At 66.3% G+C, this 56,401-nt stretch carries 46 protein-coding genes and 3 pseudogenes (1 of these 49 running past the window's edge); 27 read left to right on the forward strand and 22 right to left on the reverse strand.

The window, feature by feature from the left end; genetic code table 11:
• Positions 1-618, forward strand: partial view of a coproporphyrinogen III oxidase gene (locus I9018_RS14260; RefSeq protein ID WP_124346722.1) — the final stretch only. Its footprint begins 726 nt before the window's first position; the window shows 618 of its 1,344 coding nt (coding positions 727-1,344); the start codon falls outside the window, past its left edge; its stop codon occupies positions 616-618.
• A gap of 24 nt (positions 619-642) precedes the next feature.
• Here the strand turns inward: I9018_RS14260 and I9018_RS14265 are convergent, their stop codons facing one another.
• From I9018_RS14265 to nirS, 11 genes are all read right to left on the reverse strand, one after another.
• Complete coding sequence (locus tag I9018_RS14265; RefSeq protein WP_241109857.1) at positions 643-2,130, reverse strand: nitrite reductase; 1,488 nt, start codon at positions 2,128-2,130, stop codon at positions 643-645.
• Positions 2,127-2,957, reverse strand: coding sequence for a uroporphyrinogen-III C-methyltransferase (gene cobA, locus I9018_RS14270; protein WP_068588443.1), 831 nt, complete (start codon positions 2,955-2,957; stop codon positions 2,127-2,129). Before cobA ends, I9018_RS14265 begins: the two co-directional genes overlap by 4 nt.
• A gap of 69 nt (positions 2,958-3,026) precedes the next feature.
• A complete protein-coding gene (gene nirJ / locus I9018_RS14275; RefSeq protein WP_241109858.1) occupies positions 3,027-4,205 on the reverse strand; it encodes a heme d1 biosynthesis radical SAM protein NirJ in 1,179 nt (392 codons plus the stop codon).
• A gap of 15 nt (positions 4,206-4,220) precedes the next feature.
• A complete protein-coding gene (locus I9018_RS14280; RefSeq protein ID WP_241109859.1) occupies positions 4,221-4,724 on the reverse strand; it encodes a nitrite reductase in 504 nt (167 codons plus the stop codon).
• Complete coding sequence (locus I9018_RS14285; RefSeq protein ID WP_241109860.1) at positions 4,699-5,142, reverse strand: AsnC family transcriptional regulator; 444 nt, start codon at positions 5,140-5,142, stop codon at positions 4,699-4,701. Before I9018_RS14285 ends, I9018_RS14280 begins: the two co-directional genes overlap by 26 nt.
• Positions 5,135-5,641, reverse strand: coding sequence for an AsnC family protein (locus tag I9018_RS14290; protein ID WP_241109861.1), 507 nt, complete (start codon positions 5,639-5,641; stop codon positions 5,135-5,137). The genes I9018_RS14285 and I9018_RS14290 overlap by 8 nt, the downstream gene beginning before the upstream one ends.
• Entirely contained in the window at positions 5,638-6,096 is a 459-nt protein-coding gene (locus I9018_RS14295; protein WP_241109862.1) for an Lrp/AsnC family transcriptional regulator, read from the reverse strand. The genes I9018_RS14290 and I9018_RS14295 overlap by 4 nt, the downstream gene beginning before the upstream one ends.
• Before the next feature lies 1 nt (position 6,097).
• Positions 6,098-7,276: a cytochrome D1 domain-containing protein gene (locus I9018_RS14300; RefSeq protein WP_241109863.1), complete on the reverse strand. Its 1,179-nt coding sequence runs from the start codon at positions 7,274-7,276 to the stop codon at positions 6,098-6,100.
• On the reverse strand, positions 7,273-7,596 hold the full coding sequence (locus I9018_RS14305) for a cytochrome c (protein ID WP_053129239.1): 324 nt from the start codon (positions 7,594-7,596) through the stop codon (positions 7,273-7,275). The genes I9018_RS14300 and I9018_RS14305 overlap by 4 nt, the downstream gene beginning before the upstream one ends.
• A gap of 19 nt (positions 7,597-7,615) precedes the next feature.
• Complete coding sequence (locus I9018_RS14310; protein WP_068588466.1) at positions 7,616-7,930, reverse strand: c-type cytochrome; 315 nt, start codon at positions 7,928-7,930, stop codon at positions 7,616-7,618.
• 24 nt (positions 7,931-7,954) lie between these two features.
• The gene (nirS, locus tag I9018_RS14315) at positions 7,955-9,523 is read right to left on the reverse strand and encodes a nitrite reductase (protein WP_241110144.1); all 1,569 of its coding nucleotides are present in this window, start codon (positions 9,521-9,523) and stop codon (positions 7,955-7,957) included.
• 317 nt (positions 9,524-9,840) lie between these two features.
• On the opposite strand from nirS, the gene I9018_RS14320 reads away from it, so the two are divergent.
• From I9018_RS14320 to I9018_RS14345, 6 genes are all read left to right on the forward strand, one after another.
• Entirely contained in the window at positions 9,841-10,635 is a 795-nt protein-coding gene (locus tag I9018_RS14320; protein ID WP_241109864.1) for a CbbQ/NirQ/NorQ/GpvN family protein, read from the forward strand.
• The gene (locus I9018_RS14325; RefSeq protein WP_241109865.1) at positions 10,619-11,197 is read left to right on the forward strand and encodes a cytochrome c oxidase subunit 3; all 579 of its coding nucleotides are present in this window, start codon (positions 10,619-10,621) and stop codon (positions 11,195-11,197) included. The genes I9018_RS14320 and I9018_RS14325 overlap by 17 nt, the downstream gene beginning before the upstream one ends.
• 10 nt (positions 11,198-11,207) lie before the next feature.
• Positions 11,208-11,450 (forward strand): cytochrome C oxidase subunit IV family protein, encoded by a 243-nt coding sequence (locus I9018_RS14330; RefSeq protein ID WP_068588477.1) that lies wholly within the window; start codon positions 11,208-11,210, stop codon positions 11,448-11,450.
• A gap of 90 nt (positions 11,451-11,540) precedes the next feature.
• Entirely contained in the window at positions 11,541-11,981 is a 441-nt protein-coding gene (locus I9018_RS14335; RefSeq protein ID WP_053129258.1) for a cytochrome c, read from the forward strand.
• Positions 11,982-11,984: 3 nt separating this feature from the next.
• A complete protein-coding gene (locus I9018_RS14340) occupies positions 11,985-13,412 on the forward strand; it encodes a cbb3-type cytochrome c oxidase subunit I (RefSeq protein WP_053129261.1) in 1,428 nt (475 codons plus the stop codon).
• A gap of 78 nt (positions 13,413-13,490) precedes the next feature.
• A complete protein-coding gene (locus tag I9018_RS14345) occupies positions 13,491-15,329 on the forward strand; it encodes a VWA domain-containing protein (RefSeq protein ID WP_241109866.1) in 1,839 nt (612 codons plus the stop codon).
• Between the two features lie 20 nt (positions 15,330-15,349).
• On the opposite strand, the gene I9018_RS14350 is transcribed toward I9018_RS14345, so the two are convergent.
• Together I9018_RS14350 and I9018_RS14355 are read right to left on the reverse strand one after the other, a co-directional pair.
• Entirely contained in the window at positions 15,350-15,541 is a 192-nt protein-coding gene (locus tag I9018_RS14350) for a hypothetical protein (protein WP_068588480.1), read from the reverse strand.
• Complete coding sequence (locus I9018_RS14355; RefSeq protein WP_241109867.1) at positions 15,538-16,221, reverse strand: Crp/Fnr family transcriptional regulator; 684 nt, start codon at positions 16,219-16,221, stop codon at positions 15,538-15,540. Before I9018_RS14355 ends, I9018_RS14350 begins: the two co-directional genes overlap by 4 nt.
• A gap of 488 nt (positions 16,222-16,709) precedes the next feature.
• Here I9018_RS14355 and I9018_RS14360 point away from each other — a divergent pair, with 488 nt between their 5' ends.
• Entirely contained in the window at positions 16,710-17,900 is a 1,191-nt protein-coding gene (locus I9018_RS14360) for an NnrS family protein (protein ID WP_241109868.1), read from the forward strand.
• Between the two features lie 18 nt (positions 17,901-17,918).
• On the forward strand, positions 17,919-18,356 hold the full coding sequence (locus I9018_RS14365) for a hypothetical protein (RefSeq protein WP_241109869.1): 438 nt from the start codon (positions 17,919-17,921) through the stop codon (positions 18,354-18,356).
• 57 nt (positions 18,357-18,413) lie between these two features.
• Here I9018_RS14365 and I9018_RS14370 read toward each other — a convergent pair.
• A pseudogene (locus I9018_RS14370) lies at positions 18,414-18,848 on the reverse strand (hemerythrin domain-containing protein); the annotation flags it as partial.
• Positions 18,849-19,026: 178 nt separating this feature from the next.
• Here I9018_RS14370 and norR point away from each other — a divergent pair.
• From norR to I9018_RS14405, 7 genes are all read left to right on the forward strand, one after another.
• The gene (gene norR, locus I9018_RS14375; protein ID WP_068588582.1) at positions 19,027-20,547 is read left to right on the forward strand and encodes a nitric oxide reductase transcriptional regulator NorR; all 1,521 of its coding nucleotides are present in this window, start codon (positions 19,027-19,029) and stop codon (positions 20,545-20,547) included.
• An 81-nt stretch (positions 20,548-20,628) separates the two neighbouring features.
• Positions 20,629-21,276: a pyridoxamine 5'-phosphate oxidase gene (gene pdxH, locus I9018_RS14380; RefSeq protein ID WP_241109870.1), complete on the forward strand. Its 648-nt coding sequence runs from the start codon at positions 20,629-20,631 to the stop codon at positions 21,274-21,276.
• A gap of 102 nt (positions 21,277-21,378) precedes the next feature.
• Positions 21,379-21,933, forward strand: a complete 555-nt coding sequence (gene moaB, locus I9018_RS14385) for a molybdenum cofactor biosynthesis protein B (protein WP_068583454.1) — start codon at positions 21,379-21,381, stop codon at positions 21,931-21,933.
• Positions 21,930-23,165: a gephyrin-like molybdotransferase Glp gene (gene glp / locus I9018_RS14390; protein WP_241109871.1), complete on the forward strand. Its 1,236-nt coding sequence runs from the start codon at positions 21,930-21,932 to the stop codon at positions 23,163-23,165. The genes moaB and glp overlap by 4 nt, the downstream gene beginning before the upstream one ends.
• A 132-nt stretch (positions 23,166-23,297) precedes the next feature.
• A complete protein-coding gene (locus I9018_RS14395; RefSeq protein ID WP_241109872.1) occupies positions 23,298-24,293 on the forward strand; it encodes a peptidase U32 family protein in 996 nt (331 codons plus the stop codon).
• A gap of 11 nt (positions 24,294-24,304) precedes the next feature.
• Positions 24,305-25,195, forward strand: a complete 891-nt coding sequence (locus I9018_RS14400) for a U32 family peptidase (RefSeq protein WP_241109873.1) — start codon at positions 24,305-24,307, stop codon at positions 25,193-25,195.
• Positions 25,189-25,683 carry an SCP2 sterol-binding domain-containing protein gene (locus tag I9018_RS14405; RefSeq protein WP_068583285.1) on the forward strand — a complete coding sequence of 165 codons (495 nt, stop codon included), beginning with the start codon at positions 25,189-25,191 and terminating at the stop codon, positions 25,681-25,683. Before I9018_RS14400 ends, I9018_RS14405 begins: the two co-directional genes overlap by 7 nt.
• Here I9018_RS14405 and I9018_RS14410 read toward each other — a convergent pair.
• Both I9018_RS14410 and I9018_RS14415 read right to left on the reverse strand, forming a co-directional pair.
• Positions 25,671-25,886: pseudogene (locus I9018_RS14410) on the reverse strand (helix-turn-helix domain-containing protein); the annotation flags it as partial. The gene I9018_RS14405 and the pseudogene I9018_RS14410 sit on opposite strands and share 13 nt — an antisense overlap.
• A gap of 46 nt (positions 25,887-25,932) precedes the next feature.
• Positions 25,933-26,865, reverse strand: coding sequence for an EamA family transporter (locus I9018_RS14415; protein ID WP_241109874.1), 933 nt, complete (start codon positions 26,863-26,865; stop codon positions 25,933-25,935).
• A gap of 91 nt (positions 26,866-26,956) precedes the next feature.
• Between I9018_RS14415 and I9018_RS14420 the strand changes: the two genes are divergently transcribed.
• Positions 26,957-28,390, forward strand: coding sequence for a PLP-dependent aminotransferase family protein (locus tag I9018_RS14420; protein ID WP_241109875.1), 1,434 nt, complete (start codon positions 26,957-26,959; stop codon positions 28,388-28,390).
• Between the two features lie 266 nt (positions 28,391-28,656).
• Here I9018_RS14420 and narL read toward each other — a convergent pair whose 3' ends face one another.
• Positions 28,657-29,304, reverse strand: coding sequence for a two-component system response regulator NarL (narL, locus tag I9018_RS14425; protein WP_124346734.1), 648 nt, complete (start codon positions 29,302-29,304; stop codon positions 28,657-28,659).
• Positions 29,301-31,091, reverse strand: coding sequence for a HAMP domain-containing protein (locus I9018_RS14430; protein WP_241109876.1), 1,791 nt, complete (start codon positions 31,089-31,091; stop codon positions 29,301-29,303). The genes narL and I9018_RS14430 overlap by 4 nt, the downstream gene beginning before the upstream one ends.
• A gap of 314 nt (positions 31,092-31,405) precedes the next feature.
• On the opposite strand from I9018_RS14430, the gene I9018_RS14435 reads away from it, so the two are divergent.
• The 10 genes and pseudogenes from I9018_RS14435 (at position 31,406) to I9018_RS14485 (ending at position 45,998) form a co-directional block, all read left to right on the forward strand.
• A complete protein-coding gene (locus tag I9018_RS14435; RefSeq protein ID WP_241109877.1) occupies positions 31,406-32,701 on the forward strand; it encodes a nitrate/nitrite transporter in 1,296 nt (431 codons plus the stop codon).
• Positions 32,688-34,085: a NarK family nitrate/nitrite MFS transporter gene (locus tag I9018_RS14440; protein ID WP_085597845.1), complete on the forward strand. Its 1,398-nt coding sequence runs from the start codon at positions 32,688-32,690 to the stop codon at positions 34,083-34,085. Before I9018_RS14435 ends, I9018_RS14440 begins: the two co-directional genes overlap by 14 nt.
• A 70-nt stretch (positions 34,086-34,155) precedes the next feature.
• Positions 34,156-37,923, forward strand: coding sequence for a nitrate reductase subunit alpha (locus I9018_RS14445; RefSeq protein ID WP_241109878.1), 3,768 nt, complete (start codon positions 34,156-34,158; stop codon positions 37,921-37,923).
• 11 nt (positions 37,924-37,934) lie between these two features.
• A complete protein-coding gene (gene narH / locus I9018_RS14450; RefSeq protein WP_241109879.1) occupies positions 37,935-39,473 on the forward strand; it encodes a nitrate reductase subunit beta in 1,539 nt (512 codons plus the stop codon).
• A gap of 2 nt (positions 39,474-39,475) precedes the next feature.
• Positions 39,476-40,231 (forward strand): nitrate reductase molybdenum cofactor assembly chaperone, encoded by a 756-nt coding sequence (gene narJ / locus I9018_RS14455; RefSeq protein WP_068583304.1) that lies wholly within the window; start codon positions 39,476-39,478, stop codon positions 40,229-40,231.
• Positions 40,224-40,904: a respiratory nitrate reductase subunit gamma gene (narI, locus tag I9018_RS14460; RefSeq protein ID WP_241109880.1), complete on the forward strand. Its 681-nt coding sequence runs from the start codon at positions 40,224-40,226 to the stop codon at positions 40,902-40,904. Before narJ ends, narI begins: the two co-directional genes overlap by 8 nt.
• Before the next feature lie 10 nt (positions 40,905-40,914).
• Positions 40,915-41,838, forward strand: a complete 924-nt coding sequence (locus tag I9018_RS14465; protein ID WP_241109881.1) for a peptidylprolyl isomerase — start codon at positions 40,915-40,917, stop codon at positions 41,836-41,838.
• 10 nt (positions 41,839-41,848) lie between these two features.
• A complete protein-coding gene (gene moaA / locus I9018_RS14470) occupies positions 41,849-42,841 on the forward strand; it encodes a GTP 3',8-cyclase MoaA (protein WP_241109882.1) in 993 nt (330 codons plus the stop codon).
• Between the two features lie 251 nt (positions 42,842-43,092).
• A pseudogene (locus I9018_RS14475) lies at positions 43,093-45,306 on the forward strand (ribonucleoside triphosphate reductase).
• Entirely contained in the window at positions 45,303-45,998 is a 696-nt protein-coding gene (locus tag I9018_RS14485) for an anaerobic ribonucleoside-triphosphate reductase activating protein (RefSeq protein ID WP_241109883.1), read from the forward strand. Before I9018_RS14475 ends, I9018_RS14485 begins: the two are co-directional and overlap by 4 nt.
• A 118-nt stretch (positions 45,999-46,116) precedes the next feature.
• On the opposite strand, the gene I9018_RS14490 is transcribed toward I9018_RS14485, so the two are convergent.
• From I9018_RS14490 to I9018_RS14505, 4 genes are read right to left on the reverse strand one after another with little or no spacing between them, the layout of a single operon-like run.
• Positions 46,117-47,466 (reverse strand): hypothetical protein, encoded by a 1,350-nt coding sequence (locus tag I9018_RS14490; protein ID WP_241109884.1) that lies wholly within the window; start codon positions 47,464-47,466, stop codon positions 46,117-46,119.
• The gene (locus I9018_RS14495) at positions 47,463-53,843 is read right to left on the reverse strand and encodes an AAA domain-containing protein (RefSeq protein ID WP_241109885.1); all 6,381 of its coding nucleotides are present in this window, start codon (positions 53,841-53,843) and stop codon (positions 47,463-47,465) included. The genes I9018_RS14490 and I9018_RS14495 overlap by 4 nt, the downstream gene beginning before the upstream one ends.
• Before the next feature lie 14 nt (positions 53,844-53,857).
• Complete coding sequence (locus I9018_RS14500; RefSeq protein ID WP_068583369.1) at positions 53,858-54,493, reverse strand: 4Fe-4S single cluster domain-containing protein; 636 nt, start codon at positions 54,491-54,493, stop codon at positions 53,858-53,860.
• 2 nt (positions 54,494-54,495) lie between these two features.
• Positions 54,496-56,331 carry an AAA family ATPase gene (locus I9018_RS14505; protein WP_241109886.1) on the reverse strand — a complete coding sequence of 612 codons (1,836 nt, stop codon included), beginning with the start codon at positions 56,329-56,331 and terminating at the stop codon, positions 54,496-54,498.
• Positions 56,332-56,401 lie beyond the last annotated feature (70 nt).

Genomic DNA, 56,401 nt, shown 5'->3' on the forward strand with positions numbered 1-56,401 from the left:
CACCAGGCTGCTTGCAGCGCGGCCGACAAGGCCCTGATGCGCCGCTTGTGTTTCGAACAACTGCCGGCAGCGGGTTACCTGCACATCGGCCTGGGGCTGTTCGTACGCCCTGACGACGACCTGGCCCTGGCCCAGGAACGAGGCCAGTTGAGCCGCAACTATCGGGGATTCACCCGCCATGGCTACTGTGACCACATAGGCCTGGGCCTGGGGGCGGTCAGCCAGTTCGAACGCTTGCATGCGCAGAATACCGAGGTGCTGGGAGACTATCTGGAGCAACTGCAACAGGGCCAGCTGGCCACCTGGCGCGGTTGGCGCTGCGAGCCCGGAGCGCAGATCCGCCAATGGGTAACGGAACGGCTCGCCTGTGACCTGGAGCTGGATGTGCGGGCCATCGAGCAGCGCTACGGCCTGATCTTCCGCCAGTTCTTTGCCCAGGCCTGGCGCCAGCTGGAGACCATGGCCCGTGCCGGGCTGGTGGAGTTGAGTGAGGATTTCATCAGCATCCTGCCCGCCGGACGCCTGGAGGTAGACCACATCTGCCAACTGTTCGAGCAACTGGAGCGGCCTACCGTGGATCTCTATCAACAATGGCAGGACCACGACGCCCATTCCTGAAGACCGTGGCCCGTCCCGGCGGACCTAGTGCGAGGTGCCCTCGGCGAACTCGATCTTGTTGCCCACGTTGTACTTGCCCGAAGGCTTGTTCATGGGAATGCGCTTGATCTCCTTCAGGGTCTGGCTGTCGTAGACGATCAGTGCGCCGTCGTTGGCCCAGATGCTCAGCAACAGGTAGCGGCCGTCATGGCTGAACTCTACATGGGCGGCGGTCTTGCCCGGCACGGGGCGCAGGGTGTGGGCGATTTCCAGGGTCTGTTTGTCGATCAGGTGGATGGCGTCGTTGTCCGGGCCGAAGAACACATCGGTCCAGGCGTAGGCCGAGTTGGCATGGCTGCGCATGAAGAAGCCCGGGCCCAGGGTCGGAATCTCCTTGATCAGCTTCCAGGTCTTGAGGTCGATCACCGAGACCAGGCCCTTGCTGATGTTCGGCGTGGCGAACACCCAGTCGCCGTTGCGCTGCCAGTAGGTCCCCGAGCCCAGGTGCGGCATGCCGGGCAGGGCGATGTTGGCCACCACCCGGCCGCTGTCCAGGTCCAGCACCTGGCCGCCCTGGGCCTGGCGTGAAGTGGCCAGCAACTGGTGGTAGTCGGGTGAAAAGGAAAAGTCGTCGAGCATGTCCTGGGCCTGGATCCGCCGTGGGCTGAAGTCCGGGCTGCTGCCGGCGCTGGACAGCTCCCAGACTTCCTTCACGTCCTTGAGCGCGACGATGAAGCTGTCCCGGGGCGGGGCGGTGTACACCGCGCTGACCCGCGACGGCGTGCCGTCCTGGCCGACGGCGGCGATGCTCTTGACCGGGGTCAGGTCGCGGGCGTCCAGCAGCACCAGGTTGCCCGGCAGGTAATTGCCCACCAGCACCCAGCGCCCATCCTTGCTCACCGCCAGGTTGCGGGTGTTGAGCCCGGCCCGCACCTCGGCCACCAGCTTGAGGTTGTGCAGGTCGTACTGGCTGACCCAGCCATCGCGGGAGGCCAGGTAGACGAAGCGCCCGTCGGGAGAGAACTTCGGCCCGCCGTGCACGGCGAAATGGGTGGCGAAACGCGCCAGCACGGTGAAGCGGTCGCCATCGAGGATGCTGATGTGGTGGTCGCCGGCTTCCACCACCACGAACAGGTTCAACGGGTCGGCGCCATGCTGGGGCGTGGCGGGCAGTTGCTCGATGGGGTTGAGCACCTGGTGGCTGGCGCGGATCTGCTCCTCGCTCCAGGTCGGCGGCGTGGCCGGCGGTTGTTGCAGGTAGCTGGCCAGGGCGTCGATGCGCTCCGGGCCCAGCACCTGGGCGAAACCCGCCATCTGGCTGGCCGGACGGCCGGTGCTGATCACTTGGCGGATCTCGGCCGGCTTGATCCGCCCCAGGCTCTCGGGCAGCAACGCCGGCCCGCTGCCGCCAAAGCGGTTGGCAGCGTGGCAGGCCTGGCAATACTGCTGGTAATCCCGGGCGGCCTGGTCGAGGGCCGGGCTGCCGTGGGCCGGGCTGATCCACAACAGCGGCAGCAACCACAGGGCCCTCATGGCGTCAGCTCCAGTTCGAGCCCGGCGCCGGCGAAATGCGCAGGTTGCTCCATGCTGTGCTGGGCGAACAAGCCGACCACCTTGCCGATCACGGTGAGCGTCGGGGTGGCCAGGGAGCATTGCCCGGCCAATGCCGGCAGTTGCGCCAGGCGGCCACGCAGGACCTGCTGGTCGCGGCAGGTGCCCCGGCTGATCAACGCCGCCGGGGTATCGGCGGCCAAGCCGGCGGCCATCAGGCGCTCGGTGATCAACCCGAGGTTGCCCAGCCCCATGTAGAACACCAGGGTCTGGCTGCTGTCGGCCAGGCTCTGCCAGGGCAGGTCGAGGGCGCCATCGCGTTGCAGGTGGCCCGTGATGAAGCGACAGGAGCTGACCAGGTCGCGATGGGTCAGGGGAATCCCGGCATAGGCGCTGCAACCGGCCGCGGCGGTGATGCCCGGCACCACCTGGCAGTCCACGCCTTGTTGCAGCAGGTAGTCCAGTTCCTCGGCGCCACGGCCGAAGATGAACGGATCGCCGCCCTTGAGCCGCACCACCCTCAGCCCTTGTTGGGCCAGCTCGGCCAGCAGCTGGTTGATCCGTGGTTGTGGCAGGCTGTGGTAGCCGCTGCTCTTGCCCACGTAGTGGCGCTGGCAACGGCTGGGAATCAGCGCCAGCAGCTCGGCGCTGATCAGTCGGTCATGGACCACGGCATCGGCCTGCATCAGCAGGCTCCAGGCACGCAGGGTCAACAGGCGTGGATCGCCCGGCCCGGCGCCGACCAGGGCGACTTCCCCGGGGTTGAACGGCGAGTGCAGGGCGGCAGGTAGAGTGAGGGCTGAATGCATGTGGGCGATCCTTGATCCATCATCAGGGTGGCCAGCTGCGCCTGTATCGACGCTTGCCGGGCCAGGTTCTCAACAGGTGACGCAGGGAATGCGGGCGAGCGGGGGCAGGCCGATTTCTTCATCGCTCAGGTGGCAGCCCGGGTCCTGGCCCCAGAGGTCGCCAGCGGCCCAGGCGCGGGTACGGGTATTGCCGTTGCAGATCTGAAGCCAGCGGCAGCTGGCGCAACGCCCGGTGACGGCACGTGGATGCTGGCGCAACTGGCGCAGCAGGGCGTCGGGTTGCTCCAGCCACAGGGTGCGAAATGGCGTGCGCCGTACGTTGCCCACCGAGTGTTGCCACCAGTAGGTGTCGGGGTGCACTTCGCCGGTGTTGTCGATGTTGGCGATGCCGCTGCCCGAGGCATTGCCGCCCCAGGCCCGGAGCATCTGTTCCAGCTGTGGGTACTGCCCGGGAAGGTGGTGCCGGGTCCAGTGCAGCAGGAGGATGGCGTCGGCGTCGTTGTTGCCGCTGACGAAGTCGCTGTCACGGCCCTGGACGATGTCCTCCCAGGCCCGGTCGAACAGCATTGCCATGGCTTCGCGGCTCATCTGCAGGTGGGCATCGAGGCCGCGGCTGCGCTTGCCCCGGCCACTGTAGTTGAGGTGCGAGAGGTAGAACTTCTGTACGTCCAGGTCGCGCATCAGGGCCAGCAGCTCGGGCAGTTGCGGGTGGTTGTCGCGGGTCAGGGTGGTGCGCATGCCCACGCGGATGCCTCGCTCGCGACACAGGCGCATGGCCTTGAGCGAGCGGGCGAAGCTGCCCTTGAGCTGGCGAAAGCTGTCGTGGGTGTCCTGCAGGCCGTCGATGCTGATGCCCACATAGTCGAAATCGGCGGCGCTCACTTGCTCGATATTGCTCTCGTCGATCAGCGTGCCGTTGCTCGACAGCGCGACGAACATGCCATGGGCCCGGGCGTGGGCGCTGAGCTGGAACAGATCGTCGCGCAGCAGCGGTTCGCCGCCGGAGAGAATCAGCACCTTGACCCCGGCGTCGGCCAAATCGTCGATCACCTGCAAGGCTGCCGGGGTGTCGAGCTCGTCGCGGAACACGCTGTCGGCCGAGGTGGCGTAGCAGTGCTTGCAGGTCAGGTTGCACCGGCGCAGCAGGTTCCAGATCACCACCGGCGGGCGGCTGCTGCCCGGTGCGCTGGTGCGGGGGGACGGCGCCTGGCCGGCCAGGACGCGCAGGTAATGGCTGATCCTCAACATGCAACTCTCCTTGTCTCAGTGCCGCTGGGCGTGCAGGCGCAGGCCGGTCTTCTTCAGGATGCGGCTGCTGACCAGCATCTCGTCGGCCCGACAGGCCTCTCCCAGCAGATAACGCAGGTGCTCGCGATAGCTGTCGATCTCCATGGTGCTGCGGCCGTGGACCATGGCGAACAGGTTGTAGCGCCACTGCTCACGGCGCGGACGCCGGTAGCAATGGCTGACGAAGGGCTGGGCGCCGATCAGTTGGCCCAGGCGCGGCATGTGCTCGTCCTCGACGTCCCAGACGGTCATGCCATTGAAGCGATAGCCTAGGCGATAGTGGTTGGGCACCGCGGCGATGCGGCGGATGGCGCCCTCGGCCTGCAGGCGCTGGAGCAGCTCCAGGGTTGCGTCGCGGCTCAGTTGCAGCTGCTCGGCCAGCCAGCCCCAGGGGTTGTCCACCAGGGGCAGGCCGGCCTGGGTCAGGGCCACCAGGCGCAGCTCCAGCGCGCGTTCAGACCGGGAAGTACAGGCCGACATGGTAGGTCTCCTCCTTGGGCAGGTTGAGCACGGCAAGGCCGCTGTCCTGCTCGATGCGCCGCAGGGTCTGGCGCAACTCGCGCTCGCTGGCGCAACCGAGCACGAACCACATGTTCCAGGCATGTTCGCGACGGTAGTTGTGGGCCACCTCGGGCATGGCCTCCAGCAGCGCCGCGACCGCCTCGAAGCGGTCCTCGGGCACGCGCAGCGCCGCCAGGGTGAAGGCGCCGCCCAGGCGCTCGATATCGAACATCGGGCCGAAGCGGGTCAGGGTGCCGTCGTCCAGCAGGCGCTGCACGCGCTGGCGCAGGACCTGGCTGTCGCTGCCCAGCTCCCGGGCCAATACCTGCCAGGGCTCGGGCACCAGCGGCAGGCCCAGTTGCAGGCGGTTGACCAGGCGCCGATCCAGTTCATCCATGGCTCACCGCCCCCGGGGCGAAGCGCCCGCCGCACTGCTTGAAGGCCTGGGTGCTGAACAGCACCTGGTGGGGCAGGTCACTGAGCAGATGGCGCTGCAGCAGGTCGTGGATCTGCGCCTCGACCCGTTGGCGCTGGCGGCCGTGGATCATGCAGAACAGGTTGTAGCGCCATTGCGGCAGGCGCCGCGGCCGCTGGTAGCACAGGCTCACCGCCAACTCGCCGCCCAGGCGCTGGCCGACTTCATCGATCAGCGCGTCAGGAATGTCCAGTACCAGCATGGCGTTGGCGGTGAAACCCAGGGCACGGTGGTTGAGCACCAGGCCCAGGCGGCGAAACAGCCCCTGGTGCTGCCATTGTTCGACCTGGGCCAGCACCTGGCGCTCTTCGGCGCCGATCTGCCGGGCCAGGGCTTGGTAGGGGCGGGCCTCCAACGGCAGGCCGGTCTCCAGCAGGCGGCGCAGGGCCAGGGCCTGGCTGGCATCGAGGGCGGCGTTCATGGGGCGTCTCCCAGGGCGAAACCCAGGTCGATGCGATAGGCCGTGAGCATCGGCAAGTCCAGGGGGACCAGGCCGGTGTCGGCCTGCAATTCGGCGAGGACGTTCTGCAGGTGCGCCCGGTCCGGTCCGGTGAGCACGAACCACAGGTTGTAGTAGTGCTCGCGGGCGTAGTTGTGATTGACCTCGGGGTAGTGGTTGATGCGCTCGGCCACTTGCTGCAGGCGCTCCTGGGGCACCGCCAGGGCCGCCAGGGTGCTGGCCCCGGCGCGGCGGTGCTCGAACACCGGGCCGATGCGCGACAGGCGCCCGTGCTCGGCCATCCGCTGCAGGCAGGCGATCACCTGCTCCTGGCTGCAATCCAGGGCCTGGGCCATTTCCACGTAGGGTTCGGCGCACACCGGCATGCCGTGCTGGAAGCGTTCGATCAGGCGTTGTTCCAGGGTATCGAGGGGCATGTCAGTACCCCATCTGCTGGGCGCGGCTGCTGAAGAAGATCCCGCTGGGCGCGGCGGCCGGCAGGCTATGCCGCAGCTGGAGGCGGTAGGGATCCCAGATTTGCAACTGGTCGCCATCGCGCACCGACAGCCACAACTGGTCGCCACGGGCGGTGAATTCCATATGCAGCACCCCGGGCCCGGGCCGCAGGTCGGCGACGATCTGGTGGCTCTGGCTGTCGATCACCTGCACCCGGTCGTTGTCCGGGTAGGCGAAGTTGACCCACAGCTGGCGGCCATCGGGGCGCGCGGTGACGAACACCGGCTGGCCGGCCACGGCGATGGCGGCGCTCTGCTGCCAACTGTGCGCATCCATCACCAGTACCTGGTGGCGGCCCACGGCGGGAACGAACGCCTGGTCGCCGGCCACGGCCCAGCCTTCCAGGTGGGGCATCTTGTACACCGGCAGTTTTTCCTGGCCACGGCCATAGTCGCCAAGCACTCGCTTGACCCCGCGTTCCGGGTGCCAGAGGTCGAGCTGGGCCATGCCGTCCTCGCCGAACAGGCCGGCCATGTAATAGCGGCCGTCGGTGGTGATCAGCGCATCGTAGGGCTGCTGGCCGATGCCGGTGTAACGGGTGATGCGCGGCGTGTTGCCCTGGCTGAAGTCGGCGCTCCAGATCTCGCCGGTGTCGAACAGGCTGAACACGAAACGCTGGCCCGGGGCATCTACCAGGCCCACCACCCGCGAGCGCTTCTTGCCGTCGGCCAGCAGGGTGGCGGGGATATCGGCCACAAGCTCCAGGGTGGCGGCGTCGAACACCTTGACCCCGCCCGGCACATAGTTGGATACCGCGATCAAGCGCCCGTCCTGGCTGATGGCGCCGCCGATGCTGTTGCCGCCCTGGATCACCCGCCGGGCGATGCGCTGTTCGAGCAGGTCGACCTGGGTCAGGCCGCCGTCGCGGCCGAACACATAGGCGTAGCGCTGGTCGCGGGAGAACACCGCCGAGGCGTGGGACAGGTCGCCCAGCCCTTCGATACGGGCCAGGGCCCGGCCCTGGCTGCTCTCGACGATCTGCACGCTGCCGGTGGCACGCTCCACCACCAGGCCCAGGTCGCCACTGCCACGCAGCGGGGCCTGGGCACAGGCGGACAACAGCAGGGCGCACGCCGCGCCGAGCATCAGGGGACGGATCATGGTTCAGAGGTTCCTTGCAAGAGATGATCGACCAGCCAGCCGATGTCCTCGGCGCTCAGTAACGGCTCCCAGGGCGGCATGGCGGTGCCGGGGCGACCCAGGCGCACGGTGGCGACCAGGCCGTCGCGGGGTTTGCCGGCCAGGGCGGCAGGGGTCAGTTCCGGGCCCAGGCCGCCGGTCAGGTGCAGGCCATGGCAGGCGCCGCAGTCCTGTTCCAGCAGGTGTTGCAGCTGCGCCTGGCGCTGGGCGTCAGGCGCGGCATGAAGAGGGGGGCAAAGCAGGAGGGTCGCCAGGATCACTGCGCGGGGGTAGCTGTTCATGACGCCCTCCTGGTCGGTTTCATTTCAGGCTCAGGACCCACTTGGCCAGCTGCGCCGCTTCTTCTTCGCTGACCGCGTTGGCCGGCATCGGGATCGGCCCCCAGTTGCCCTGGGTGCCGTTCTTGATATGCCCGGCCAGGGTCTGGGCCGCTCCGGCGACCCCGGCATTCTTGGCCGCCACCTCCTTGAGGGCAGGCCCCACCAGCTTGCTGTCCACGCTATGGCAGGCCACGCAGGACTTGCTCTGGAACAGGGCCAGGCCGTCGTCGGCCAAGGCGGTTTGCAGGTTCAACGCAGCGCTCAGGACGAAGAGTGAAAGCAGGGTATTTTTCATGGCGATTCCTTGCGTTGATAAAACTCAATAAATGTCGTTCTGGGTGTTGTAGACATTGAACTTGCCGGTGGGGGTGATCAGCCGCTGGTCCTTGATCACCTGCTTGACGGCCAGGGTCTTGTCGTCGATCACCACCAGCGCCGACTCCTCGGTCTGGCCGTTCCACACCGAGAACCAGACCTCGTCACCGGCCTTGTTGTACTCGGGCTGCACCACCCGCAGGGCGCCTTGCTTGATGCCGGAGTATTCGGCGATCGGCAGCACCTTGTAGCCGGCGTCGAGCTTGTCGATGTCGAACACCGCCACCGACTGGCTGAGCTTGGCGTCGGGGTTGAGGGTGGTGTCCACGTACAGGTGGCGGGATGCGGGGTGGGTCTTGATGAACAGCGAGCCGCCGCCCTGGCCCTTGAGCGAGCCCACTTGTTTCCAGGCGTATTGCGGATGCTTGGCCGGGTCGGTGCCGATCATCGAGATGCCGGCGTCGCCCAGGTGGCTGGTGGCCCACACCGGGCCGAACTGCGGATGGTCGAAGTTGGCGCCACGGCCCGGGTGCGGGGTCTTGCCCACGTCCACCAGGGCGGTCAGGCGACGCTCCTTGGAGTCGATCACCGCCACCTTGTTGGAGTTGTTGGCCGCCGTCATGAAGTAGCGGTGGCTGCTGTCCCAGCCGCCGTCATGCAGGAACGGCGCGGCATCGATGCTGGTGATGGTCAGGTTCTTGATGTCCTCGTAGTTGACCAGCATGACCTTGCCGGTTTCCTTGACGTTGACGATGAACTCCGGCCATTCGTGGGAGGCGATGATCGCCGCCACCCGTGGCTCGGGGTGGTACTCCTGCTTGTCGACGGTCATGCCCCGGGTCGAGACGATCTGCCTGGGCTCCAGGGTCTGGCCATCCATGATGGTGAACTGCGGCGGCCAGTAGGAGCCGGCGATGGCGTACTTGTCCTCGTAGCCCTTGAACTTGGAGGTCTCCACCGAGCGTGCCTCGATGCCCACCTTGATCTGCGCAACCTTGGTCGGCTCCTTGGGCCACAGGTCGATCATGTCGATGCGCGCATCGCGGCCGATCACCAGCAAGTAGCGTCCGGACGCGGAGATCCGCGAAATGTGCACGGCATAGCCGGTTTCGATGAGCTTGACGATCTGCTTGCTGTCGCCGTCCACCAGGGCGATCTTGCCGTCGTCGCGCAGGGTCACCGAGAACAGGTTCTGCAGGTTGAGGGTGTTCATTTGCCGGGTCGGGCGGTCCTCGGGCTTGACCAGCAGCTTCCAGGTGTTGCGGGTCTCGGCCATGCCCCATTCCGGCGGGGTGGGCGGGGTGTGCTGGATGAAGTTGGCCATGGTGGTGATCTGCGCCTTGGTCAGGGCGTTGGAGGTACCCCAGTTGGGCATGCCCGCCGGCGAGCCGTAGGTGATCAGCGCTTCGAGGTAGGCCTGGCCACGGGCCTGGGTGATGTCCGGAGTCAGGGGCTTGCCGGTGGCGCCCTTGCGCAGTACGCCATGGCAACCGGCGCAGCGCTGGAAGTAGATCTCCTTGGCGGCGTCGAAGTCGGCCTGGCTCATGTCCGGCGCCCCGGCGCTGGTGACCATGGCCGGCGGTGCCGCACCCGATGCCTTGGACTCGGCGGCGGCAGTGGGAAGGGCCAGCGCCAGTGCCGAACACAGGCTGGCGACGGACAGGGCAAGGGTTTTTCGATTACTGATCAGCATCCTTCTCTCCTCAGGCATGACCTTTGCGATGTGCTGGGAGGGCCAGGACAGAGCGCAGGTTCTTGGTGCACAAGAAGGCTATTGCGCAGCAGGGCATTGCTCACTTGATCGCGATCAAGTTTGCCTTTCGCGCTGCTTGCCAGGTTGTCGCAGGGACTCTTAGCGTGATCGCGAACCCGTCGTCATCCAGGTATCCCATGGACCTCACTGAACCCCGCTGCGAACCCTTCTACCAGGCTCAGGGCAACGAGCCGGCCCTGTTCGAGCAAGCCTGGCGCCACGGCCTGCCGGTGCTGATCAAGGGCCCCACCGGCTGCGGCAAGACCCGCTTCGTCCAGCACATGGCCCAGCGCCTGCAACTGCCGCTGCACACCGTGGCCTGCCACGACGACCTGAGCGCCGCCGACCTGGTGGGTCGGCACCTGATCGGTGCCCAGGGCACCTGGTGGCAGGACGGCCCGCTGACCCGGGCGGTGCGCGAGGGCGGCATCTGCTACCTCGACGAAGTGGTGGAGGCGCGCCAGGACACCGTGGTGGTGCTGCACCCTTTGGCCGACGACCGCCGCGAGCTGTTTTTGGAACGCACCGGCGAAGTGCTCAAGGCGCCGCCGTCGTTCATGCTGGTGGTGTCCTATAACCCCGGCTACCAGAACCTGCTCAAGGGCATGAAGCCCAGCACCCGCCAGCGCTTCGTGGCCATGCGCCTGGGTTACCCGGACGCCGCGCAGGAGGAGCGCATCGTCCGCCGCGAGGCCGGGATCGATGCGGCCCTGGCCAGCCAGGTGGTCAAGCTCGGCCAGGCCCTGCGCCGGCTCGACCAGCACGACCTGGAGGAGGTGGCCTCGACCCGCTTGCTGATCTTCACCGCGCGCCTGATCGGCGCCGGCATGGACCCGCGCCAGGCGTGCCTGGCCTGCCTGGCCGAGCCACTGAGCGACGACCCGGTGACCGTGGCGGCGCTGATGGACGTGGTCGATGTGCACTTCCCCTGAACCGAGGGCACGCCGCTTGCCGGGGGACCTGGCGATGTGGCTGTTCATCCTGGTCGAGCTGTCGGTGTTCGCCTTGCTGATCCTGGCGTTCGCCGTGACTGCGCAACTCAAGCCGCCACTGTTCGCCAGCGGCCGCGCCTTGCTCGATACCTCCACCGGCCTGGCCATGACCCTGAGCCTGCTGGGGGCCGGGCTGCTGGCGGCGCTGGCCCTGGAGCAACTGCGCGAGCTGCGGCCTCGGCGGGCGGCCTGCCTGCTGGGCCTGGCCTGCTGCGTGGCTGGCGTCTACCTTTGGCTCAAGCTCGGCGAGTACCGGCACTTGGCGGGCCTGGGCCTGGGCCTGGGGTTGGAGCACGACACCTTCTTCACCCTGTACTGGCTGCTCACCAGCTTTCACTTCCTGCATGTGCTGCCGGGCATGGCGATCCTCGCCTGGCTGGCGTACCGCGCCTGGACCCGGGCCCCGCTAGCCGGCAGCGGCTTCGAATCCGGGGTGCTGTATTGGCACATGGTGGACCTGGTGTGGGTGGTGCTGTTCCCACTGGTCTACATCCTGGATTGAGGAGATCCCCATGACGGCTTCACGCATCCTGCTGCTGTGCGGGCTGGCCCTGGCCGTGCTCAGCCTGGGCACCGTGCTGCTGGGCCAGGGCGGGTGGGTCATGGCCCTGGCGGTGGCCAAGGCCTGGCTGATCACCGAGGGTTTCATGGAGTTGCGCCACAGCCCCTGGCGCTGGCGCTTGCCTCTGCTGGCCTGGGCCCTGGTGGTGCTGGCCCTGGTGGGCCTGGTGTCGCACCTGTCGGGCAAAGCCTGAGTAAAACAATCAGTCTTTCTTGATTGCCATCAAGCGGTTTCGGACCTCGCGCTTTCTATCATGGCCACGCCAAGCAAAGAGGACGCGACCATGTCAGAGACCTTCACCAAGGGCATGGCCAGGAACATCTATTTCGGGGGAAGCGTGTTCTTCTTCCTGATATTCCTGGCCTTGACCTATCACACCGAGCAGACCTTTCCCAAACGTAGCAATCAGGCGCAGCTGACCGAGGCAGTGGTGCGCGGCAAGACGGTCTGGGAGCAGAACAACTGCGTCGGCTGCCACACGCTGCTGGGCGAGGGCGCGTACTTCGCGCCGGAGCTGGGCAACGTCTACAAGCGCCGTGGCGGCGAGGAGGGGTTCAAGCCCTTCATGCAGGCCTGGATGAAGATGCAGCCTTTGGGCGTGCCCGGGCGCCGCGCCATGCCGCAGTTCCACCTGAGCGAGCAAGAGGTCGACGATATCGCCGAATTCCTCAAGTGGAGCTCGAACATCGACACCAACGGCTGGCCGCCCAACAAGGAGGGCTGAGTGATGAGCATTGCCAATCCACATCTGAAATTCGCCTCGCAGGCCGTGGCCAAACCCTACTTCGTATTCGCCCTGATGCTGTTCCTCGGCCAGGTGCTGTTCGGCCTGATCATGGGCCTGCAATACGTGGTCGGCGACTTCCTGTTCCCCACCATCCCGTTCAACGTGGCGCGCATGGTCCACACCAACCTGCTGATCGTCTGGCTGCTGTTCGGCTTCATGGGCGCGGCCTACTACCTGGTGCCGGAAGAGGCCGACCGTGAACTGCACAGTCCGAAACTGGCGATCGTGCTGTTCTGGGTGTTCGCCGTGGCCGGGGTGCTGACCATCCTCGGCTACCTGCTGGTGCCCTATGCGGGCCTGGCCCGGCTGACCCACAACGAACTGCTGCCGACCATGGGTCGGGAGTTCCTGGAGCAGCCGACCATCACCAAGCTGGGCATCGTGCTGGTGTGCCTGGGGTTCCTCTACAACATCGGCATGACCCTGCTCAAGGGTCGCAAGACCACCGTCAGCATGGTGATGATGACCGGCCTGATCGGCCTGGCGGTGTTCTTCCTGTTCTCCTTCTACAACCCCGGCAACCTGGCCCGCGACAAGTTCTACTGGTGGTGGGTGGTACACCTCTGGGTGGAAGGCGTGTGGGAATTGATCATGGGTTCGATGCTGGCCTTCGTGCTGATCAAGATCACCGGCGTCGACCGCGAGGTGGTGGAGAAGTGGCTGTACGTGATCATCGCCATGGCGCTGATCAGCGGCATCATCGGCACCGGCCACCACTTCTTCTGGATCGGCGCGCCCGAGGTCTGGTTGTGGGTCGGCTCGATCTTCTCGGCCCTGGAACCGCTGCCGTTCCTGGCCATGGTGATGTTCGCCTTCACCATGGTGCGCAACCGTCGGCGCCAACACCCCAACCGCGCCGCCACGCTGTGGGCCAAGGGCACCACGGTCACCGCGTTCTTCGGTGCCGGGGTCTGGGGCTTCCTGCACACCCTGGCGCCGGTCAACTACTACACCCACGGCACGCAACTGACTGCGGCCCACGGTCACCTGTCGTTCTACGGGGCCTACGCGATGATCGTCATGACCCTGATCAGCTACGCCATGCCGCGTTTGCGCGGTCTGGGCGAGGCGCCTGACGAGCGTGCGCAGACCCTGGAAATCTGGGGCTTCTGGCTGATGACCCTGTCGATGGTGATGATCACCTTGCTGCTCACCGCTGCCGGCGTGGTCCAGGTACTGCTGCAACGCTGGGCCGAAGACGGCAGCGCCTTGCCGTTCATGTCCACCACCGAGCACCTGCGTGGCCTGTTCTGGGCGCGCCTGGCCAGTGGCGTGGGCTTCATGGCCGGACTGATCTGCTACCTGCTGAGCTTTCGCCAGCGGGGTCGCGCCGCCCTGGCCGCACCGGCCCCGGTGGTCGCGTCCTGAGGCTGGCTGGCGCTTGAAAAAAAACGCGGCCCGGCCAGCACGGCGGGCCGCTTCCTGGCGTTCAGAGGAGGTGCCGCAATGGCCTTCACGGTTGAACTGGAAGAATGGGTCGGCAGCGTCTGGCATCGCTTCATCACTCGCCGGGCCAGTAGCGATTTTCCCGAGGCACGGGTCGAGCTGGCGTCCCGGCAGCGGGCCCTGGCCGTGCTCTATCGAGCCATGGGCGGTGCGCCCGGCAAGAACCTCGAGGCGGCCAGCGAGCGCGACCTGTTGCTGCGCCGCAGCCTGCTGCAGCAGATCGCCGGGACGTGCCGGCAAGCGCCCCTGGCCTGTTGCGACGAACAACACCTGCGCTTGCCGGCCAGCCTGGCGGTGTTTCCCGATCCCCAACTGAATGCGGAACTCTACCGCTGGCTGGTGTTGCTGGCGGCCCAGGCCGGCCCCATGCGCCACTGGGGACGGGACAATCAGCGCTGGACCCAGGCATTGCTGCAGGCCTATCCGGGGCTGGCCGGGCGCTACCGGCGCCTGGTGGAGGCGCACCTGCAGTTGCGCCCCGACCCGGCCACGCTGCGACCGGACGAGGCAGCCCTGGAGCGCGCCCTGTGCCAGGCCCTGCGCGAGCCGGGCAGTGTCCGTGAGTTTCCCCGTAGCGAACGGGCCGCCTGGCCGCTGCCCCTGTGGCTGTATCCGCCGCTGCACCTTTGCAGCCCGCAGGCGGCGGACTTCGAGCAGGACGACAGCCCACTGCCGGCCAGTGCCGGTGAGCAGCAGGGCGGGCGCAAGCGGGCCACGCGCATCGATGACGCGCCGGCCAAGGGCGGCCTGCTGATCGTGCGCCTGGAGAACCTGTTCAGTTGGACCGAACACGTCGAGCTCGACCGCTGGGAGGATGACAGCCAGGACCCCGACGCCGCCCGGGTCGCCGAGGACCTCGACCACCTGACCCTGTCGCGCACGCGGATCCGCAAGGGTGGCGGCCTCAAGTTGCACCTGGACCTGCCACCGGCGGACATCGACGACCTGCCCCTGGGCGAGGGCATCAAGCTGCCCGAGTGGGACTATCGCCAGGGCCGGCTGCGGGAGGACTTCGTCAACCTGCAGCTGTTCGAGCCACGGGATTGCCAACCGCAAGCGCTGCCGGGCCCTCTGCAGGCCCCAGCCCGGCGTTTGCGCCGCCAGTTCGAGCAGTTGCGCGACCGTCGCCAATGGCTGCGCCAGCAACCCCAGGGCAGCGAGCTGGACCTGCAAGCCTGGCTGGACTTCCACGTCGAGCGCCAGCACGGGCGCAGCGCCGCGCGCGGTTTGTTCCTGGAGCGGCGCCAGACCCAGCGCGACCTGGCGTGCCTGCTGCTGGCGGATGTGTCGATGTCCACCGATGCGCACTTGAATGACCAGCACCGGGTGATCGAGGTGATCCGCGACAGCCTGCTGCTGTTCGGCGAGACCCTGTCGCTGCTCGGCGACGATTTCGCCTTGTACGGTTTCTCCTCGCTGCGCCGCCAGCAGGTACGACTGCAGGAACTCAAGGGTTTCGACCAGGCCTACGACGACCGTATCCGGGGCAAGATCCAGTGCCTCAGGCCCGGCTACTACACCCGCATGGGCGCGGCGATCCGCCAAGCCACGCGCCTGCTGCAAGGGCGCAAGCACCAGCGCAAGCTGCTGTTGCTGCTCACCGATGGCAAGCCCAACGACCTGGATCTGTACGAAGGGCGCTATGGCGTCGAAGACACCCGTGAGGCGCTGCGCGAAGCCCGGCGCCAGGGGCTCACGCCGTTCTGCATCACCATCGATCGCGAGGCCGGGGCCTATCTGCCGTACATGTTCGGCAGCCACGGCTACAGCCTGATCCACCAGCCCGAGCAGCTACCCCTGCGCCTGCCGCAGCTGTACCGCCAATTGACCCAGCCCTGAGGCCGGGTCGAGGGCGATGCCTAGCGCGGCAACCACAGCACCATCGCCAGGCAGAACAGCGTCAGGGCGATGCAGAACCCCATGAAGCGCTTCTGCCGGCGTGCTCCGGCCTGGGCCGCCCTGGCCGGCAGCGGCATGCCGCAGTGCTGGCAGTGGTCGGCCCCGGGCGGATTGTCCTGCTGGCAGTACAGGCATTGCACCTGGAGGCTCATTCGAATTGCTCCAGCCGTGGCCGGTCGAGAATGACGATGCGCCGGCCGTCCTGGCTGATGATCTTGTCGTCGATCAGGCGCCGGATGATCCGCGAGAAGGTCTCGGGCTGGATCGCCAGGTGCCCGGCGATAAGTTGCTTGGCCATCGGCAGCTCGAACTGGCGCTCCACGGGCTGGGCCTGCATCAGCTGGGTGAGCAGGTAGCGCACCACCCGGTGGGTGGCGTTTTTCAGCGACAGCGTCTCGATCTCGTTGACCCGCTGGTGCAGGCGTACGCAGAGCTTGCCCAGCAGGGCGAAGGTCAGCCGGCTGTTGCTTTGCAGCAGGCGGATATAGGTGGCATTGGACAGCCGGTACAGCTGCGCGGGGCCGACGGCCTCGGCCGAGGCCACGTAGTTGGGGGTGTCCATCAGCATCATCGCTTCGGCGAAGGTCTGGCGCGGGCCAATCACCTCGAAGACCTTCTCCTGGCCGTCCGGGGTCAGGCGGTAGATCTTCACCGCCCCGGCAATGACGAAATAGAACGCATCGGCCGCTTCGCCCTGGTGGAACAGCGGCTCGCCCTTGTCGACGCTGAGCAGTTGGCTGGTGGCCATCAGCTCGTCAAGCTGCTCGTCGTTCAAGGGCTCGAACAGGTGATGGCTGCGCAAGATCTGGTGGTGGACTCGGTGAAGCACCATGGCTATTGATCCTCGTGTAGGAAAGGGCAGGGAACGGGTTCAGACCAGGCTCAGGGAAATACCGCTGGCGGCCGCCACCAGGGCGCTGAGGATGCAGAACCAAGCCAGGGGCTGGACGATGTTTTTCATGGGAACTCCAGGAACGCGGGACAGCTTTGCCGAGCAAGACCCGGACCAGGCCCGGGCGCCCGCAAATCCTGGGCCTGAATGACGGCAGGGTTTAAATGACCCTGACGATCAGGGTTTTAATGACCATGATCGGGTTGTTTTTACCCTGTGATGGCGCCAGGGTGCCGGCCAGCCGCGCCCGGGCACAGGGCACGACCCTTGCACTACCCGTCTGGACAGCCAGGTTGCGGTTGTCGTCGACCAGCCCATCGACTGCTTCGTTGATGTGGCGCAGCGGCGACAGGCGCCGAATGGCAGAAGGTGACGCCGGGATTCGCTTCGCCGTGGATAGCACCGGCAACAAGGTAAGGAGTGGCTTGATGCAAGTACTTGATCGCCGTAAGGCCCTGGCCGTAGCGCCGTTGTTGCGCCTGGCGTTCCGTCCGATGTTCCTCGCCGGCTGCGTCCTCGCGCTGCTGGCGATACCGCTGTGGCTGGCGGCGCTGCAGGGCGTGCTGGGCAGTTGGCAGCCCGCGGGCGGCTGGCTGGCCTGGCACCGCCACGAGCTGGTATTCGGTTTCGGCCTGGCGATCATCGCCGGGTTCCTGCTCACCGCGGTGCAGACCTGGACCGGCCAGCCGGGCCTGTCCGGCAAGCCGCTGGCTGGCCTGGCGCTGTTGTGGCTGGCGGCGCGGATGGCCTGGCTGGCGAACCTGCCCTGGCCGCTGCTGGCGCTGCTGGAACTGGGTTTTCCATTGCTGGTGGCGCTGGTCATGGCGCGGACCCTGTGGCGGGTACGCCAACAGCGCAACTATCCGCTGGTGCTGGTCCTGTTGTTGCTGACGGCGGTGGATGGCCTGGCGGTGTGCGGCCTGGTGCGTGGCGATGAGGGCTGGCAGCGCCAGGCGGTGCTGGCCGGTATCTGGCTGGTGGCGGCGATCATGGGCCTGATCGGTGGCCGGGTGATTCCGTTTTTCACCCAGCGCGGGCTGGGGCGGGCCGAGGCGGTGGCGCCCTGGCCCTGGCTCGACTGGCTGTTGCTGGGCGGTTCGGCCCTGGTGGCGCTGCTGTATGCCGCTGGGCTGGCCCTGGCCCCGAGCCCCTGGCTGGGCCTGTTGTTCGCCTTCCTGGCGCTCGGGCACCTGGTACGCCTGTGGCGCTGGCATGATCGCGGCCTGTGGCAGGTACCGCTGCTGTGGTCGCTGCACCTGGCCTATGCCTGGCTGGCGCTGGCCTGCATGGGCATGGCCCTGTGGCATGGCGGGGTGGCGCTGAACCCGAGCCTGGCGGTGCACTGCCTGACCATCGGCGCCATGGCCGGGTTGATCCTGGCGATGATCGCCCGGGTCAGCCTCGGCCATACCGGACGGCCGTTGCAGCCACCGGCGGGGATGACCCAGGCCTTTATCCTGATCAACCTGGCCGGCGTCTGCCGGGTGCTGCTGGTGCCCTGGCTGCCCCAGGCCGGGTTGTGGCTGGCGGGCGCGTGCTGGGCCCTGGCCTTCGCCCTGTATGCCTGGCGCTACGGGCCGATGCTGCTGCAGCCACGGGTCGACGGCCACCCAGGTTAAGGTCCGGGAGAGTCCAGGATGTTCTATCCCTATCTGTTGTTGATCCACCTGCTGGCGGCCATCGCATTCATCGGCACGTTGTTCTTCGAGCTGCTCATCTGGCCGGCGGTACGCCGCCAGGTGCCGGCCGCGGCCCAGGACGGGGTCGACCAGGCGTTGTCGGTGCGCTCGCGCAAGGTCCTGCATGGCGTGGTGGTGTTGCTCTATGGCGCTGGAATCGGCCTGGCCTGGCACCATCGCCTGGCCCTGGCGCACCCGCTGGGCAGCACCTTCGCCAGCTTGCTGGGGCTGAAGATCGTCCTGGCCCTGAGCATCATCGGCCACTATCTCCTGCTGGCGTTCTGGCTACTTAGCGGACGCCTGAGCGAGGGCCGGGCGCTGGGCATCCGCCGCAGCATCCTTGGGCACATGGTGTTAATCGTGATCCTGGCCAAGGCCATGTTCTATTGGCATTGACCGGCGCGGACCGGCCCGTTTCCACCAGGGAACGGGCCGGTCCGGGAGAGGGGCGGGTTATTGCAGGGCCTGGGTGAACAGCACGTCGTTTTCCAGCTGGATGTGCTCCAGCAGGTCGTCGCGAAACTCCTGCAGGCCGCTGTACAGGGTGCGCCAGGTGTTGCAGGCGGCCTCTGGGGTGGTGATCTGCCCCGTCAGTTGCATCAACCGTTCCAGGGCTTCGCCGTGCTGGTCGTGCTCCAGGCGCATCACGTGGATCGGCGCGCCGGCCTGGCGGCCCATGCCCCGTTGCAGCATCGGGAACAGCACCTGTTCCTCCTTGAGCATGTGGCTTTCCAGTTCCTGTTGCATGTCCTGCAAGTGATCGGCCAGGCCTTCGGGGCAGTGGCTGTCGCCGGCATGCACCTGTTCCACCCGGCGGGCCAGGCGGATCAGTTCCGGCAGTTGCTCGCGGTGGCGGTCGTGAAAACGCGACAGGATGTGCTCGATAAGTTCGTTTTGGGACAGTGTCTGGTTCATCAGGGGATTCCTGGGGGGTGTGGGTCTTGCCTGGTGATTGCATCGCCCATGCCAGCTTTGATTGCCCGGAATCAATGGCCGTTTCCTGGACTATGGTGAAATCCACCGCGATTTCCCTGGGTAGATATGACCATAGAGGGTGAGGACCACCATGTTGCGAGAAAGCCTGGCCGCCGACCTGATCGTCGAGTTGCCCAATGCCGTGCGGTTGCAACGACTGGTGCAGACCCTGCGCGAATACTTTCGTTGCGGTGCGGTCGGCCTGTTGCGCCTGGAGGACGACAGCCTGCGGCCGCTGGCCACCGTCGGCCTGGTGCACGAGGCCCTCGGGCGGCGCTTCGTGATCGCCCAGCACCCGCGGCTGGCGGCGATCATGGCCTCGCGCGAGCCGACCTGGTTCGAGCCCGACAGCCGCTTGCCGGACCCTTACGACGGCCTGCTCGATACTGCCGTCAGCGAACCCTTGGCCGTGCACGACTGCATGGGCGTGAGCCTGTACATCGAAGGCCGGATCTGGGGCGCGATCACCCTCGATGCCTTGCAGGCCGGCACCTTTGACGATGACGCCCGGGACGAGCTCAAGCGCTGCACCTTGCAGATCGAGGCGGCCGTGCGCGTCACCCGCCTGGAGCAGGAGAACCGCAGCCTGCGCTTGTCCCGCAGCGAACCTGTGGATGTGCGGCGGCCCCTGGAGGAGGGCGAGATCCTCGGCCAGAGCGATGTGTTGCACCAGTTGCTCAACGAACTGGACGTGCTGGCCGACTCCGAGCTGCCGGTGTTGCTGTTGGGCGAGACCGGGGTCGGCAAGGAGCTGTTCGCCCGGCGCCTGCATCGCCTGTCGCGGCGCAGCCACAAGCCTCTGGTGCAGGTCAACTGCGCGGCCTTGCCTGAATCCCTGGCCGAGAGCGAGCTGTTCGGCCATGTCAAAGGGGCGTTCTCCGGTGCCACCAGCGATCGCGCCGGGCGCTTCGACGCGGCCAACGGCGGCACGCTGTTCCTCGACGAAGTGGGCGAGCTGCCCCTGAGCGTCCAGGCCAAGCTGCTGCGTACCTTGCAGAACGGCGAGATCCAGCGGCTGGGGGCGGACAAGCCGCTGCACGTCAATGTGCGCATCATCGCCGCCACCAACCGACACCTGCCCGACAGCATCCGCGATGGCCTGTTTCGCGCCGACCTCTATCACCGCTTGTCGGTGTACCCGGTACCGATCCCGCCGCTGCGTGAGCGTGGCCAGGATGTACTGCTGATCGCCGGGCACTTTCTCGAACTCAACCGCACCCGCCTGGGCTTGCGCGGGCTGCGCCTGTCGGCGGCGGCCGAGCGGGCGCTGCTGGGCTACCGCTGGCCGGGCAACGTGCGCGAACTGGAACACGTGATCGGCCGGGCTGCGCTCAAGCAGCTCAGCCGCGACGGCAGCCGCAGCCTGATCATCACCCTGGAGCCCGAGGCCCTGGACCTGGACAGCACCCCGGCAGCGCCACCGGTGCCCGAGCAGCCGGCGGATCCGGGCTTGCCTTTGACCTCCCTGGGGGATGCGGTGGATGCCTGCCAGCGCCAGTGCATCGTCCAGGCCTTGCGCCTGAGCGGGGATAACTGGGCCGCTGCGGCGCGGCTGCTGGCGGTGGACCCGAGCAACCTGCACAAGCTGGCCAGGCGCTTGCGGCTCAAGTAGCGCCAGCGGCGTTGATGGCGGTCAAGGTGCGTAAGTGGCGCTGCTTACAGACTGCGCAGCACTTACCAGGAGATCACCGCCATGCCGCTGTCCCTTGCCCAGATGCGCCGTAACTACACCCTAGGTGGCCTGCACGAAGAGCAGGCGCCGGACGATCCGCTGCTGCTGTTCGGCCAGTGGCTGGAGCAGGCGCGGGAAACCGAGAGCGCCCCCGTGGAGGCCAACAGCATGCACCTGGCCACCGTGGACAGCCAGGGCCGGCCCCATGGCCGGGTGTTGCTGCTCAAGGGGTTGAGCGCTGAGGGGTTCACCTTCTTCGGCAATTACCAGAGTGCCAAGGGCCTGGAGCTGGCGGCCAACCCCCAGGCCGCCATGACCTTCTTCTGGCCGGCCCTGGAGCGCCAGGTGCGGATCGAGGGCCCGGTGGTACGCCTGGCGGATGAGCTGTCCGACGCCTATTTCGATTCCCGGCCCCTGGCCAGCCGCCTAGGCGCCTGGGCTTCGCCCCAGAGCCGGCCGCTGGCCGATCGCGATGAACTGCAGGCGCTGCTGGCCCAGACCATCCGCCGCTTCGTTGAAAAACCCCTGCACCGGCCTGCGCACTGGGGTGGCTATTGCCTGCAACCCGAGCGCCTGGAGTTCTGGCAAGGGCGGGCCGACCGCCTGCACGACCGTCTCGACTATCGGCGCCAGGGCGGCCAGTGGCGGCGCCAGCGCCTGGCGCCCTGAGCCGCACCCCCGGAGGTACCTCCAAGGAGGGATGGGCCCGCCGGGGCTTTGGGTCCAGGCTTGGGCCCAAAGCCGATTCCCCAGCTACAGGACACCCAGGCCATGGCCCATTTGTCGCAACGCACTTTTGTACCCTTGAACATCGCCGTGCTGACCATCAGCGATACCCGCACCTTCGAGACCGACAGCTCCGGACAGACCCTGGTGGACCTGTTGCAGGCCGCCGGCCATGCGCTGGTGGACCGCGAGCTGGTCCGGGACGATATCTACCAGATCCGCGCCACGCTCTCGCGCTGGATCGCCGACCCTGCGGTGCAGGTGGTGCTGACCACCGGCGGCACCGGCTTCACTGCCCGGGACAACACGCCCCAGGCGGTGCTACCGCTACTGGACAAGCACGTGGAAGGTTTCGGCGAAGTGTTCCGCCAGGTCTCCCTGGCGGAGATCGGTATGTCGACCCTGCAATCCCGCGCCCTGGCCGGGATGAGCAATGGCGTACTGGTGTGCTGCGTACCGGGCTCGCCCGGGGCCTGCCGCACCGCCTGGACGCAGATCCTGCACAACCAGCTGGACAGCCGCACCGGCCCGTGCAACTTCGCCCCGCATCTGAAGCCGCAACCCGGCGCGGCCATCGCCGCTTGCGAGGTACGACCATGAGCGTCGGGCCTTGCGACAGCGGCACGCTGCTGCCGGTGGACCTGGCCATCGGCCATTTGCTCGAACGCGCGCCACGCCCGCCGCAACTGCATTGCCTGGCCCTGGAACAGGCCCTGGGCCGGGTCCTCGGAACCGATGTCCATGCCCCCCGTGCCTTGCCGGGCTGGGACAACAGCGCCATGGACGGCTATGCCTTGCGCGCTGCCGACCTGCCGGCCGCGGGTGGCTGCCTGGTCCTGGCCGGGCGGGTCGCTGCGGGCCAGGCGGCGACCACGGCGTTGCTGGCGGGGCAAGCGGTGCGGATCTTCACCGGCGCGCCGCTGCCACCGGGCGCCGATACGGTGGTGCCCCAGGAGCTGTGCCGGGTCGAAGGCCAGCAACTGTGGTTGCCGGCGGTCAGCGTTGGCCAGCACGTGCGCAAGGCCGGCGAAGAGGTCCGTGAAGGGCATCTGCTGTTGCCCGCCGGCAAGCGTCTGCGGGCCCAGGAGCTGGGCCTGCTGGCGGCTTGCGGGGTCAGTTGGGTCGAGGTCTACCGGCCGCTGCTGGTCGGCCTGCTGAGCAGTGGCGACGAGCTGCGTGAACCCGGCCAGCCCCTGGCGCCGGGGCAGATCTACAACAGCAACCGCTATTGCCTGTCGGCGCTGCTGCAGGGGTGGGGCGTCGAGGTCCACGACTACGGCGCGATGGCCGATGAACTGCAGGCCAGCAAGCAGACCCTGCACCTGGCCGCCCAGGAATGCGACCTGTTGCTCAGCTCCGGTGGGGTCTCGGTGGGCGAGGAGGATCACCTCAAGCAGGCGATCCGCGAACTGGGCCAGGTGGACTTCTGGCGCCTGGCCATCCAGCCGGGCAAGCCCCTGGCCTTTGGCACCGTGGCGGACAAGCCCTGGCTCGGCCTGCCGGGTAATCCGGCGGCGGCGTTGATCACCGCGCTGGTGGTGTTGCGTCCGTTCCTGCTGCGCAGCCAGGGCCTGCGCGATGTCGTGCCGCAACCGGTGGCGTTGCCGGCCGGCTTCGACTGGCCGCAAGCCAATCGCCGGCGCCAGTACCTGCGCGCCCGGCTGGTGCCGGGGGATAACGGCCAGTGCCGCGTGCAACTGCATCCCCAGCAGAGTTCGGCGATGCTCAGCGCCGCCTGCTGGGCCGATGGCCTGGCGCTGGTGGAGTGCCAGCAACAACTGCGCCAGGACGACCCGGTGCAATTCCTCTCGTTCGCCGAGCTGATGCAGTGAGCGCTCTTGATTATCGTCAAGGTCCTGGCGGGTGCGCTGGCTAGACTGGCAGCGCTTTTTTTCCAGTGCTCCGGGCCTGCTGGCGGTCTGCACGAAAGGTGGGTGGAGCAGGTTCTTTGAAGAGGAATGCCCATGCAACTGGTCTGCCCGGCAGGCAACCTGCCTGCCCTCAAGGCCGCGGTGCGCCAAGGCGCTGACGCGGTCTACGTCGGTTTTCGCGATGACACCAATGCCCGCAGCTTCGCTGGGCTGAACATGGACGACAAGCAGTTCGACGCCGCCGTCGCCCATATCCGCCAACACCAGCGCCAGCTCTATGTGGCGGTCAACACCTACCCCCAACCCCAGGGCTGGGAGCGCTGGCAACGGGCGGTGGACCGCGCCGCCGACCATGGCGTGGATGCCTTGATCGCCGCCGATCCCGGGGTCCTGGGCTATGCCACCGAGCGCCATCCGCACCTGAGCCTGCACCTGTCGGTGCAAGGCTCGGCCACCAACGCCAGTGCCCTGGCGTTCTACTCCCAGCACTACAACATCCGTCGCGCCGTGTTGCCTCGGGTGCTGTCCATGGCCCAGGTGCGCCAGGTGGCGGTCAACAGCGCCGTGCCCATCGAGGTGTTCGCCTTCGGCAGCCTGTGCATCATGGCCGAGGGCCGTTGCCACCTGTCGTCCTACATCACGGGCGAGTCGCCGAACCTGTGCGGGGTCTGCTCGCCGGCCAAGGCGGTGCGCTGGAGCGAGGATGCCGAGGGCTTGAGCGCCCGCCTGAGCGAAGTGCTGATCGACCGCTATGGGCACGACGAGCCGGCCGGCTACCCGACCCTGTGCAAGGGGCGGTTCATGGTCGGCGGCAAGCGCTTCCATGCCCTGGAGGAGCCCACTAGCCTCGACACCCTCGACCTGCTGCCGGAGTTGGCGGCGATCGGCGTGCAGGCGGTGAAGATCGAAGGGCGCCAGCGCAGCCCGGCCTATGTCGAGCAGGTCACCCGGGTCTGGCGCGCGGCGCTGGATGCCCATCGCCTGGCGCCCGAGCGTTTCGCGGTCAAGGACCAGTGGCGGCATGTGCTGGCCGGGCTTTCCGAAGGCAGCCAGACCACCCTGGGCGCCTACCACCGTTCATGGCAATGAGGGACTAACCGATGAAGCTCAGCCTGGGACCCGTCCTCTACTACTGGGACAAGGAGCGCTTGGCGCGATTCTACGAACAGATGGCCAGCCTGGCGCTGGATGTGATCTACCTGGGGGAAACCGTGTGCTCCAAGCGCCGGGTGCTCAACCTGGACCAGTGGCTGGGCCTGGGCCGCGAGCTGCAGCAGGCCGGTGCGGCGCAGATCGTGCTGTCGGGCCTGACCCTGATCGAGGCCGCCTCCGAGCTGTCGAGCCTGCGCCGGCTGTGTGACAACGGCCAGTTCCTGGTGGAGGCCAACGACATGGGCGCGGTGCAGTTCCTGGCCGAGCGCCAACTGCCGTTCGTGGCCGGCCCGGCGCTGAACCTGTACAACGGCCATGCCCTGGCCAAGCTGCAGGACTGCGGGATGATCCGCTGGGTGCCACCGGTGGAATGCTCCGCGGCCCTGGTGCGCGCCGTGCTCGAGCAAGTTGCCGGGCTGGGCCGGGCCTTGCCTGAGGTCGAGGTGTTCGCCTACGGCCACCTGCCACTGGCCTACTCGGCGCGTTGCTTCACCGCCCGTGCGGAAAACCGCCCCAAGGACGACTGCCAGTTCTGCTGCATCAACTACCCCGACGGCCTGGCCCTGAGCAGCCAGGAAGGCCAGGCGCTGTTCACCCTCAATGGCATCCAGACCCTGTCGGCCGAGGTCACCAACCTGCTGGCCGATTATCCGGGGCTGGTGGCCTGTGGCGCCGACCTGTTGCGCCTGAGCCCCCGGGCAGAAGGCATGGTCCAGGTGGTGGAGGCCTTCGCCCGGGTCTGCCAGGGCGAGGCGCCACCGCTGTGCGTGGACGGCTGCAATGGTTACTGGCATGGCCAGGCGGGCATGTTGCGGGTCGAGGAGGCGGGACTGTGCTGAAACCTATGCAATGGCTGCTCAAGAGCGCTGACCGGATGTTGCCGCTGGTGCGCCGGGTGCCATTCGGCCTCCAGCGCCTGGCCCTGGAGCAGGCGCTCAATCGCTGCCTGGCCGAGCCCCTGGCCGATGGCGAGTTCGACCTGTTGCGCGGGCGCTGGTTGTGCCTGCGCATCAGCGACCTGGACCTGACCTGGTACCTGACGCGCCAGCGCGGTGGCCTGCACATCGCCCAGCGAGCCCGGGCCGACGTCAGCATCCGCGGCAACTGGCGCGAGTTCCTGCTGCTGGCCAGCCGCCAGGAAGACCCGGATACCTTGTTCTTCCGCCGGCGCCTGGTGATCGAGGGCGATACCGAGCTGGGCCTGACCCTGAAGAACCTGATCGACAGCCTTGACCCGCAGGTGTTGCCGGGGTGGTTGTGGCGCAACCTGGAACGGGCCGGCCAGGGCCTGGCCGGCACCGCTGGGCCCGGCGCTCAGCCGGGGTAGTCGGCCAGGCGGTCGAGGGCGAGGATCTGGATGCTGCGCCTTTGCATGCTGATCAAGCCCTCGTCCACCAGCCGGTGCAGCGTCCGCGAGAAGGTCTCCGGCTGGATGCCGAGCTTGGAGGCCACCAGGCGCTTGGAAACCTGCAATTCGACCCGGCCATCGCCGGGATCGAATTCGGTGTCCTGAAAGATGACGTTTAGAATCAGTACGTTACCGGGGCGAGAGTGGCAAATTTGTGGTATCGCGATTTCACTTCCTACCCAGCAGCTTTTCGATCGGCAACTTGGTAATGGCGAATCCAGTCAGCAGGAGCACGATAAAGCCGACCAGTTCCCGAGATATCGCCGCCCCCTCGTACCAAGCGCTGATGACCACGGCGAATACCGGAAAGATGATGAAGACAAATGACAGCACCACGGGGCTGAGGCGCTTGAGTAGGAAGAAGTACACGATGAATCCTCCGACCGAAGCCACCAATCCAAGATATGTAAGTGCGGTCCAAGATCGAACGGTGATGGTAGATAGGTTCGGGTGCTCCACCAGCAAGCCGGCTACGAACAGTCCTAGGCCGGCGATGCCGATGGGCAGCGTATTGAAGGTAATAACACTGATGTTCGCGCCTAGTTTTTTCGTAATGACATAGCTGAGCGCATGCAGGATTGCGGCGAGCAGGATGGCAAGCACGCCGAACAATTCCGAGTAGTCTAAGTGCAGGCCCTGGGACCTGATGATCATGAATAGGCTGCTGAAGCCGATGGCGATACCCAGAGCCTGCGACACAAAAACGCGCTCTTTCAGGAAGATCGCCGAGAAGATCAGGATGAACACTGGCATGCTGCTAAACAGCAGCGCGGTCAGCCCTGAAGCGACGTATTGTTCGCCATAGTTCAGTAGGTAATACGGCACGCTGAAGTAGCCGAGCGTCACGAATATAAAGAAGGCCAATTGCTGGCGCGGGAAGAAGATCGACTCGCGGCGTAAGTGCGCAAAGAGCAGGAAGAGCGGGAATGCGATCAGAAAGCGTAACCCGGCGGCAGTGAGTGGCGGCACACTTTCCACTGCGATCTTAATGCCAAGCCAGGTGGTCCCCCAACTGATGCACACCACGAGGAACAGTACTGTGGTTACCAGGCCGGCGAGACGTACCTGGTGATTGCCACTTGTCAAAATTTGAATTGACATTATTTTCCCTCATCTAGGCGTGCGATTTTCTAAGATTGATATCTTTTATTGCCTGATTCCTTCTTTAAAAGGAGGTTAATTTGGAGCAAATATGCCAGTCAAAATAAATATTGACACCGATTCAATTTTCAGATTTTTCCTGCTTGATGGGCCTGGCCTGAAGTACAAACGTCTCGCCAAAGGCATCGAAGAATCCATCCGTAACGGAGCTATCAGACAGGGAGCCAAACTGCCGCCTCATCGGATCCTTGCGGACAAACTTGGTGTGACTGCGGGTACCGTGAGCAGGGCCTACGGTGAGCTGGAGCGAATGGGATTGGTGGAGGCGCGGATCGGAGATGGTACGTTCGTCCGGGGTCGCAGTGGGGATAGTGTTCGAGAGAAGGGTTTCCGCAATTTTGTAGACAGCCCGGACATTTGCAATGACATGAGCCGGAATATGCATATCCCCGGCAACGAGGCCAAACTGCTTTCATACAGTCTCCAGCAGTTATCAGAGTCCGCTGCGCTGCAGGAGCTGATGCTTTATACGCCAGACACGGGATTGCCACGACACCAAGAAGCTGGAGCTATGTGGCTGTCTCACGGTGAGTTTCAGGCGCAGTACCAGCAGATCCTGTGCGTCAATGGCAGCCAGCACGGCCTGCTTGTTGTGCTCATGGCCATGCTACGTGCCGGCGACACCTTGGTAACGGAGCATCTCTCTTATCCTGGGTTAATCAGTGCTGCGCAGTTGCTGGGCATCAAGGTGCTTGGTCTGGACATGGACGAGGAAGGCCTTCTGCCTGAATCCCTTAAGGAAGTCTGCACTGCAAATCGGGTGGTTGCGTTGTACTGCACTCCAACCATTCAGAATCCGACCACAGGGGTAATGTCGCTCAGGCGCCGGGAGGAAATCGCGCGAGTCTGTCGTGAGCATAATCTCATCGTCATCGAAGATGAGACCCACGCTGTATTGATGGTCCGGCGCCCAGTACCTCTCTGCCATCTACTGCCTGAGCGGGGCATCCTGATCGGAGGTATGAGTAAAGCGGTCTCAGCAGGATTGCGTGTGGGGTATGTTCATGCGCCTACTACCATGGTGGGTCGCATTGCGGCGGCGGTGCGCAACTCCTGCTGGATGGCGACACCGCTAGTTCTTGAGATTGCAAGCAAATGGGTCGAGGATGGCACCGCACAAACTCTACTAGAACACCAGACAGCGGAAATTAAACGGCGCCAATCGTTGGTCACGGATTTGCTACAAGGTATTAGCTATCGTAGTCATCCATATTGCCCTCATTTCTGGATAGAAGTACCCGCTCCCTGGCGTGCCGTCGAGATTGAACAGGGACTGCGCCAGCTCCAGCATCTGGTCACCACCGCAGAGGCTTTCAGTGTAGGGCGAGGCGCATTCCCCCAAGCAATTAGAGTCAGCGTTAGTAATTCGCCAGGAGGAGATATAGCCCTGCTTGACGGCTTCGCAAGCTTGGCAGCGTTGCTGCGTAATGGACCAGATGAAGCGCTGACGATACGCGCTTGGTAGCGATAATGACGGCTGCATTCTTAGGTTCCCACAGCCTGGCTCTATGTGGCGTTTAGCACGGCTCTGCGGCCATCTATCAATTTGGAACGACTGAAAAACTGGCCGGGCAGGCATTTCCTCTTAAGTTGCTCTCGAGATCGCAAGCATATTATTGATTGGGCAATTTCTATGAAGAGAGCACTCATGGCTTACCTCCGCTGCCGCCCATGGTAGGGCGGCGGACGCCGGCGGCCCATGCCTCCACCGGCCTACCTCCAAGGGAGCAGTCAGGAGACCTGGCGCAGGTGCTCCATGGCCCACACGGCGGCTTCGACCCGCGAGCGCAGGCCCAGCTTGTGCAGCAGGTTCTTCACATGCACCTTGACCGTACCCTCGGTGATGCCCAGCTTGTGGCCGATGACCTTGTTGCTGTAGCCGCTGGCGATGCTGCGCAGGACCTGGCGCTCGCGCTCGGTGAGCTCGACTTCGTTCTGCCGTGGTGGCGAGCGCAGGGCCTGGGCCATGACCCGGGTCAGCCCCGGGCTGATCACCAGGACGCCGTCCATGGCGTCGCGGATGTACTGGATCAGCAGCTCCGGCTCCATGTCCTTGAGCAGGTAGCCATCGGCGTCCAGGCGCAGGGCATCGCGAATGTCGTCCTCGGCATCGGATACGGTGAACAGCAGGACCTTGCCGGCAAAGTCCTGCGCGCGCAGGTGGCGCAGGGTTTCCAGGCCGTTCATCTGCGGCATGTTGTTGTCCAGCAGGATCAGGTCCGGTTGCAGCGAGTCCAGCAGGGCCAGGGCCTCGGCACCGTGGTTGGCTTCGCCGACGATGATGAAGTCGTCTTCGAGCTCGAGCATCTGGCGGATGCCGCGACGCATCATCGGATGGTCGTCCACCAGCAGGATGCGGTGGCGCGGGGAGGGGTTCATGAGGGTTTACCTTCTGTCAGGCGCCCGAGAAATTCCGGGCGAAACTCCATCTTGACCAGGGTGCCCTGGGGCTCCCGGGAAAAAATCTGTAATTGGCCGCGCAGGCTGCGGGCCCGCTCGTCCATGATGTTCAGGCCGTGGTGCTCGCGCAGGTCGTGGCTCCCGCTGAAGCCGCGGCCATCGTCCTCGATCGACAGGCACAGCCGCTCGCCGTGCTGGCGCAGTTGCAGCCAGGCGTTTTGCGCGTGGGCATGGCGCAGGCAGTTGGACAGGGCCTCGCGGGTGATCTGCAGGATGTGGATCTGTTCGCTGGCCGACAGCTCGAAGGCCAGGCTGTCGATATGCAGGTGGACCTGGAACTCGCCCCGGCGGGAAAACTCACCGGCAGTGTCCTTGAGTTCCTGCACCAGCCCGGCGTCCTGGATCCGCAGGCGGAAGGTGGTCAGCAACTCGCGCAGTTGGCGGTAGGCGGTGTTCAGGCCTTCACGCAGCTCGCTGGTGACGTCCTCCAGGGTCGCCACCGGCTCGCCCCGGCGCATCAGGGTCTGCATGCGGCTGACCTGCAGCTTCATGTAGGACAGCGCCTGGGCCAGGGAGTCGTGCAGTTCGCGGGCGATGATCGCGCGTTCCTCCAGCAGCACCAGGCGGTGATCCTGCTCGCGCTGGCGCTTGAGCTGCAGCGAGGTGCCGATCAGGTTGGCCAGGGCCTGGATCAGTTCGATTTCCCAGGGCTGGGGTTCCAGGCCGTTGTGAAAGTGCGCCTTGAGTTCACCGAAGGCACCGCCCTGGTGGCTGATGTCGAAGGCCAGGCTGTCGCTGCGCTGGCGGCAGCTGGCGCAGTCGCTGCTGGCGCAGATCTGCCGGTTGTCGCTGCCATGCAGGGCCAGCAGTTGCTTGGCCTGGGCCTGGCCTTGCAGGCACAACGACAGGCGCAGGCCCGGCAGGCGCTCCTGGAAGCGCCGGATCAGCTCGTCCAGGCCTTCGGCATTGGCCTGGCGGGTGGCCAGGTTGCGACTGCTCTGGTACAGCAGCTCCAGCGCGGCGTTGGCCTGTTGCAGGTGCAGGGTCTTCTGCCGGACCTGGGTTTCCAGGGTGCGATGGGACTGCTCGATGGTCTCGGCCATGGCGTTGAAACTGGTGGCCAGCTGGCCCAGCTCGTCCTCGGACTGGTGGTTGACCCGGGCCCGGAAATCGCCGCAGCGAAAGCGCTGGGTGGCGTCCACCAGCTCCTTGAGCGGACTGATCACGTTGGATTGCAGTTCATACAGGCCGAACAGCAGGACGATCATGGTGGTGAACAAGGCCGCGCCCTGGATCAGTTGCTGCCAGCCTTGCTTGTGCTCGTTTTCGTGCTGCAACAGGCTGACGAACTGGTTGAGCCGCTCGACGAAGGGCTGGGTGCTGGCCTGGAACAGCCTGGCATCGCCGCGTTGCAGCGCCGGTTGCAGGATCTGCTGCCAGTCGTCCTGCAACTGCCGGTAGCTGAGCTGCAGGTCGAGGTCGTTGCCGTCTTCCAGCACGGTCTTGAGCGCCGGGCTGTTGAGGCGTTGCTGCAGGCTCTGGCTGATGCGCTCGAGCTCGTCGGCCCCGGCGCCGGCGGCCAGTTTCCAGCTCAGGTGGTAGGTCTCCATGCGCACCGAGCCTGCGGTATTGATCGCCGCCGCGTCGCCCTGGCTGAACCAGGCGATCAGGCCGGCGCTCAGAGAGCTGGCCAGGGCCAGCACGCTGATCAGGATCACCGCCAGGCCGGCGCGGGCCGGTAGCGAACTGCGCAACCAGGCGATCATCGGCGATCACCGAAAGCGGGCAGCAGAGAAGGGGGCATGTAGCGCTCCGGGATGGCAAAAGGTTGTTTCGCAGCCGGTCCCTGGCGCTCTACCTCCAAAGAGTTGTTCACCCAAGGTTGCCTCGCGCGGCTCCTGGGGAAACCGGCAAGACCCTGATAAACAAAGGGTTCAGAGGTTTTTCGGCGCTACCTCCTTGGAGGTAGGCGGCGCAAGCATAGACATGCAGGCGCCTGGGCTTCCTTGATCGGTGTCAAGTTTTATCGGGGTTGGCCTCCCTAGTCTGCAGCCATGGATCAATGGCTGGAGACTCCAAGATGACTCAACCACGATTACGCCAAGGCCTGGTGCTGGGCATGAGCACCCTGGCCTTCACCGTCTGCTTCATGGTCTGGATGATGTTTGCCGTGCTCGGCGTGCCGATCAAGGAGCTGTTGCAGCTCAACGAAACCCAGTTCGGCCTGCTGACCGCCACCCCGGTGCTGACCGGTTCCCTGGTGCGCCTGCCGCTGGGCATGCTCACCGACCGCTTCGGCGGACGCAGCGTGTTCTGCCTGCTGATGCTGGCCTGCGTGTTGCCGCTGTACCTGGTCAGCCATGCCACCGCCTATTGGCAGTTCCTGGTGCTGGGCTTGTTCGTCGGCTTGGCCGGGGGCTCGTTCTCGGTGGGCATCGCCTATGTCGCCAAGTGGTTCGACCAGGACAACCAGGGCCTGGCCATGGGCATCTTCGGTGCGGGCAATGCCGGTTCGGCCGTCACCAAGTTCCTCGCTCCGGCGCTGATCGCCGCCGGTAGCTGGCAACTGGTACCCAAGGTGTTCAGCGCCATCCTGTTCCTCACCGCGCTGCTGTTCTGGTTCTTCAGCGCTGACAACAAGGCCCATCGCCGGGTGTCCACGGTCAGCCTGGGCGAACAGCTCAAGGCCCTGGCCGAGCCTGCCGTGTGGCGCTACTGCCAGTACTACTCGATCGTCTTCGGCGGGTATGTGGCCCTGGCCCTGTGGATGACCCAGTACTACGTGCAGGAGTACGGCTTCAGCCTGCAGAGCGCCGCGCTGTTGGCTGCCTGCTTCTCCCTGCCGGGCGGGGTGCTGCGCGCCGTCGGCGGCTGGATGTCGGACCGCTGGGGCGCCCAGAGCGTGACCTGGTGGGTGCTGTGGGTGAGCTGGATCTGCCTGTTCCTGCTGTCCTACCCGCAGACCCAGTTGCAGGTGCAGACCGTCAACGGCCCGCTGGACTTGCATATCGGTCTGAACCCTGCGCTGTTCACCGTGCTGCTGTTCGTCATGGGCATCGCCTTCGCCTTCGGCAAGGCCTCGGTCTTCAAGTACATCGCCAACGACTACCCGCAGAACATGGGCGCGGTGTCCGGCATCGTCGGCCTGGCCGGTGGCCTGGGCGGCTTCATTCTGCCGATCCTGTTCGGCGCCCTGGTGGACCTCACCGGCGTGCGCTCTTCCTGCTTCATGTTGATGTACGGCGTGGTCTGGGTGTCGCTGATCTGGATGTACCTCAGCGAGATCCGTCGGCGCCCGCTACTGGGCAAGCACCCATCCGCCATCCAGGCACCGTTTTCGAGCATTTCCCAAGGAGAAGAACATGTCGGTTCTTAATACGCCCGGCACTGGCCCGGTGATCCACGACTGGCGCCCGGAGGACCCGGCCTTCTGGGGCCAGAGCGGCAAGCGCACGGCCACCCGCAACCTGTGGATCTCGATTCCCGCGCTGTTGCTGGCCTTCGCCGTGTGGATGGTCTGGAGCACGGTGATCGTGCGCCTCAATGCCATCGGCTTCAGCTTCAGTACCGACCAGCTGTTCTGGCTGGCGGCCCTGCCGGGACTCTCGGGGGCGGCGCTGCGAGTGTTCTACTCGTTCATGGTGCCGATCTTCGGCGGCCGGCGCTGGACCGCCCTGAGCACCGCCTCGCTGCTGGCGCCGTCGCTGTGGATGGGCTTTGCCGTGCAGGACCCGGCCACGCCCTACAGCGTGTTCGTGATGATCGCGCTGCTGTGCGGTTTTGGCGGTGGCAACTTCGCCTCGAGCATGGCCAACATCAGCTTCTTCTACCCCAAGTCGCAGCAGGGCACGGCCCTGGGCCTGAACGCCGGGCTGGGCAACCTCGGGGTGTCGGTGATGCAGTTCTGCGTACCGCTGGTGATCACCTTCGGCCTGTTCGGGGTGCTGGGCGGCCAACCCCAGGTGCTGGCCGACGGTGGCCGGTTGTGGTTGCAGAACGCCGGTTTCATCTGGGTGCCGTTCATCCTGCTGGTGACCCTGGCGGCCTGGTTCGGCATGAACGACCTGTCCAGCGCCAGGGCCTCGTTCAGCGAGCAGGCGGTGATCTTCAAGCGCAAGCACAACTGGCTGATGTGTTGGTTGTACCTGGCCACCTTCGGCTCGTTCATCGGCTTCTCGGCGGCATTCCCGCTGCTGATCAAGACGGCCTTTCCCCAGGTCAACGCCCTGACGTTCGCCTTCCTCGGCCCGCTGGTGGGCGCCCTGGTCCGGCCACTGGGTGGCTGGCTGGCGGACAAGCTGGGCGGCGCGCGGGTGACCCTGTGGAACTTCGTGCTGATGATCCTGATGGTCTTCGGCGTGCTGGCGTTCATCCCGCAGCCGGGGCAGAGCGGCAACTTCTACGGCTTCCTCGGCCTGTTCATGCTGCTGTTCATCACCACCGGCATCGGCAACGGTTCGACCTTTCGCATGATCCCGGTGATCTTTCGCACCCTGCATGAGCGCGCCGCCAGCGGCAAGGGCAGCGCCGCCCGCGAGCAGGCCCTCAAGGACGCCGGCAAGGAGTCGGCCGCGGTGCTGGGCTTCAGTTCGGCCATGGGGGCCTTCGGCGCCTTCTTCATTCCCAAGACCTTCGGCACCTCGATGAGCCTGACCGGCAGCCCGGCGCTGGCCTTCTACATGTTCGTGGTGTTCTACCTGAGCTGCATCGTCGTGACCTGGTGGTGGTACGCCCGCAAGGGCGCCCAGACCCCTTGCTGACATGCCCCCGTATCCAACCTTTGCCGAGTCGGGGCGCAGAACCCCGCAGCACGCCTGAGAGGACAGCATCATGAGTCACTTGCTGGATCAACTGCGGTTTTTCAACCGCAAGCAAGGCGAGTTTTCCGCCGGTCACGGGGAAACTCGCAAGGAATCGCGCGACTGGGAGAACGTCTACCGTTCGCGCTGGCAGTACGACAAGATCGTGCGCTCCACCCACGGGGTGAACTGCACCGGATCGTGTTCGTGGAAGATCTACGTGAAGAACGGCCTGATCACCTGGGAAACCCAGCAGACCGACTACCCGCGCACCCGCACCGACCTGCCCAACCACGAGCCCCGTGGTTGCCCCCGGGGCGCCAGCTACAGCTGGTACATCTACAGTGCCAACCGCCTGAAGTACCCCAAGGTACGCAAGGCGCTGCTCAAGCTGTGGCGCGAGGCGCGCCAGACCCTGCCACCCGTGGAGGCCTGGGCCAGCATCGTCGAGGACCGGGCCAAGTCCGACTCCTACAAGAGCAAGCGCGGCATGGGCGGTTTCATCCGTTCCAGCTGGGACGAGGTGACCCAGATCATCGCCGCCGCCAACGTCTACACCGTGAAGCAGTACGGCCCGGACCGGGTGGTGGGGTTCTCACCGATCCCGGCCATGTCGATGATCAGCTACGCCGCCGGCGCCCGTTACCTGTCGCTGATCGGCGGCACCTGCCTGAGCTTCTACGACTGGTACTGCGACCTGCCTCCCGCCTCGCCGATGGTCTGGGGCGAGCAGACCGACGTGCCGGAGTCGGCCGACTGGTACAACTCCAACTACATCATCGCCTGGGGTTCCAACGTCCCGCAGACCCGTACCCCCGATGCGCACTTCTTCACCGAGGTGCGCTACAAGGGCACCAAGACCGTGGCCATCACCCCGGACTATTCGGAGGTGGCCAAGCTCACCGACCTGTGGCTCAACCCCAAGCAGGGCACCGACGCGGCCCTGGCCCAGGCCTTCAACCATGTGATCTTCAAGGAATTCCACCTGGAGCGGCCCAGCGCCTATTTCACCGAATACGCCAAGCGCTACACCGACCTGCCGGTGCTGGTGCTGCTCAAGCCGATGCTCGGCACCGCGCCGGGCGCCGGCTACCAGCCGGACCGCTTCCTGCGCGCCTCGGACCTGGCCGACAACCTGGGCCAGGACAACAACCCCGAGTGGAAGACCATTGCCCTGGATGCCGATGACCAGCTGGTCTCGCCCCAAGGCTCGATCGGCTATCGCTGGGGCGAGCAGGGCAAGTGGAACATCCTGCCCCGCGAGGGTGGCACCGGGCGCGAGATCGACCTGCGCCTGAGCCTGATCGGCGGCGACGTCGCCGAGGTGGCGTTCCCCTACTTCGCCGGTGCCGGCCACGAGCACTTCGAGCATGTGGCGGGCGATGCCGTGCAGTTTCGCCGGGTGCCGGTGCGCAGCCTGACCCTGGCCGACGGCAGCCAGGTCAAGGTGGCCACGGTGTTCGACCTGTCGGCGGCCAACCTGGCCATCGACCGCGGCCTGGGCGGCGCCAACGTCGCTCGCGACTACGACGATGCCAACGTACCCGGGACCCCGGCCTGGCAGGAGCAGATCACCGGCGTCAGCCGCGAGAAGGCGATCCAGATCGCCCGGGAGTTCGCCGACAACGCCGACAAGACCCGTGGCCGCTCGATGATCATCCTCGGCGCGGCGCTCAACCACTGGTACCACATGGACATGAGCTACCGCGGGCTGATCAACATGCTCATGCTCTGCGGCTGCATCGGCCAGACCGGTGGCGGCTGGGCCCACTACGTCGGCCAGGAGAAACTGCGCCCGCAGTGCGGCTGGCTGCCCCTGACCTTCGGCCTGGACTGGAGCCGGCCACCCCGGCAGATGAACGGCACCAGTTTCTTCTATGCCCACAGCTCGCAGTGGCGCCACGAGAAGATGAACATGCACGACGTGCTCTCGCCCCTGGCCGACAAGAGCCAGTTCCCCGAGCACGCCCTGGACTACAACATCCGCGCCGAGCGCGCCGGCTGGCTGCCCAGCTCGCCGCAGTTCAGCAGCAACCCGCTGCACATCTGCCGTGACGCCGCCGCGGCCGGCATGGCGCCCAAGGACTACGTGGTCAAGGCCTGGCAGGACGGCAGCCTGCGCTTCGCCTGCGAGCAGCCGGACGATCCGGCCAATTTCCCGCGCAACATGTTCATCTGGCGCTCGAACCTGCTGGGGTCTTCCGGCAAGGGCCACGAGTACATGCTCAAGTACCTGCTGGGCACCCGCAACGGCGTGATGAACGAGGACATCGGCCAGTCCGGCGACTGCAAGCCGCAGGAAGCCGAATGGGTCGAGCAGGGCCCGACCGGCAAGCTGGACCTGGTCACCACCCTGGATTTCCGCATGTCCTCGACCTGCGTGTATTCCGACATCGTCCTGCCGACCGCGACCTGGTACGAGAAGGACGACATGAACACCTCGGACATGCACCCCTTCATCCACCCGCTGTCGGCGGCCATCGACCCGGCCTGGGAATCGCGTACCGACTGGGAGATCTACAAGAGCATCGCCAAGGCCTTCTCCGAGATGAGCGAAGGGCACCTGGGGGTCGAGCAGGACCTGGTCACCGTGCCGCTGCTGCATGACAGCGTCGGCGAGCTGGCCCAACCCTTCGGCGGCAGCGACTGGAAGAGCGCCGGAGTGGCGCCGCAGCCGGGCAAGAACGCGCCGAACCTGCAAGTGGTGGAGCGTAACTACCCGAACATCTACAAGCAGTTCACTTCCCTGGGCCCGTTGCTGGAAAAGCTCGGCAACGGCGGCAAGGGCATCAACTGGAACACCGAGGAGGAAGTCCAACTGCTGGGCGAGTTGAACTACCGCGAGCAGGAGGCGGGCATCAGCCAGGGCCGGCCGAAGATCGACACCGCCATCGACGCCGCCGAAGTGGTGCTGTCCCTGGCCCCGGAAACCAACGGTCGCGTGGCGCTCAAGGCCTGGGAAGCCCTGTCGCGGTTTACCGGTATCGACCACAGCCACCTGGCGCAATCCAAGGCCCATGAGGCGATCCGCTTCCGCGATATCCAGGCCCAGCCGCGCAAGATCATCTCCAGCCCGACCTGGTCCGGCCTGGAAGACGACCACGTGAGCTACAACGCCGGCTACACCAACGTCCACGAGAACATCCCGTGGCGCACCATCACCGGGCGCCAGCAGTTCTACCAGGACCACCCGTGGATGCAGGCCTTCGGCGAGCAGTTGATGAACTACCGGCCACCGGTGGACACCCGGACCATCGAAGCGGTGAAGGGCAAGCGCGCCAACGGCAACCCGGAGATCGTCCTCAACTGGATCACCCCGCACCAGAAGTGGGGGATCCACAGCACCTACAGCGACAACCTGCTGATGCTCACCCTGAGCCGTGGCGGGCCGATCGTCTGGCTCTCGGAGATCGACGCCAAGCGCGCCGGCATCCAGGACAACGACTGGATCGAATGCTTCAACGCCAACGGCGCGGCGACCGCCCGGGCGGTGGTCAGCCAGCGGGTCAAGGAGGGCATGGTGATGATGTACCACGCCCAGGAACGGATCGTGAACGTGCCCGGTTCCGAGACCACCGGCACCCGTGGCGGCCACCACAACTCGGTGACCCGGGTGGTGCTCAAGCCCACCCACATGATCGGCGGCTATGCCCAGCAGGCCTACGGTTTCAACTATTACGGCACGGTCGGTTGCAACCGCGACGAGTTCGTCGTGGTGCGCAAGATGGCCGAGGTCGACTGGCTCGACGGTTCCCGTGGCGACGAGCTGCCACAGCCGTTGCCCACCGAGATGGAATGAGGAATGCAGTCATGAAGATCCGTTCGCAAATCGGCATGGTCCTGAACCTGGACAAATGCATTGGCTGCCACACCTGCTCGGTCACCTGCAAGAACGTCTGGACCAGCCGCGAGGGCATGGAATACGCCTGGTTCAACAACGTCGAGACCAAGCCCGGGATCGGCTACCCCAAGGAGTGGGAGAACCAGGACAAGTGGAAGGGCGGTTGGGTGCGCAACGCCAATGGCTCGATCAACCCGCGCATCGGCGGCAAGTTCCGGGTGTTGGCCAATATCTTCGCCAACCCCGAGCTGCCCGGCCTGGACGACTACTACGAGCCGTTCGACTTCGACTACCAGCACCTGCACACCGCGCCTTCGGGCAACCACCAGCCCACCGCGCGACCACGCTCGGTGGTGTCGGGCAAGCGCATGGAGAAGATCGAGTGGGGACCCAACTGGGAGGAGATCCTGGGCAGCGAGTTCGCCAAGCGCCGCAAGGATCGCAACTTCGACCAGATCCAGGCGGACATCTACGGTGAGTACGAAAACACCTTCATGATGTACCTGCCGCGCCTGTGCGAGCACTGCCTGAACCCGGCCTGCGCGGCGTCCTGCCCGAGCGGGGCGATCTACAAGCGCGAGGAAGACGGCATCGTCCTGATCGACCAGGAGAAGTGCCGTGGCTGGCGCATGTGCATCAGCGGCTGCCCGTACAAGAAGATCTATTTCAACTGGAAGAGCGGCAAGTCCGAGAAGTGCATCTTCTGCTACCCACGGATCGAGGCCGGCATGCCCACCGTGTGCGCCGAGACCTGCGTCGGGCGCATTCGCTACCTCGGCGTGCTGCTCTACGACGCCGACCGCATCAGCGAGGTGGCCAGTACCGCCGACGAGCAGGACCTGTACCAGAAGCAGCTGGAGATCTTCCTCGACCCCCACGATCCGGCGGTGATCCGCCAGGCCCTGGCCGATGGCGTGCCGCAGTCGGTGATCGACGCCGCGCAGCGCTCGCCGGTGTACAAGATGGCCGTGGACTGGCAACTGGCGCTGCCACTGCACCCGGAATACCGGACCTTGCCGATGGTCTGGTACGTGCCGCCGCTGTCGCCGATCCAGAACGCCACGGCGGCCGGCACCGTGGGCATGAGCGGGGTGATCCCGGATGTCGACAGCCTGCGCATTCCGCTGCGCTACCTGGCCAACCTGCTGACCGCCGGTGACGAGCAACCAGTGCGGCGCGCACTCAAGCGCCTGCTGGCGATGCGTGCCTACAAGCGCTCCGAGCAGGTGGATGGCACACCGGACCTGCAAGTCCTGGCCGACGTCGGCCTGAGCGTGGCCCAGGTCGAGGAGATGTACCGCTACCTGGCCATCGCCAACTACGAAGATCGCTACGTGGTGCCCAGCGCCCATCGCGAAGAGGCCATGAGCGACGCCTTCGCCGAGCGCTCGGGCTGCGGCTTCAGCTTCGGCAGCGGCTGCAGCGGCAGTTCCGACACCAACCTGTTCGGCGCGAAGAAGGCCAACCGCCGCGACATTATCAAGACCGTCCAACTGTGGGAGGATTGACCATGCGCATTCTCAAGGTGATTTCACTGCTGCTGGACTACCCGACCCAGGAACTGGTCGCCGGCCGAGATGAACTGGAGCAGGCGATCATCCAGGCCCGGGAGATCAGCCCGCGCCAGCGCGGGGCGCTGTTCGAGCTGCTGGAGCTGATCTGCAACAACGACCTGATGGACCGCCAGGAGCACTACGGGGCGCTGTTCGGTCGGGGCCGCTCGCTGTCGCTGCTGCTGTTCGAGCACGTGCACGGCGAGTCCCGCGATCGCGGCCAGGCCATGGTCGACTTGCTGGCCCAGTACGAGGCAGCGGGTTTCGCCCTGGGCGTCAAGGAGCTGCCGGACTACATCCCGCTGTACCTGGAGTACCTGTCGACTCGCGATGAGCTGGAGGCGCGCGAGGGCCTGGCCGATGTCGCGCACCTGCTGGCGCTGCTCGCCGCCCGCCTGGAGGAGCGCGAGAGCTTCTATGCCGGCTGCTTCCGCGCCTTGTTGCAGATCGCCGGGGCCGAGCCGCACCAGGCCGTGGCCGATGTGCGTGAGCAGGTGGCGGCGGAGCAGCGCGACGACTCCCTGGAGGCCCTGGACAAGATCTGGGAGGAAGAGGCGGTGGACTTCCTCCAGGCCCAGCAGCAGGACCGTTGCGCCGGACAGGCCAGTGCGCCGGGCAAGCCCCGGGAGGAAAGCGCGGTGCCGCTGCACTGGGTGGATTTTCAGGATCAAGGGCTGGCCCGCAAGCCGGCCGGGGAGGTGGGTAATGTCTAAGTGGAACCTGTTGTTGTTCGGGGTGTATCCCTATGTGGCCCTGGCGATCTGCCTGCTGGGCAGCTGGGCGCGGTTCGACCTCTCCCAGTACACCTGGAAGGCCGGCTCCAGCCAGATGCTCTCCAGCCGTGGCATGCGGCTGGCGAGCAACCTGTTTCACATCGGCGTGCTGTTCGTCCTGGCCGGGCATTTCGTCGGCTTGCTGACCCCGGCCGCGGTCTATCACCACGTGATCAGCACCGAGCACAAGCAACTGCTGGCCATGGTCTGCGGTGGCTTTTTCGGCCTCCTGTGCCTGCTGGGCCTGGTGCTGCTGATCAAGCGGCGCCTGACCGACCCTCGGGTGCGGGCGACTTCCAGCACTTCGGACATCCTGATCCTGCTGGTGCTGCTGGTCCAGTTGCTGTTGGGCTTGCTGACCATCGTCGCCTCCACCGGGCACATGGACGGTTCGGTGATGGTGATGCTCGCCGACTGGGCGCAGTACACCGTGCTGTTGCGGCCGGTGGATGCGGCGGCGGCCATCGCCCCGGTGGCCCTGGTGTACAAGCTGCATGTGCTGCTGGGCCTGAGCCTGTTCGTGCTGTTTCCCTTTACCCGCCTGGTGCACATCGTCAGTGCCCCGGTGTGGTACCTGGGCCGGCGTTATCAAATCGTGCGGCACAAAGCCTGAGGAGGCGACCATGACCAGTGGATGCGGATGTGGCGGTAATGGGGGTGGCAATGGCGGCTGCTCCTCCTCGGCAGTGCACCCGCCCCAGGCGGTGGAACAGGGGCCGGAGCTGGCGGTGGAGGTAACGCCGCAGCTGATTGCCAGCAGTGAGCAGGAATGGCCGGTGGTCAGTGTCAACGGCACCCTGATCGAGCCCCAGGCCATGGCCCAGGAGCTGCAATACCATCCGGCGGCCGATCGCCAGGAGGCGGTGTTCCTGGCCGCCCGGGCGCTGGTGATCCGCGAGCTGCTGCAGCAACGGATCGCCGAGCTGGGCCTTGGGGCCCGGCTCGGTGCCGGGGAAAACCAGGAGGAGGCGGCCACCCGCTTGCTCCTGGAAGATGAGGTGCAGGTGCCCGAATGCGACGAGGCCAGCTGCCAGCGCTACTACGCCAGCAACCGCGGGCGCTTCCACAGCGCGCCGCTGCTGGCGGTGCGGCATATCCTGCTCGAGTGCGCCCCGGACGATGCCCAGGCGCGGGCCCAGGCCTTCACCCAGGCGCAGATTCTCTGCGAGCGGCTTGTGCAGTTCCCCGGGCAGTTCGCCGAACTGGCGCGCAAGTACTCGGCCTGTCCGTCCAAGGAGCAGGGCGGCGAGTTGGGGCAGATCAGCAAGGGCCAGACCGTGCCGGAGCTGGAGCGCCAGTTGTTCACCCAGGGCCAGGGCCTGGTGGCCAAGCCTTTGGAGAGTCGTTATGGCTGGCACGTGCTGAGCGTCGACCAGCGGATCGAGGGCCAGCCCTTGCCCTACGAGGCGGTGGCCACGGCGATCCGCACCCAGCTGCAGCAGGGGGTGTGGCAGAAGGCGGTGGTGCAGTACCTGCAGACCCTGGTGGGCGCCGCGGACATCCGCGGGATCCGCCTGCAGGGTGCCGATTCGCCGCTGGTGCAATAGGAGCAGGAGCATGGGCAAGCTGATGCAGGATGGCTTCGGGCGGCAGATCGACTACCTGCGCCTGTCGGTGACCGATCGCTGCGATTTGCGTTGTGTCTATTGCATGGCCAGCGACATGACGTTCCTGCCGCGCCAGCAGGTGCTGACCCTGGAGGAATTGCTGCGCCTGGCCACGCTGTTCGTCGGCCAGGGCGTGCGCAAGATCCGCCTGACCGGCGGCGAACCGCTGGTGCGCCCGGGGATCGTCGAGCTGTGCCGGCAGATCGCGGCCTTGCCGGGCCTGCGGGAGTTGGTGATGACCACCAACGGCACGCAGTTGCAGCGCCTGGCCCGGCCCCTGGCCGACGCCGGGGTGCGCCGGCTGAATATCAGCCTGGACAGCCTGGACGGCCAGCGCTTTCGGGCCATCACCCGCAACGGTGACCTGGACCAGGTGCTGCGCGGTATCGAGGCCGCGCGGCAGGCTGGCTTCGAAGGCATCAAGCTCAACTGCGTGGTGATGCAGGGGCGCAATTTCGACGAGGTGCCGGCGCTGCTGCAATACGCTATCGACCAGGGCATCGATATCACCTTCATCGAGGAAATGCCCCTGGGGGAGGTGGGACGCTCGCGGGGCGAGGCGTTCTGTGCCAGCGACCAGGTGCGGCGGCTGATCGCCAGCCGCCATGCCTTGCTCGACAGCGCCGAGAACAGCGGCGGCCCGGCGCGCTACATGCGCCTGGTGGAGCATCCGCGAACCCGCGTCGGTTTCATTTCACCCAACAGCCACAACTTCTGCGCCACCTGCAACCGGGTGCGCCTGACCGTCGAGGGCAAGCTGTTGCTGTGCCTGGGTCAGGAAGACTCCCTGGACTTGCGCGGCCTGCTGCGCCGCTATCCGCTGGACGATGCGCCGCTGATCGGCGCCCTGCAACAGGCGTTGCGGCGCAAGCCGCTGCGCCATGACTTCGATCCCCAAGGCGCGGTGCAACTGGTGCGCTTCATGAACATGAGCGGGGGCTGACGCGCCATTTGCCGCCAAGCCTTCCATCCCGCAGAACCTTGCGAAACGTGTTGCCTGCCCGGCGAGTCCTGCGGCCTCGTACGCAACCTCGCGCTGCTCGGCAGCGGCTACAGGGTTTGATGTTGGGCAGTCGCCGGGGAGCGGGAAAATACTTGATCACGATCAATGGCAATCAATCTCATGCTCCGTAATATCCCTGCATCTTGTGTTTTGAGATTCAAAAACACCTATATGTAGTGTCAGGAGGGTGAATGCACAGCACACTGATCGAAGTGGGGCACAACCGGCTGCACAAGCGCGATGGCAGCCTGGTGGCCTTTGACGCGGACAAGATCCGCCAGGCGCTGATCGCTGCCGGCAAGGCCACTGGCGAGTACGCCGAAGCCGAAAGCGAAGGCCTTTTGGCGGCGGTCCTGGCCCACCTGGAAGGGTGTCCGCAGCTGCATGTGGAGCAGATCCAGGACCGGGTCGAACGGGTGCTGATGGACGCCGGGCACTTCCTCTCGCTACGCGCCTACATCGTCTACCGCGAACAGCACGGGCGCCTGCGCCGCGATCGCAAGACCCTGGTAGAGGTGGCGGCCTCGATGAACGAGTACCTGGACCGCCAGGACTGGCGGGTCCAGGCCAATGCCAACCAGGGTTACTCCCTGGGCGGGCTGATCCTCAACGTATCCGGCAAGGTCACCGCCAACTACTGGCTCGACGAGGTCTACAGCGAAGCCATCGGCCGCGCCCACCGCGAGGCCGACCTGCATATCCACGACCTGGACATGCTCGCCGGCTATTGCGCCGGCTGGTCCCTGCGCACCCTGTTGCACGAGGGCCTCAACGGCGTGCCGGGGCGGGTCGAGGCAGCGCCGCCCAAGCACCTGGGCAGCGCCCTGGGGCAGATGGTCAACTTCCTTGGCACCTTGCAGAACGAATGGGCCGGGGCCCAGGCCTTCAGTTCCTTCGATACCTATCTTGCGCCCTATGTGCGCAAGGACCGGCTGGGTTTCGAAGAGGTGCGCCAGGCCATCCAGGAGTTCATCTACAACCTCAACGTACCGTCGCGCTGGGGAACCCAGACCCCCTTCACCAACCTGACCTTCGACTGGGTATGCCCGCAGGATCTGCGCGAGCAGATCCCGGTGATCGGCGGGGAGGAAATGCCTTTCGCCTATGGCGAGCTGCAAGCCGAAATGGACCTGATCAACCGCGCCTATATCGAGGTCATGCAGGCCGGCGACGCCAAGGGCCGGGTGTTCACCTTCCCGATTCCCACCTACAACATCACCCATGACTTTCCCTGGGACAGCGACAACGCCGAGCGGCTGTTCCAGATGACCGCCCGCTATGGCTTGCCGTACTTCCAGAACTTCCTCAATTCGGACATGCAACCCAACCAGGTGCGCTCCATGTGCTGCCGCCTGCAACTGGACGTGCGCGAGCTGCTCAAGCGCGGCGGCGGGCTGTTCGGCTCGGCGGAGCAGACCGGCTCCCTGGGCGTGGTGACCCTCAACTGCGCGCGCCTGGGCTACCTGTACAAGGGCGATGCCAGCGGCTTGCTGCGGCGCCTGGACCTGCTGATGGAACTGGCCATGGAGAGCCTGGAGGTCAAGCGCAAGGTGATCCAGCACCACATGGACGCCGGCCTGTATCCCTACACCAAGCGCTACCTGGGCACCTTGCGCAATCACTTCTCCACCATCGGCGTCAACGGCCTGCATGAGATGCTGCGCAACTTCAGCGACGACCAGATGGGCCTGCACACCGCCCAGGGCCGGCGCTTCGCCCTGAACCTGCTGGACCATGTGCGCGCCACCCTGGTGCGCTTCCAGGAAGAGACCGGGCATTTGTACAACCTCGAAGCCACGCCGGCCGAGGGCACCACCTACCGTTTCGCCAAGGAGGATCGCAAGCGCTTCCCCGGCATCCTCCAGGCCGGCTGCCATGAGGCGCCGTACTACACCAACTCCTCGCAGCTGCCGGTGGGCTACACCGACGATCCGTTCGAGGCCCTGGAACTGCAGGACGAGCTGCAATGCAAGTACACCGGCGGCACGGTGCTGCACCTGTACATGGCCGAGCGGATTTCCTCGGCCCAGGCCTGCAAGCAACTGGTGCGCCGGGCGCTGGAGCGGTTCCGCCTGCCATACCTGACGATCACCCCGACCTTCTCCATCTGCCCGGTACACGGCTACCTGGATGGCGAGCACGAGTTCTGCCCGAAATGCGATGAGGCCCTGTTGCTGGCGCAGCGCCAGGGCAGCCTGCACTGAGCCACTTTCCCTGAAGACCAAGGAGTTTCTCCCATGACTGCACAAGCCAACCTGCCTACCGCCCAACGCCAGCGCTGCGAAGTCTGGACTCGAGTGATGGGCTACCATCGCCCGGTCGCCGCGTTCAATCCCGGCAAACAGTCCGAGCATCGCGAGCGCCTGCACTTCAACGAACGCGCGGCCACGGCCACTCACCCTTGAACCGAGCACTACGGGTCGGGGGCCTGGTGCCCCTGACCACCCTCGACTACCCGGGGCGGCTGGCCTGCGTGCTGTTCTGCCAGGGCTGCGCCTGGCGCTGCCGCTACTGCCACAACCCGCAACTGATCCCGCCCCGAGGCCTCGATGAGCGTCCCTGGGAGCAGGTCCTGGAATTCCTCCGGCGCCGCCAGGGGCTGCTGGAAGCGGTGGTGTTCAGTGGTGGTGAGCCGACCTTGCAGGAGGGGTTGCCGGACGCCATGGCCCAGGTCCGGGAGCTGGGCTTCGCCGTGGGCCTGCACAGCGCCGGGATCAAGCCCGAAGCCCTGGCCCGGGCCTTGCCATTGGCCGATTGGGTGGGTTTCGACGTCAAGTCCCTGGCCGAGGATTGCCAGGCCATCACCGGCGTGCGCGGCAGTGGCGCGGCCAACTGGCGCAGCCTGGAATACCTGCTGCAAAGTGGCGTGGACTACGAATGCCGGACCACGGTGCACTGGCACCTGGTCGATCCGGCCAGGCTCATGCTCCTGGCCGAACGCCTGCGACAGCGTGGCGTCGAGCGCTTCGTCGTGCAGTGGGTACGCACTGCACGGATGCTCGATCAGGACCTGCCCCCTGCAATGCCCCAAGGCCGGTTGCCCGACTTGTGGGCTGCCCTGGGCGAACTGTTCCCCGACTTCGAGCTGCGTATGTAGCCGGTCCGCTTGTGTTTCCTCCGGCAATCGCGGGCTCGAGCAGTGACAGCGATGGGTTGACGAGCAGGGACAAGTAAGGCGCAAACGGACCGTTGTGGTGGGGCCAACCTGGTCGGGGTCAGCGGGTCCTTTGCTGTGTTGTGGAGGCTATACGTTCCTCGTCCATGACCGTGGCTTCCTTGAGCGGCACCTCGCCCACCCCCAAGGCGCGTTCGATCAGCAGTTCGCCGCCGCTGTCCTTGAGCAGCGCTTGCAGGCGCTGGAATTCGTTGCACCAGATCGTCTCGATATCCCGATCGCGCCCCTTGTCCCGCTGTGGGTCGAGGGCCACTGCGCGCACCTGCAGGCGGCCGTTGTCGGCCTTGCCACCGACTTCGACGCCGTAACCTGGGGTGGCGCTCTTGCGCAGCACCACCTTGCCGGACTCGGCCCAGGCGGTGGCCATGCCTTCGCGAACCTCGTAGCCGAGCCGGGCCAGCCCCTCGAGCATGGCCTGGCGCCGGGCCAGTGCAGCCTGGGCCTGTAGCACAGCGGTGAGCGCGGCCTCGCATTCGGACTTCAGCGCTTGCAGCAGCGCCAGGTCGCTGTGCTCGTGGCACTCGGCGACCTGGCGCAGCAGGGTTGCGTGATCGGCCGCGGCGTGGGGATGGAGTTCGCTGGCCAGGTCCTGCACCTGGCCGAGCAGTTCGCGGCGCTGCTGGAAGTCGCGCGTGGCCTCGGCCAGTTCGATCACCAGGCTGTCGAGCAACAGGTTGCGCTGCTGCGCCTGCTCCTGGGCTTCGGCCCGGGCCAGCCGTCGCAGGAACGGGGTCGCGGCTGGCGCGCCCTGGAGCAGTTGCAGTTCGGCGATATGCCGGTCGATGCGTTGCAGGCGCGGATCACGCTCGGCTGGCTGTTGCGCGGCGATCCACTGTTCGAGGCTGGCTTGGGGTGTCTCTTCGCGCAGTTGCCGGGCCAGTTCGCGTTGGCGCTCGCTCAAGCTGTCCGTCTCGTCGACCCTGGCCAGCTGGCTGAAGCCCTGGGCCAGGACCTGCTGCGCATGGTCGAGGTCGGCGCCTTCGGCCAGGCGCGCCACGTCTTGCAACAGCTCGGGCGCAACCGCTGCCTGTGCGGCGCGCAGGGCGCCGAGCAGGGTCGCGGCATTTTCTTGCTGGCGGCGCTGGCGCTGGCGTTGCTCGGTCGCACGCAGCACCGCGCGTTCCTCACGTTCTGTCTGGTCGCGGCGCAGGTACTCGATCTCGATCGGCACGGCTTTCTGCAATTGGGCGAACTGTTCCTGGCCGAGCAGGGCGCGCAGGCGCTCAGCGCGGGCACGGGTAGCGTTGCGTTGTTCCTCGTTCAATTCGCCGAGCCTGGCGGCCTGGGCTTCCCAGCGGGCCACGGCCTGTTCCAGGCGCTGCAGATGCCCCTCGCACAGGGCGATGATTTCTTCGCGGGTGACGATCCGCACTACCTTGGGACCACTCATGGGCAGATCTCCGTATCGCTGGAAGGGGCCGTGGCCGGATCTGGCTGGGCGGCCGGCAGTGCCCGTTCGATGGCCTCGCGCAGGCGGGCGCGTTCGTTGTCGCCATCGTGGTACCAGGCCTGGGACGACACCCGGTGGATATGCGGGATCGCCCGGCGCAGGACCGAGGGGCGCCAGATCTCCCGGGCGCGGGCGCGTTCCAGCAAGGTGTGGCTGGGGGCGTCGCATTCGATGCCGATGGCGTAGGTGCCGGTACCGGGGTTTTCGATGGCAAAGTCCAGGCCGAAGGCGTCGCCCTCGCTGGCCGGCGCGGCCTGCCAGCCCTGGGCCTGGAGGTATTGGCCGACGATCCTGGCGAAGCCGTCGCGATCCTGGCCCTGTCCGCGTTGCAGGTCGCCGCGGTCGGTCTGCAGCCGGTCGAGCAGCTTGCCGGTGTAGTCGAACTCCCCGGCGCACAGCGCCCGGGCGTATTCCAGGTAGCCTTGCAGGTAGTCCCTGGGGCTGGCCGGCGCACGGTGGGTATTGAGCATGTCGGAGATGTCGCCGATGGGCATCGAGGTGATCATCACCACCTTGTGCCGTGCGCGGGTGACTGCCACGTTCAGGCGCCGTTCGCCGCCGGTCTGGCCAAGCACCCCGAAGCTGCGGCGGAAGGTGCCCTGGCTGTTGCGGCCGAAGGTCGAGGAGAAGACGATCACGTCGCGCTCGTCACCCTGGACGTTCTCCACGTTCTTGACGAACACCGACATGTCCTCGCCGTCCTCGCTGCGTTCGCGCTCCTGGGCGTAGGCGCTGCGGAACAGCTCGTCCTGGGCGGCGTGGGCCTCCAGGTGTTCCTCGATCAGCTCGGCCTGCTTGCGGTTGAAGGTCACCACGCCGACCGAGGGGCGCTGCTCGTAGGGTTGGCGCCACAGCTCGGCCAGGTACTGCACGACACGCTCGGCTTCCTGGGCGTTGCTCTGGTTCTGGTACAGGCCTTCGACCTGGATCAGCTCCAGCGGCTTGACCCGCTCGATGCTGGCTTGTGGATGGCGCACGGGCACATTCAGGCGGTTGCCATAGAACGAGGCATTGGAGAAGCCGATCAGCTCGCGGTAGGCGGAGCGATAGTGGATCTGCAACGTGGTGCTGGGCAGGGCATTGCGCGCCAGTTGCAGCAGGTCGGGGCAGTCTTTGATCTCCCGGCGGTTCCAGGTGTCTTCGAAGGCCTCGCGTTGCTCCTGGTCGGCTTCTGCGTCGGGCTCGTCGCCGTCGAACAGTTCGGCTTCGTCGCTTTCCACCCGGCTGGAGAAGAACGCCGTCGGCGGCATCTGCTTCTCGTCGCCGCTGACCACCGTGACCTGCCCGCGAAACAGGGTCGGCAGGGCGAACTCCACCGGCATCTGCGAGGCTTCGTCGTAGATCACGGTATCGAACAGGCCGGCCTTGAGCGGCAGCACGCGACTGGCCACGTCCGGGTTCATCAGCCACACCGGGCGCAGGCTCATCAGCCCCAGCGGAGCACCCAGCTCGATGAACTCGCGCAGGCGTCGCGAGCGCTTGCCGGTGAGCCGGGTCACGTCTTCCCATTGCTTGCGATTGCCCAGGTGCGAGGGGTCGATGCCCTTGGCCAGCAGCTCGCGGTTGAGCTCGCGCATGCGGGTATCGGCCTGGGCCAGGCTGGCGACCTTGGCCTGGGTTTCGTCCTGGCCGTACAGCAACTCGGGATGGGTTTGTTCGATGCGGTGCTTCCAGCCCAGCCGCGCCTCGCGGTTCAGCAGACGGCGCACGGCGGCTTCCAGTTGCTCGGGCGCCAAGGCGTCCAATTGCGCCTGGCGTTGGCGTAGCAGGGCCAGCAGCTCCAGCTCCTCCGCGCCCAGCAGGCTGGCTCGGCCACGGAACGCCTGGTAGGCGCCGAGGCAGGGCAGGGCTTGTTGCAGGCGGGCCAGGGGCAACTCGTTGCTCTGGTTGTGCTCGATAGCCTGTTGCAGTTGCCCAAGCAGTTCGGCGCCCAGCCAGTGGCCGAGCAGCTTGAGCTGGTCGAGGCTGGTCTGGCGTACGCCCTGGCGAATCAGCGAGGCGTCCAGGTCGCCCAGCAACGCTTCGAACTCGCGCTTGTCGCCGCTGAGCACCGCAGCGTCGGCCTGGTGGGCGCGGGGCGATTGGGCCAGGGCCTGGGCCAGGACCTGGATCTCCAGCAGTTGGCGGATGTCGTGGGTGACCGTCGCGCTCAGCTCCAGGCCGGCTTCGGGGGCCGGGGCGTCCAGTCCCAGCTCCCGTTGCAGGGCCGTGAGTTCGGCGCGCAGCGGGCGCCATTGGCGCTCCAGGTCGATGGCTGCGTGCAGTGCGGGCAGGACTTCCTCGATCCGGTTTTCACCCTGTTCCTGCAGGAACTCGCGCAGCCGGCCACGGCGCAGCAGGTGCAAGGGGTTGATCCGCGACCACCAGGAACGGGCGGCCATGACCTTGGCGCAATCCTGGCCCAGGCTGCCGAGGCGCTTGTGGTCGATCAGCCCCAGGGCGGGCGACAGCGCCGCCTGGTAGCGATCTTCCGGCAACTGGCGCAGTTGCTGCTGCAATTGCCGCAGCTCGTCGAGGATGGCCTCGCCACGGGGCAGCGGCTCATGCTCGCGCAGGCGGAACAGCGGTAGCCAGCGGGCCAGGCGCAGCCGCTGCTGCGGCTCCAGGTCGAGCAAGGTGGCGACGTGTGCCGCCCTCCATGCGCGGTAGGGCGCGGGGTCGTCGATCTCGAAACTGGCCGGATGCGCTTGCAGCGTGGCCTGGCGATCGGCCTCGGCCTGGGCGAAGTCCCGCAGGTTGTCTTCGAAGGCTTGCAGGGTCGGGCGATCGGCGGCGAAGGCTTGCAGCTGCGCCAGGGGGCTGCCTTCGTAGCGTGCCGGCAACCACAGGCGAACCAGCGGCGCGCAGCGCTCCTCCAGGTGGGTCAGGCTGGCGGGGTCCAGGGGCGCCAGGTGCTGGCGCAGGGCCGGGAACTCCAGGGGCGCGGGGCCATCTTCCAGTTCGATCAGCTCGCCCAACAGGCGGCGATAGCTCAGGCCGCTGGCCGGGTCCGGGTGATGCAGGCTCTGATGGTAGCGATCGAGCTCGCCCTCAAGGGCCTCGATCCGCGCCGCCGTCTGTTCACGCTGGCGCAACCAGCCCTGGCTGTCGCCACCAGCGACGAACAGGGCCTCCAGCTGCTCGCGGATACTGCGGATGATCGGCTCGCGGTCGCGGTTGACGTCGTTGAGCATGATGATGCGCTGGCCAAGCCCTTCGGCCACCAGGCGTTTGTGTACCACCTCCAGCGCCGCATGTTTCTGGCAGACGATGAGCAGGCTGCGCTGGCGGCCGATGGCGTCGGCCACCATGTTGACGATGGTCTGGCTCTTGCCCGTGCCGGGTGGCCCCTCCACCAGCAGGCCGGGGCCTTGCCGGGCCTGGAGCACTGCCGCTTCCTGGGACGGGTCGCTGGCCACGGTGAAATAGCGCTGCAACTCTCCGGGATCGGCCGGTGGCTGTTCGTCCTCGCCATTCCTGAGACGCAAGGCGGTCTCGAGGCCCGTGCCGTTGGGTGACAGCGACTTGAGCTGGCGCAGGTCTTCGCCAATGGCCTGGCCCATGAAGGTGACGTGGAACAGCACCGCCGCACAGGCCAGTTCGTCCTGGTAGGGCGCGACCTCCACCGTGCTGGCCGGCAGGCTGGCGAAGGTGCGCGAGCGTACGCCGGCCAGCATGCCGAAGGCATCCATCACGTCGCTGGTGCGGATGGACGAGCGGCCGAGCAATTCATCGGCGGTCTTGCGCCAGAGTTTGCAGGTCTCGGCGCCGAGCACGCTGTCCAGCGCGGGGTTCAGGCGCACCTCTTCGCGTTCGCCGTCGAAGGCCAGCCGCGCGTTGCCGCGCTGGCCCAGCTCCAGCAGCAGTTTCACCGGCCACAGCAGCAACGGGATGATCCGCGGGCGGGCGTTGCCGCGCGGGTCGCGGCTGAGCAAGAAGGGGAAGCCCAGGTAGAGACCGTCGATGCCGGTATCGCGCTTGTACAACGCGCTCTGGCGGTACAGCGCATGCAGTCGGGCCTCGATCCGCGGATCGGCCTGGAAGCATTCCGGGTCGAGGTTCACCGCGCGCTCGTTGCGTTGCAGCAGGTGGTCGAGCAGGGCGGCGGCGGGGCGGCGTTCGCTGTGCAATTCGGCCAGGTCGACGCGGGCGGTGGTCTTGCCGATGTTCATGCGCACCAGCGGGCCGCGCATCACCGCGGTGACCACCTTCTTTTCGAAGAAGTCGAGGATCTGTGATACGTAGTGCTGCTTTTGCGGCTCCAGCCACTGGCTCTCGGGAATGGCCAGCAGCACCAGTACCTTGGCCAGGGGCATGCGCCGTTCCAGGCGAAACTGCTCGGCCCACTCATCCACCGCCGGCACGCCACTGCGGGCAAAACCACGGATGCGTTCGTCGACGCTGCGGTACAGGTCCTGGCGCGGGTGCTCAAGCAGTGCGCTTGCTTGCTCGCTGTCGAACCAGCCGACCTCGGTGCGCTGGGCCAGCTCGGTGGCTTCCTGGATGATCGAGTCGGCCGAGCGAAATTGCTCGATGGCGGCGCTGAGCAGCACGATCAGGTCTTCTTCGGCGATCACTCGCCGTTCCGACAGGTAGGCCAGGCCAGGATGCTCGGTATCCGGCAGCAGGCGCTGGCGCTCCTGCCACTGGGTGGCGAGCCTGGCGCGAGAGGTCGACAGCAGGTAGATGCGCAGGGTCTCTTCCACCAGTTCGACCTGCTGGTGCAGGGCGCGCTGGCGCACCTGCTCGGCGCGCAGCTTGAGGCGCGACAGCCAGTTGTCGGTCTGCAGCTGCTCCAGCAGATCGGGAACCGAACCGCTGATCAGCCGGTAGCCTTCCAACGGGTGCTCGAGCAACCAGCCTGGGGTGACGATGTCGCCGCGATGGATCAGCGGCACTTCCGGATTGAGCAGCTTGAGCGCCAGCATCAGGCGCAAGTCGTCTTCCAGGCCGTCATGCTGGACCACCTGGCGCAGGCCGGCGAGCAGCGAGGAGGGCAGGCCGAGCTGTTCGGCCCAGGTCACGATCACCCCGCGCAGCAGGTGGTCCAGGGCTTGGGCCCAGTGTTCGGCCTGGGCCGCGGCCAGGGCGAACACCCGGGGTTTGTGGTAGTGGCGCTGGCCCAGCTGCAAGGTGGCGCCTTCGCCGTCGTCGCGCTCCTGGAACGACGAGGCCGGCGCCGCGACCGGATGGCCATCGAGCCAGGCCTCGACCTCGGGCCACTGCCAGCGCTGGTGCCGGTCCCGGGCCAGCAGCCCGCGCAGCAACAGGTTGAGCCCCGGGTCCAGGTCATCGGGGATCGGCACCCCGTTGGCCAGTACATGAATAAGGAAGGCATTGGCATGGATGCCTTCGAAACAGGCGCCCTGGGTCAACTGCTCGAGCAGGATCATCCCCAGGCTCCACCAGTCCGAGGCCGCGGCTACCCCACCGGCGATGGCCTCCGGGGCCATGTAGCGGCTGGTTTCCAGCGGCGACACGATATCCAGGTCGAACTCCGACAGGCGCGCCGAGCCGAAGCCGCTGATCACCAGGTCCAGCGGCTCGTGGGCGCGTACCAGCAGGCTGGCCGGGCGCAGGTCGCGATGGCGCAGCCCGGCTTCGTTGAAGGCATGCAGCGCCTGGCCCAGTTCCCGGACCACATGGCGCACGCTGTCGGTGTCGCGAATGATGCTGCCCAGGTCCGCCAGGGTGCCGCCGCTGAGCTCTTCGATGACCTCGTAGGCCCGGCCGTCCCAGCGTCCGGTGGCGATGATCTCGGGCACATGCGCACGGGGCAGGCGGCGGATCACGTCGTAGATCGCCGGGTCGGGTTCGGCGCCGGGGCGGTAGAGCGTCAACACCGCCTGGAGTGGCGTTGCCTGGTGGCTGGCCAGGTAGCGTTCGCGCACGCCGTCGGTGCTGCTGATCTGGCGGATCAGCGCCCAGCCGTCGATCAGGGTCTGGCTGGCGCTGGCCGGGTCGACCTCGGCATCAGGAAGTGCAGGCCCAGGTGCCGTGTTGCCAGGGGCCTGGTCCTGGGCCGGGGGCGCGTCGCACTCCAGGCACATCAGGTCGCCTGGTTCCATGGCATGGCCGTTGCTGCAAACCAGGCCCGGCGCGGTGGTCTCGGGCTGGGCCGGGGCCTCTGGCGGCGGGCTGTCCTGGCCTGGGCCGTGCTGGGGCACGGGATCTTGGGGCATGGCGTCTTGGGTGACGATGACCTGGGGCCGCCAGCCGTCGGCGCGCAGCGGTTCGCCGGCCAGGTCCCAGTTACAAGGGTGCTGGTCGACGGTGCCTTCGCAGAACAGCTCCTGGAGTGGGCGTTCGGTCTGGCAATTGGGGCAGAAGCGAATCATCGGGAGAATTCCATTCAGTGGCGGTGCGCACTGGTCTGTATTTGGTGGCCTTGCTCCTGCAGCAGGTCGCGCAGGTGCAGCAGGTCGTCACGTCGGGGGATGCCGGCCATCCAGACGCTGCCGTTGGCGTCGAACATCAGGTCCAGGGCCTTGTCGGCGGCTGCCAGGGGACGCTCATAGGACGCCAGGCGCGCATGGCCGAGGGGCGTGAGCAGGGTCAGGCGCTGGTTGTCGCTGCCGCGCAGCGCCAGGGATTGTTCGAGGCGCTCCTCGTAGGGGTCGCTGATCAGCCCATCGATCAGGCCCTGGGCCTTGCTTAGCTGGGGTTGCAGGTGCTCCAGCGGATAGCCGCTGTAGACCAGGATGTCCACCGGACTTTGGCGGCGCAGCCCTTGGAGTAAAAGCAGCAGGGCCTCGAACTGATCGAAGGGCTCGCCGCCGGACAAGGTGATGCCGTCGGCTTCGCGCAGCCAGGGCGCCAGTTGCGTGAGCAACTGGTCGATGTCCAGGCGTCGCTGGCCGGGCCCCCAGGTATCGGCGGAAATGCACCCGGGGCAGCGGATGCTGCAGCCCTGGAACCAGATGCCCAGGCGCCGCCCGGGGCCCAGGGTGGTGACCGGGAAATGCACCCGCGACAGGCTCAGCTGCATTTTCAGCGGCGTTCCATGAGCAGGCCGCCGGCGTCCAGCGCGGTGATCGAGAAACGCTCGCCTGGCTGCGCATCCTGATCGAACAGGGCCCGGGACAATGGATTGAGCAGGCGCGCCTCGAGCTGGTTGCGAATGCCCCGGCCACCATTGGACAGGTCATGCAGGCACAGCGTGCGCAGGCCTTGGCGGGCCTGGGGGCTCAGTTCGACGAACAACGCCTGTTGCTGTTGCAGGTCCTTGAAGGTGGTGTCGACCATCTGCTCGAAGATCTGGATCGCCACATCCTCGCGGATGAAGTCGAAGACGATGATGTTCTCGCCGATGCGGTTGAGGATCTCCGGACGGTTCAGCACCAGCTTGAAGTAGCGGTCGATCTCGCTGTGGACCTTCTCTTGCATCTGTTCGAAGGGTTCGCCGGGCAGCACGTTGGCGACGCGCTCGCCATTATCGCCCTGGCGATAGATGCCCAGGTTGGAGGTGAACACGATCAGCGCCTCGGAAAAATACACCCGATCACCGCGCCCGGAGGTGAGCACGCCGTCGTCGAGGATCTGCAGGAATTTATCGAGGATGCGCGGGTGGGCCTTCTCGATTTCGTCGAACAGCACCACGCTGAAGGGTTTTTCGCGGATGGCGTTGGTCAGCTCGCCGCCCACGTCGTAGCCGACATAACCGGGCGGCGCGCCGATCAGGCGCTGGTCGGCGTGCTCGGCACTGAACTCCGACATGTCGAAGCGGATATAGGCGCTTTCATCGCCGAACAGCAAGCTGGTGATGGTCTTGGCCAGTTCGGTCTTGCCCACGCCCGTGGGACCTGCGAGGAAGGCCACGCCTCGGGGCCGGTTGCCCTTGCGGCTGGCGCCGACCCCGGTCATCGCCCGCTTGACGATGTCCAGCATGTGGGTCACCGCATGATCCTGGCCCTTGACCCGCTGGTGCACTCGTTCGTCGGCCTGGCGGATCTGCTGGCGGTCGATGCGCAGCCAGGGATCTTCGGTGACCCCGATCTTGTAGCGGCGCACGGCATCGGCGATCTGCTCCATGGCCACGCCCTCGACCCGTGCCAGTTGGGCGATGGCGCTCAGATCGAGCAGCAGCAGGCCTTCGGTATTCTGCACGAAGGCATCCACCGCCTCGCGGGTGCTGTCCTCGCTGGCTTCCTGGCTGCCGGCCAGGCTCTTGAGCAGGGCCGGGGCCAGGGCGCGGCGGGTCAGCTGATCGGGCCGGGATACCGGAATGTGGCGTAGCCGCGGGTTGTCCACCAGCAGCCAGTCGGGCAGGTCGCCTTCCTTTTCCACCAGCCACAGCAAGGTATTGAAGAAGGGTTTGCGCAGCTCCGGCAGCGGCCGGCTGCGGGCCTGGTGGGAGTGCACCAGGGCCTGGGTGAACAGCTGGTGTTCGGCGGCGCTGAGAGAGTCATTGCGCACCACCAGGCGCGAAGCGAAGTCGATGACCAGGGCAATCGGCGGGCCGGCGCGATTCACCAGGCGCTGCACGGTGGCGGCCAAGAGATCGGGGCCTGCCGGAGCGGCGCCATCCACCGGGGTCAGGCCCAGCTCCTTGAGCAGGGTCTGGCCCGCCGCCGGATCGCTGTCCGGCTTGCCGATGGCGCGCATGCCGGTTACCGGGTCCCACGTCAGCACATGGGCGTAGCCGGCCGCGAGCAGGGTGTCGCAGAGGGTCTGGTTGAAGCTCAGGGCCGTGACCGTGCCGGGGGCCACCTCGCTGGCCTGCAAGTCGCGGATATTGCCGGACAGGACAAACTGGCTCTTGAGTGGCAGGAAGCGGACCAGGTCACGCATCCAACGTGGGCTTTCAAACGGTGTATTCCCTGACATGTTTCAGCTCGTAACCTTGGGCGGTGGTGGCAGGGTATTGCCCCATGCTCAGGTTTTCCAGCTTCGGGTT

The sequence above is a fragment of the Pseudomonas sp. MPFS genome, from assembly GCF_022537035.1.
Lineage (GTDB): Bacteria > Pseudomonadota > Gammaproteobacteria > Pseudomonadales > Pseudomonadaceae > Aquipseudomonas > Aquipseudomonas sessilinigenes.

What these genes read in the sequence shown, in the direction of transcription:
- nirJ (WP_241109858.1), bottom strand. Translation starts at nt 4,205, where the DNA reads ATGTTGAGGATCAGCCATTACCTGCGCGTCCTGGCCGGCCAGGCGCCG.
- I9018_RS14325 (WP_241109865.1), top strand. Translation starts at nt 10,619, where the DNA reads ATGTGCACTTCCCCTGAACCGAGGGCACGCCGCTTGCCGGGGGACCTG.
- I9018_RS14445 (WP_241109878.1), top strand. Translation starts at nt 34,156, where the DNA reads ATGAGTCACTTGCTGGATCAACTGCGGTTTTTCAACCGCAAGCAAGGC.
- I9018_RS14395 (WP_241109872.1), top strand. Translation starts at nt 23,298, where the DNA reads ATGCAACTGGTCTGCCCGGCAGGCAACCTGCCTGCCCTCAAGGCCGCG.
- I9018_RS14360 (WP_241109868.1), top strand. Translation starts at nt 16,710, where the DNA reads ATGCAAGTACTTGATCGCCGTAAGGCCCTGGCCGTAGCGCCGTTGTTG.
- moaB (WP_068583454.1), top strand. Translation starts at nt 21,379, where the DNA reads ATGGCCCATTTGTCGCAACGCACTTTTGTACCCTTGAACATCGCCGTG.
- I9018_RS14320 (WP_241109864.1), top strand. Translation starts at nt 9,841, where the DNA reads ATGGACCTCACTGAACCCCGCTGCGAACCCTTCTACCAGGCTCAGGGC.
- nirS (WP_241110144.1), bottom strand. Translation starts at nt 9,523, where the DNA reads ATGGTCACCAGCGCCGGGGCGCCGGACATGAGCCAGGCCGACTTCGAC.
- narJ (WP_068583304.1), top strand. Translation starts at nt 39,476, where the DNA reads ATGCGCATTCTCAAGGTGATTTCACTGCTGCTGGACTACCCGACCCAG.
- cobA (WP_068588443.1), bottom strand. Translation starts at nt 2,957, where the DNA reads ATGCATTCAGCCCTCACTCTACCTGCCGCCCTGCACTCGCCGTTCAAC.
- narL (WP_124346734.1), bottom strand. Translation starts at nt 29,304, where the DNA reads ATGAACCCCTCCCCGCGCCACCGCATCCTGCTGGTGGACGACCATCCG.
- moaA (WP_241109882.1), top strand. Translation starts at nt 41,849, where the DNA reads ATGGGCAAGCTGATGCAGGATGGCTTCGGGCGGCAGATCGACTACCTG.
- I9018_RS14500 (WP_068583369.1), bottom strand. Translation starts at nt 54,493, where the DNA reads ATGCAGCTGAGCCTGTCGCGGGTGCATTTCCCGGTCACCACCCTGGGC.
- pdxH (WP_241109870.1), top strand. Translation starts at nt 20,629, where the DNA reads ATGCCGCTGTCCCTTGCCCAGATGCGCCGTAACTACACCCTAGGTGGC.
- glp (WP_241109871.1), top strand. Translation starts at nt 21,930, where the DNA reads ATGAGCGTCGGGCCTTGCGACAGCGGCACGCTGCTGCCGGTGGACCTG.
- I9018_RS14355 (WP_241109867.1), bottom strand. Translation starts at nt 16,221, where the DNA reads ATGGTGCTTCACCGAGTCCACCACCAGATCTTGCGCAGCCATCACCTG.
- I9018_RS14435 (WP_241109877.1), top strand. Translation starts at nt 31,406, where the DNA reads ATGACTCAACCACGATTACGCCAAGGCCTGGTGCTGGGCATGAGCACC.
- I9018_RS14415 (WP_241109874.1), bottom strand. Translation starts at nt 26,865, where the DNA reads ATGTCAATTCAAATTTTGACAAGTGGCAATCACCAGGTACGTCTCGCC.
- I9018_RS14495 (WP_241109885.1), bottom strand. Translation starts at nt 53,843, where the DNA reads ATGATTCGCTTCTGCCCCAATTGCCAGACCGAACGCCCACTCCAGGAG.
- I9018_RS14340 (WP_053129261.1), top strand. Translation starts at nt 11,985, where the DNA reads ATGAGCATTGCCAATCCACATCTGAAATTCGCCTCGCAGGCCGTGGCC.
- I9018_RS14265 (WP_241109857.1), bottom strand. Translation starts at nt 2,130, where the DNA reads ATGAGGGCCCTGTGGTTGCTGCCGCTGTTGTGGATCAGCCCGGCCCAC.
- I9018_RS14400 (WP_241109873.1), top strand. Translation starts at nt 24,305, where the DNA reads ATGAAGCTCAGCCTGGGACCCGTCCTCTACTACTGGGACAAGGAGCGC.
- I9018_RS14335 (WP_053129258.1), top strand. Translation starts at nt 11,541, where the DNA reads ATGTCAGAGACCTTCACCAAGGGCATGGCCAGGAACATCTATTTCGGG.
- I9018_RS14300 (WP_241109863.1), bottom strand. Translation starts at nt 7,276, where the DNA reads ATGATCCGTCCCCTGATGCTCGGCGCGGCGTGCGCCCTGCTGTTGTCC.
- I9018_RS14295 (WP_241109862.1), bottom strand. Translation starts at nt 6,096, where the DNA reads ATGCCCCTCGATACCCTGGAACAACGCCTGATCGAACGCTTCCAGCAC.
- I9018_RS14420 (WP_241109875.1), top strand. Translation starts at nt 26,957, where the DNA reads ATGCCAGTCAAAATAAATATTGACACCGATTCAATTTTCAGATTTTTC.
- narH (WP_241109879.1), top strand. Translation starts at nt 37,935, where the DNA reads ATGAAGATCCGTTCGCAAATCGGCATGGTCCTGAACCTGGACAAATGC.
- I9018_RS14290 (WP_241109861.1), bottom strand. Translation starts at nt 5,641, where the DNA reads ATGAACGCCGCCCTCGATGCCAGCCAGGCCCTGGCCCTGCGCCGCCTG.
- I9018_RS14490 (WP_241109884.1), bottom strand. Translation starts at nt 47,466, where the DNA reads ATGAGTGGTCCCAAGGTAGTGCGGATCGTCACCCGCGAAGAAATCATC.
- narI (WP_241109880.1), top strand. Translation starts at nt 40,224, where the DNA reads ATGTCTAAGTGGAACCTGTTGTTGTTCGGGGTGTATCCCTATGTGGCC.
- I9018_RS14310 (WP_068588466.1), bottom strand. Translation starts at nt 7,930, where the DNA reads ATGAAAAATACCCTGCTTTCACTCTTCGTCCTGAGCGCTGCGTTGAAC.
- I9018_RS14430 (WP_241109876.1), bottom strand. Translation starts at nt 31,091, where the DNA reads ATGATCGCCTGGTTGCGCAGTTCGCTACCGGCCCGCGCCGGCCTGGCG.
- I9018_RS14305 (WP_053129239.1), bottom strand. Translation starts at nt 7,596, where the DNA reads ATGAACAGCTACCCCCGCGCAGTGATCCTGGCGACCCTCCTGCTTTGC.
- I9018_RS14505 (WP_241109886.1), bottom strand. Translation starts at nt 56,331, where the DNA reads ATGTCAGGGAATACACCGTTTGAAAGCCCACGTTGGATGCGTGACCTG.
- I9018_RS14465 (WP_241109881.1), top strand. Translation starts at nt 40,915, where the DNA reads ATGACCAGTGGATGCGGATGTGGCGGTAATGGGGGTGGCAATGGCGGC.
- norR (WP_068588582.1), top strand. Translation starts at nt 19,027, where the DNA reads ATGTTGCGAGAAAGCCTGGCCGCCGACCTGATCGTCGAGTTGCCCAAT.
- I9018_RS14345 (WP_241109866.1), top strand. Translation starts at nt 13,491, where the DNA reads ATGGCCTTCACGGTTGAACTGGAAGAATGGGTCGGCAGCGTCTGGCAT.
- I9018_RS14285 (WP_241109860.1), bottom strand. Translation starts at nt 5,142, where the DNA reads ATGGATGAACTGGATCGGCGCCTGGTCAACCGCCTGCAACTGGGCCTG.
- I9018_RS14350 (WP_068588480.1), bottom strand. Translation starts at nt 15,541, where the DNA reads ATGAGCCTCCAGGTGCAATGCCTGTACTGCCAGCAGGACAATCCGCCC.
- I9018_RS14330 (WP_068588477.1), top strand. Translation starts at nt 11,208, where the DNA reads ATGACGGCTTCACGCATCCTGCTGCTGTGCGGGCTGGCCCTGGCCGTG.
- I9018_RS14280 (WP_241109859.1), bottom strand. Translation starts at nt 4,724, where the DNA reads ATGTCGGCCTGTACTTCCCGGTCTGAACGCGCGCTGGAGCTGCGCCTG.
- I9018_RS14365 (WP_241109869.1), top strand. Translation starts at nt 17,919, where the DNA reads ATGTTCTATCCCTATCTGTTGTTGATCCACCTGCTGGCGGCCATCGCA.
- I9018_RS14440 (WP_085597845.1), top strand. Translation starts at nt 32,688, where the DNA reads ATGTCGGTTCTTAATACGCCCGGCACTGGCCCGGTGATCCACGACTGG.